Origin of the sequence: Parvibaculum sedimenti (genome assembly GCF_009184905.1) — a bacterium.
Classification (GTDB): Bacteria; Pseudomonadota; Alphaproteobacteria; order Parvibaculales; family Parvibaculaceae; genus Parvibaculum; species Parvibaculum sedimenti.
In genome coordinates this window covers 1-56,060 of the sequence record NZ_WESC01000021.1, presented here as the reverse complement: position 1 = coordinate 56,060, position 56,060 = coordinate 1, and the positions used below count along the sequence as shown (strand labels likewise).

The 56,060-nt window shown below is 62.5% G+C and carries 55 protein-coding genes; 33 read left to right on the top strand and 22 right to left on the bottom strand.

Translation table 11 applies throughout. The annotated features are described in order from the left end of the window. Positions 1 to 559: 559 nt before the first annotated feature. The 4 genes from F2P47_RS17065 (at position 560) to holA (ending at position 5,489) form a co-directional block, all read left to right on the top strand. The gene (locus tag F2P47_RS17065) at positions 560 to 1,144 is read left to right on the top strand and encodes a DUF3576 domain-containing protein (protein WP_246176950.1); all 585 of its coding nucleotides are present in this window, start codon (positions 560 to 562) and stop codon (positions 1,142 to 1,144) included. Between the two features lie 117 nt (positions 1,145 to 1,261). Further along, positions 1,262 to 3,901 carry a leucine--tRNA ligase gene (gene leuS, locus F2P47_RS17060; protein ID WP_152217594.1) on the top strand — a complete coding sequence of 880 codons (2,640 nt, stop codon included), beginning with the start codon at positions 1,262 to 1,264 and terminating at the stop codon, positions 3,899 to 3,901. Positions 3,902 to 3,914: 13 nt separating this feature from the next. Beyond that, positions 3,915 to 4,436 carry a hypothetical protein gene (locus F2P47_RS17055; protein ID WP_185681181.1) on the top strand — a complete coding sequence of 174 codons (522 nt, stop codon included), beginning with the start codon at positions 3,915 to 3,917 and terminating at the stop codon, positions 4,434 to 4,436. Between the two features lie 9 nt (positions 4,437 to 4,445). Continuing rightward, entirely contained in the window at positions 4,446 to 5,489 is a 1,044-nt protein-coding gene (holA, locus tag F2P47_RS17050) for a DNA polymerase III subunit delta (RefSeq protein WP_152217592.1), read from the top strand. Positions 5,490 to 5,533: 44 nt separating this feature from the next. Here the strand turns inward: holA and F2P47_RS17045 are convergent, their stop codons facing one another. From F2P47_RS17045 to F2P47_RS17020, 6 genes are all read right to left on the bottom strand, one after another. After that, positions 5,534 to 6,451, bottom strand: a complete 918-nt coding sequence (locus F2P47_RS17045; protein ID WP_152217602.1) for a ParB/RepB/Spo0J family partition protein — start codon at positions 6,449 to 6,451, stop codon at positions 5,534 to 5,536. 191 nt (positions 6,452 to 6,642) lie between these two features. Next, complete coding sequence (locus F2P47_RS17040; protein WP_246176949.1) at positions 6,643 to 7,545, bottom strand: ParA family protein; 903 nt, start codon at positions 7,543 to 7,545, stop codon at positions 6,643 to 6,645. Next, positions 7,520 to 8,182, bottom strand: coding sequence for a 16S rRNA (guanine(527)-N(7))-methyltransferase RsmG (rsmG, locus tag F2P47_RS17035; protein ID WP_152217591.1), 663 nt, complete (start codon positions 8,180 to 8,182; stop codon positions 7,520 to 7,522). Before rsmG ends, F2P47_RS17040 begins: the two co-directional genes overlap by 26 nt. A gap of 15 nt (positions 8,183 to 8,197) precedes the next feature. Next, positions 8,198 to 10,063: a tRNA uridine-5-carboxymethylaminomethyl(34) synthesis enzyme MnmG gene (gene mnmG, locus F2P47_RS17030; RefSeq protein ID WP_152217590.1), complete on the bottom strand. Its 1,866-nt coding sequence runs from the start codon at positions 10,061 to 10,063 to the stop codon at positions 8,198 to 8,200. A gap of 106 nt (positions 10,064 to 10,169) precedes the next feature. Continuing rightward, positions 10,170 to 11,489: a tRNA uridine-5-carboxymethylaminomethyl(34) synthesis GTPase MnmE gene (gene mnmE, locus F2P47_RS17025; RefSeq protein ID WP_152217589.1), complete on the bottom strand. Its 1,320-nt coding sequence runs from the start codon at positions 11,487 to 11,489 to the stop codon at positions 10,170 to 10,172. Between the two features lie 69 nt (positions 11,490 to 11,558). After that, positions 11,559 to 11,828 (bottom strand): DUF6489 family protein, encoded by a 270-nt coding sequence (locus tag F2P47_RS17020; protein WP_152217588.1) that lies wholly within the window; start codon positions 11,826 to 11,828, stop codon positions 11,559 to 11,561. A gap of 70 nt (positions 11,829 to 11,898) precedes the next feature. Here F2P47_RS17020 and F2P47_RS17015 point away from each other — a divergent pair, with 70 nt between their 5' ends. Continuing rightward, positions 11,899 to 13,941 (top strand): thioredoxin domain-containing protein, encoded by a 2,043-nt coding sequence (locus F2P47_RS17015; RefSeq protein WP_152217587.1) that lies wholly within the window; start codon positions 11,899 to 11,901, stop codon positions 13,939 to 13,941. Here F2P47_RS17015 and gcvA read toward each other — a convergent pair. After that, the gene (gene gcvA / locus F2P47_RS17010) at positions 13,871 to 14,848 is read right to left on the bottom strand and encodes a transcriptional regulator GcvA (RefSeq protein WP_204886748.1); all 978 of its coding nucleotides are present in this window, start codon (positions 14,846 to 14,848) and stop codon (positions 13,871 to 13,873) included. The genes F2P47_RS17015 and gcvA overlap by 71 nt on opposite strands. Positions 14,849 to 14,947: 99 nt before the next feature. On the opposite strand from gcvA, the gene F2P47_RS17005 reads away from it, so the two are divergent. The 4 genes from F2P47_RS17005 to F2P47_RS16990 all read left to right on the top strand — a co-directional run bounded on the left by F2P47_RS17005 (position 14,948) and on the right by F2P47_RS16990 (position 17,568). Then, positions 14,948 to 15,136 (top strand): hypothetical protein, encoded by a 189-nt coding sequence (locus tag F2P47_RS17005; protein WP_152217586.1) that lies wholly within the window; start codon positions 14,948 to 14,950, stop codon positions 15,134 to 15,136. Positions 15,137 to 15,261: 125 nt separating this feature from the next. Beyond that, positions 15,262 to 15,954, top strand: coding sequence for a dienelactone hydrolase family protein (locus F2P47_RS17000; RefSeq protein ID WP_152217585.1), 693 nt, complete (start codon positions 15,262 to 15,264; stop codon positions 15,952 to 15,954). Positions 15,955 to 15,959: 5 nt separating this feature from the next. Beyond that, positions 15,960 to 16,586: a LysE family translocator gene (locus tag F2P47_RS16995; RefSeq protein WP_152217584.1), complete on the top strand. Its 627-nt coding sequence runs from the start codon at positions 15,960 to 15,962 to the stop codon at positions 16,584 to 16,586. A 10-nt stretch (positions 16,587 to 16,596) separates the two neighbouring features. Further along, the gene (locus tag F2P47_RS16990) at positions 16,597 to 17,568 is read left to right on the top strand and encodes a quinone oxidoreductase family protein (RefSeq protein ID WP_152217583.1); all 972 of its coding nucleotides are present in this window, start codon (positions 16,597 to 16,599) and stop codon (positions 17,566 to 17,568) included. A 147-nt stretch (positions 17,569 to 17,715) separates the two neighbouring features. Here F2P47_RS16990 and rho read toward each other — a convergent pair whose 3' ends face one another. From rho to hemE, 4 genes are all read right to left on the bottom strand, one after another. Next, the gene (gene rho, locus F2P47_RS16985; protein WP_152217582.1) at positions 17,716 to 18,981 is read right to left on the bottom strand and encodes a transcription termination factor Rho; all 1,266 of its coding nucleotides are present in this window, start codon (positions 18,979 to 18,981) and stop codon (positions 17,716 to 17,718) included. A 291-nt stretch (positions 18,982 to 19,272) separates the two neighbouring features. After that, the gene (gene hemJ / locus F2P47_RS16980) at positions 19,273 to 19,719 is read right to left on the bottom strand and encodes a protoporphyrinogen oxidase HemJ (RefSeq protein ID WP_152217581.1); all 447 of its coding nucleotides are present in this window, start codon (positions 19,717 to 19,719) and stop codon (positions 19,273 to 19,275) included. After that, entirely contained in the window at positions 19,716 to 20,744 is a 1,029-nt protein-coding gene (gene hemH, locus F2P47_RS16975) for a ferrochelatase (protein WP_152217580.1), read from the bottom strand. The genes hemJ and hemH overlap by 4 nt, the downstream gene beginning before the upstream one ends. After that, complete coding sequence (gene hemE / locus F2P47_RS16970) at positions 20,741 to 21,793, bottom strand: uroporphyrinogen decarboxylase (RefSeq protein ID WP_185681180.1); 1,053 nt, start codon at positions 21,791 to 21,793, stop codon at positions 20,741 to 20,743. Before hemE ends, hemH begins: the two co-directional genes overlap by 4 nt. Before the next feature lie 547 nt (positions 21,794 to 22,340). Here hemE and F2P47_RS16965 point away from each other — a divergent pair. The 5 genes from F2P47_RS16965 to dnaQ are packed head-to-tail and all read left to right on the top strand — an operon-like array spanning position 22,341 to position 25,998. Beyond that, the gene (locus tag F2P47_RS16965; RefSeq protein WP_152217578.1) at positions 22,341 to 23,168 is read left to right on the top strand and encodes a pyruvate, water dikinase regulatory protein; all 828 of its coding nucleotides are present in this window, start codon (positions 22,341 to 22,343) and stop codon (positions 23,166 to 23,168) included. 4 nt (positions 23,169 to 23,172) lie between these two features. Next, entirely contained in the window at positions 23,173 to 23,781 is a 609-nt protein-coding gene (locus tag F2P47_RS16960; RefSeq protein WP_185681179.1) for a Maf family protein, read from the top strand. After that, positions 23,778 to 24,623, top strand: coding sequence for a shikimate dehydrogenase (locus F2P47_RS16955; RefSeq protein ID WP_152217576.1), 846 nt, complete (start codon positions 23,778 to 23,780; stop codon positions 24,621 to 24,623). Before F2P47_RS16960 ends, F2P47_RS16955 begins: the two co-directional genes overlap by 4 nt. Before the next feature lie 17 nt (positions 24,624 to 24,640). Then, on the top strand, positions 24,641 to 25,267 hold the full coding sequence (coaE, locus tag F2P47_RS16950; protein WP_152217575.1) for a dephospho-CoA kinase: 627 nt from the start codon (positions 24,641 to 24,643) through the stop codon (positions 25,265 to 25,267). A 38-nt stretch (positions 25,268 to 25,305) separates the two neighbouring features. Beyond that, positions 25,306 to 25,998, top strand: coding sequence for a DNA polymerase III subunit epsilon (dnaQ, locus tag F2P47_RS16945; RefSeq protein WP_152217574.1), 693 nt, complete (start codon positions 25,306 to 25,308; stop codon positions 25,996 to 25,998). Between the two features lie 17 nt (positions 25,999 to 26,015). On the opposite strand, the gene secB is transcribed toward dnaQ, so the two are convergent. Continuing rightward, positions 26,016 to 26,483: a protein-export chaperone SecB gene (gene secB, locus F2P47_RS16940; protein WP_152217573.1), complete on the bottom strand. Its 468-nt coding sequence runs from the start codon at positions 26,481 to 26,483 to the stop codon at positions 26,016 to 26,018. A 94-nt stretch (positions 26,484 to 26,577) separates the two neighbouring features. Continuing rightward, entirely contained in the window at positions 26,578 to 27,093 is a 516-nt protein-coding gene (locus F2P47_RS16935; RefSeq protein ID WP_185681178.1) for an FxsA family protein, read from the bottom strand. A gap of 173 nt (positions 27,094 to 27,266) precedes the next feature. Between F2P47_RS16935 and F2P47_RS16930 the strand changes: the two genes are divergently transcribed. Genes F2P47_RS16930 through F2P47_RS16915 form a run of 4 tightly spaced genes read left to right on the top strand, consistent with a single transcriptional unit; the run spans position 27,267 to position 30,231 of the window. Further along, positions 27,267 to 27,998, top strand: a complete 732-nt coding sequence (locus F2P47_RS16930) for a Tim44/TimA family putative adaptor protein (protein WP_152217571.1) — start codon at positions 27,267 to 27,269, stop codon at positions 27,996 to 27,998. 34 nt (positions 27,999 to 28,032) lie between these two features. Next, a complete protein-coding gene (mltA, locus tag F2P47_RS16925; RefSeq protein WP_152217570.1) occupies positions 28,033 to 29,202 on the top strand; it encodes a murein transglycosylase A in 1,170 nt (389 codons plus the stop codon). A gap of 22 nt (positions 29,203 to 29,224) precedes the next feature. Further along, positions 29,225 to 29,854, top strand: coding sequence for a Smr/MutS family protein (locus F2P47_RS16920; RefSeq protein WP_152217569.1), 630 nt, complete (start codon positions 29,225 to 29,227; stop codon positions 29,852 to 29,854). Next, positions 29,851 to 30,231 (top strand): helix-turn-helix domain-containing protein, encoded by a 381-nt coding sequence (locus F2P47_RS16915; protein ID WP_152217568.1) that lies wholly within the window; start codon positions 29,851 to 29,853, stop codon positions 30,229 to 30,231. Before F2P47_RS16920 ends, F2P47_RS16915 begins: the two co-directional genes overlap by 4 nt. A gap of 50 nt (positions 30,232 to 30,281) precedes the next feature. On the opposite strand, the gene hslU is transcribed toward F2P47_RS16915, so the two are convergent. Further along, positions 30,282 to 31,586 (bottom strand): ATP-dependent protease ATPase subunit HslU, encoded by a 1,305-nt coding sequence (gene hslU / locus F2P47_RS16910; RefSeq protein WP_152217567.1) that lies wholly within the window; start codon positions 31,584 to 31,586, stop codon positions 30,282 to 30,284. A 44-nt stretch (positions 31,587 to 31,630) separates the two neighbouring features. Continuing rightward, positions 31,631 to 32,194, bottom strand: coding sequence for an ATP-dependent protease subunit HslV (hslV, locus tag F2P47_RS16905; protein ID WP_152217566.1), 564 nt, complete (start codon positions 32,192 to 32,194; stop codon positions 31,631 to 31,633). Positions 32,195 to 32,810: 616 nt separating this feature from the next. Between hslV and F2P47_RS16900 the strand changes: the two genes are divergently transcribed. The 11 genes from F2P47_RS16900 to coaA all read left to right on the top strand — a co-directional run bounded on the left by F2P47_RS16900 (position 32,811) and on the right by coaA (position 46,475). Beyond that, entirely contained in the window at positions 32,811 to 36,305 is a 3,495-nt protein-coding gene (locus tag F2P47_RS16900; protein WP_152217565.1) for an autotransporter outer membrane beta-barrel domain-containing protein, read from the top strand. A gap of 701 nt (positions 36,306 to 37,006) precedes the next feature. Continuing rightward, positions 37,007 to 38,437, top strand: coding sequence for a hypothetical protein (locus F2P47_RS16895; RefSeq protein WP_152217564.1), 1,431 nt, complete (start codon positions 37,007 to 37,009; stop codon positions 38,435 to 38,437). A 288-nt stretch (positions 38,438 to 38,725) separates the two neighbouring features. Then, positions 38,726 to 39,337, top strand: a complete 612-nt coding sequence (gene hisB / locus F2P47_RS16890) for an imidazoleglycerol-phosphate dehydratase HisB (protein WP_152217563.1) — start codon at positions 38,726 to 38,728, stop codon at positions 39,335 to 39,337. 124 nt (positions 39,338 to 39,461) lie between these two features. Beyond that, complete coding sequence (locus F2P47_RS16885; RefSeq protein ID WP_152217562.1) at positions 39,462 to 39,974, top strand: DUF2628 domain-containing protein; 513 nt, start codon at positions 39,462 to 39,464, stop codon at positions 39,972 to 39,974. Position 39,975: 1 nt separating this feature from the next. Beyond that, positions 39,976 to 40,626 carry an imidazole glycerol phosphate synthase subunit HisH gene (hisH, locus tag F2P47_RS16880; RefSeq protein ID WP_152217561.1) on the top strand — a complete coding sequence of 217 codons (651 nt, stop codon included), beginning with the start codon at positions 39,976 to 39,978 and terminating at the stop codon, positions 40,624 to 40,626. Beyond that, the gene (gene hisA / locus F2P47_RS16875; RefSeq protein WP_204886745.1) at positions 40,614 to 41,354 is read left to right on the top strand and encodes a 1-(5-phosphoribosyl)-5-[(5-phosphoribosylamino)methylideneamino]imidazole-4-carboxamide isomerase; all 741 of its coding nucleotides are present in this window, start codon (positions 40,614 to 40,616) and stop codon (positions 41,352 to 41,354) included. Before hisH ends, hisA begins: the two co-directional genes overlap by 13 nt. Continuing rightward, the gene (gene hisF, locus F2P47_RS16870) at positions 41,351 to 42,112 is read left to right on the top strand and encodes an imidazole glycerol phosphate synthase subunit HisF (protein ID WP_152217559.1); all 762 of its coding nucleotides are present in this window, start codon (positions 41,351 to 41,353) and stop codon (positions 42,110 to 42,112) included. Before hisA ends, hisF begins: the two co-directional genes overlap by 4 nt. 233 nt (positions 42,113 to 42,345) lie before the next feature. Continuing rightward, a complete protein-coding gene (locus F2P47_RS16865; protein ID WP_152217558.1) occupies positions 42,346 to 43,875 on the top strand; it encodes a CYTH and CHAD domain-containing protein in 1,530 nt (509 codons plus the stop codon). Positions 43,876 to 43,996: 121 nt separating this feature from the next. Next, a complete protein-coding gene (locus F2P47_RS16860) occupies positions 43,997 to 45,076 on the top strand; it encodes a pentapeptide repeat-containing protein (RefSeq protein ID WP_152217557.1) in 1,080 nt (359 codons plus the stop codon). Between the two features lie 113 nt (positions 45,077 to 45,189). Then, positions 45,190 to 45,522 (top strand): phosphoribosyl-ATP diphosphatase, encoded by a 333-nt coding sequence (locus tag F2P47_RS16855; protein WP_152217556.1) that lies wholly within the window; start codon positions 45,190 to 45,192, stop codon positions 45,520 to 45,522. Beyond that, positions 45,519 to 46,475, top strand: a complete 957-nt coding sequence (coaA, locus tag F2P47_RS16850) for a type I pantothenate kinase (protein WP_152217555.1) — start codon at positions 45,519 to 45,521, stop codon at positions 46,473 to 46,475. Before F2P47_RS16855 ends, coaA begins: the two co-directional genes overlap by 4 nt. Positions 46,476 to 46,606: 131 nt before the next feature. Here the strand turns inward: coaA and F2P47_RS16845 are convergent, their stop codons facing one another. After that, on the bottom strand, positions 46,607 to 47,599 hold the full coding sequence (locus F2P47_RS16845) for an adenosine kinase (RefSeq protein WP_152217554.1): 993 nt from the start codon (positions 47,597 to 47,599) through the stop codon (positions 46,607 to 46,609). Positions 47,600 to 47,718: 119 nt separating this feature from the next. On the opposite strand from F2P47_RS16845, the gene F2P47_RS16840 reads away from it, so the two are divergent. Both F2P47_RS16840 and F2P47_RS16835 read left to right on the top strand, forming a co-directional pair. Next, positions 47,719 to 48,378 (top strand): EI24 domain-containing protein, encoded by a 660-nt coding sequence (locus F2P47_RS16840; protein WP_152217553.1) that lies wholly within the window; start codon positions 47,719 to 47,721, stop codon positions 48,376 to 48,378. Continuing rightward, positions 48,375 to 48,782 (top strand): hypothetical protein, encoded by a 408-nt coding sequence (locus F2P47_RS16835; RefSeq protein WP_152217552.1) that lies wholly within the window; start codon positions 48,375 to 48,377, stop codon positions 48,780 to 48,782. Before F2P47_RS16840 ends, F2P47_RS16835 begins: the two co-directional genes overlap by 4 nt. A gap of 121 nt (positions 48,783 to 48,903) precedes the next feature. Here F2P47_RS16835 and nth read toward each other — a convergent pair whose 3' ends face one another. Next, positions 48,904 to 49,548, bottom strand: a complete 645-nt coding sequence (gene nth, locus F2P47_RS16830) for an endonuclease III (RefSeq protein ID WP_204886744.1) — start codon at positions 49,546 to 49,548, stop codon at positions 48,904 to 48,906. A gap of 108 nt (positions 49,549 to 49,656) precedes the next feature. On the opposite strand from nth, the gene F2P47_RS16825 reads away from it, so the two are divergent. Continuing rightward, positions 49,657 to 50,172 carry a DUF2244 domain-containing protein gene (locus tag F2P47_RS16825; RefSeq protein ID WP_152217551.1) on the top strand — a complete coding sequence of 172 codons (516 nt, stop codon included), beginning with the start codon at positions 49,657 to 49,659 and terminating at the stop codon, positions 50,170 to 50,172. A gap of 44 nt (positions 50,173 to 50,216) precedes the next feature. Here the strand turns inward: F2P47_RS16825 and F2P47_RS16820 are convergent, their stop codons facing one another. The 5 genes from F2P47_RS16820 to dnaK all read right to left on the bottom strand — a co-directional run bounded on the left by F2P47_RS16820 (position 50,217) and on the right by dnaK (position 55,348). Next, positions 50,217 to 50,849, bottom strand: a complete 633-nt coding sequence (locus F2P47_RS16820; RefSeq protein WP_152217550.1) for a 2,3-bisphosphoglycerate-dependent phosphoglycerate mutase — start codon at positions 50,847 to 50,849, stop codon at positions 50,217 to 50,219. 28 nt (positions 50,850 to 50,877) lie between these two features. Then, a complete protein-coding gene (dapB, locus tag F2P47_RS16815) occupies positions 50,878 to 51,693 on the bottom strand; it encodes a 4-hydroxy-tetrahydrodipicolinate reductase (RefSeq protein ID WP_152217549.1) in 816 nt (271 codons plus the stop codon). A 78-nt stretch (positions 51,694 to 51,771) separates the two neighbouring features. Next, positions 51,772 to 52,110 (bottom strand): DMT family protein, encoded by a 339-nt coding sequence (locus F2P47_RS16810; RefSeq protein ID WP_152217548.1) that lies wholly within the window; start codon positions 52,108 to 52,110, stop codon positions 51,772 to 51,774. Between the two features lie 67 nt (positions 52,111 to 52,177). Beyond that, a complete protein-coding gene (gene dnaJ / locus F2P47_RS16805) occupies positions 52,178 to 53,329 on the bottom strand; it encodes a molecular chaperone DnaJ (protein WP_152217547.1) in 1,152 nt (383 codons plus the stop codon). Between the two features lie 105 nt (positions 53,330 to 53,434). Further along, positions 53,435 to 55,348 carry a molecular chaperone DnaK gene (gene dnaK, locus F2P47_RS16800; protein WP_152217546.1) on the bottom strand — a complete coding sequence of 638 codons (1,914 nt, stop codon included), beginning with the start codon at positions 55,346 to 55,348 and terminating at the stop codon, positions 53,435 to 53,437. A 289-nt stretch (positions 55,349 to 55,637) separates the two neighbouring features. Here dnaK and F2P47_RS16795 point away from each other — a divergent pair, with 289 nt between their 5' ends. Continuing rightward, complete coding sequence (locus F2P47_RS16795; RefSeq protein ID WP_246176941.1) at positions 55,638 to 56,018, top strand: alpha-ketoglutarate-dependent dioxygenase AlkB; 381 nt, start codon at positions 55,638 to 55,640, stop codon at positions 56,016 to 56,018. Positions 56,019 to 56,060: the final 42 nt, after the last annotated feature.

Genomic DNA, 56,060 nt, shown 5'->3' with positions numbered 1-56,060 from the left:
TGCAATGATTAATCCCGGGTTGCCGCCCATGCGTCAAGACAGGCTGACCCACTCAAGGCTGGAAAGTCGGTGCCTGTTGCGGAAAGGGCACAAGTCATTAATTCCAGGAAAGCCAATGCCTTACCGGCAGAAGCAAATGCCGTATGCGAACTGATGTTTGATCCCCGTGTGAAGGAAATGGCGGATTCCCTTGAGTGGGGCAGGTCTGTGCCCGGCTTGCAACACTCGGCGGAATTTGGCGGAATGACGACAGTCCAGGAGGATCTCGCAAGCTGTTCCTTATCGAAACGGGAGCCACCGCCGCAGGGCACGTCTCTCGCCTTTCCGGCGGCTCGCGGGACGGCGAATTAATGCGGCAAATGCTGGAATTTGCTTGCTCCGCGCTGGCAGTTGAGCAAGAACCAGCAGGTGCCAAAAGAGGAACCGAGGGACGGAGTTCCCCGGTGCCTGCGTTTGGAGCATGAGCCGACAGGCGCGCCCGTGGCGCGTGGTAAAAGCGGCGCGTGATACGCGTGATAGAAGCAATGCGCGAGTGGCGCGCAAGGATGGGGATTTCAGCGTGACGTTCAGAAATGGAACCGGCAGGAATGAAACCAGCCGGGGCGCCCGGATCGCGGCGGCGATCGCCTTGGCGAGCATGATCGGTCTTGGCGGCTGCGGCCTGTTCAGCGGCGGCTCGTCCAACTATCCGACGCAGGAAGGCACGGGTCCGAGCAACCCGAACCCGACCCAGCCCCGCAAGACGATCTTCGGCGAAGATGGCATCACGCTTTTCGGCGGCGACAGCAAGAGCAGCGATCAGGGCGCCGGCATCGGCATCAACAGCTTCCTGTGGCGCGCCTCGCTCGACACCGTTTCCTTCATGCCGCTTGCCTCGGCCGATCCCTTCGGCGGCGTCATCATCACCGACTGGTATCAGGACCCCAAGACGCCGAATGAGCGCTTCAAGCTCACCGTCTACATCATGGACAAGCGCCTGCGCGCCGATGGCGTGAAGGTCGCGGTCTTCCGCCAGACCAAGAGCGGCGACGGCTGGGTCGACGCGGCGACCGATCCGAAGACCGGCATCAAGATCGAGGACGCGATCCTCGTCCGTGCCCGCCAGCTTCGCATCAGCAGCACGGAAGCCGGCGACAACAAGTAATCCGGGCCGCGAGGCTCCTTCGTTCACTTCGCGCGCGGGTCGCCGCTGGCAGCTTTGCCAAGGGTGACCCGCATGCATTTCTGAAACAGCGTTTTCGAACTTCCAGCGTCTTTCAAAATGTCGACACGTTACAACGCCCGCACAAGCGAACCGAAATGGCAGAAGGTCTGGGAGGAACGCGAAAGCTTCCGTGCACGGAATAACGATCCGCGCCCGAAGTACTACGTGCTCGAGATGTTCCCCTACCCCTCCGGCCGCATCCATATCGGACATGGGCGCAACTATGTGATGGGCGACGTGGTGGCGCGCTTCAAGCGCATGAAGGGCTTCAACGTCCTGCATCCCATGGGCTGGGACGCTTTCGGCCTTCCCGCCGAAAACGCCGCGATGGAGCGCAAGACGCATCCGAAAGCCTGGACCTACGACAATATCGAGGCGATGAAGGCGCAGCTGAAGCTGCTCGGCCTCTCGCTCGACTGGAGCCGCGAGATCGCGACCTGCGATCCCTCCTATTACGCCGAGCAGCAGAAGATCTTCATCGAGTTCCTGAAGAACGGCCTCGTCTACCGCAAGGAAAGCGAAGTCAACTGGGACCCGGTGGACAATACGGTGCTTGCCAATGAGCAGGTGATCGACGGCCGCGGCTGGCGCTCCGGCGCGCTGGTCGAGCGCCGCCGCCTGTCGCAATGGTTCTTCCGCATCACCGACTTTGCCGACGAGCTTCTGACGGCGCTGGACGACCTGCCCCGCTGGCCGGAAAAAGTCCGCACCATGCAGAAGAACTGGATCGGACGCTCGGAAGGCGCGCGCATCTTCTGGCCGATCGAGGGCCTTGCCGACGAGCCCGACTACCGGCTCGAAATCTATACGACGCGGCCGGACACGCTTTTTGGCGCCTCCTTCTGCGCCCTCTCGCCCGATCATCCGCTGACGGCGAAACTCGCCGAAGACAACGAAGAGCTTCAGGCCTTCATCGCCGACTGCAAGCGCATCGGCACCAGCGCCGAAGCGATCGAGACCGCCGAAAAGAAGGGGTACAAGACGGCGCTCACCGCGCGCCATCCCTTCATCGAGGGCGCGACGGTGCCGGTCTATGTCGCCAATTTCGTGCTGATGGATTACGGCACGGGCGCGATCTTCGCCTGCCCGGCGCATGACCAGCGCGACTTCGACTTCGCGAAGAAATACGCGACGCCGATCATTCCCGTCGTCGCGCCGAAAGACGTCGCCGCCGACAGCCAGGCGCTTGCCGCCTGGTGCGCCGATCTCCTCGCCGGCAAGGACGCCTATACCGGCGACGGCATCGCCATCAATTCAGGCTTCCTCGACGGGCTCGACGTCGAGGCCGCGAAAAGCGCCGCGATCGGCAAACTCAAGTCGCTCAAGGCGGGCGAAGGCACGGTCAATTATCGCCTGCGCGACTGGGGCGTTTCGCGCCAGCGCTACTGGGGCTGCCCGATCCCGATCATCCATTGCGACGATTGCGGCCCCGTTCCCGTGCCGGAAGCCGACCTGCCGGTGAAGCTGCCGGAGGACGTGACGTTCGACGTGCCCGGCAATCCGCTGGACCGCCATCCGACCTGGAAGAACGTGAACTGCCCGTCCTGCGGCAAGCCGGCGCGGCGCGAGACGGACACGATGGACACTTTCGTGGACTCGTCGTGGTATTTCGCGCGCTTCGCCAGCGAGCCGGACTCTGCGCCGCTGACCAAGGAAGGCGCCGACCACTGGCTGCCCGTGGACCAGTATATCGGTGGCATCGAACACGCGATCCTGCATCTTCTCTATGCGCGTTTCTTCACGCGCGGCCTTGAGAAATGCGGCCGCCTCTCGGTGAAGGAACCCTTTAGCGGCCTTTTCACCCAAGGCATGATCATCCACGAGACCTACAAGGACGAAGCCGGCCACTGGCTTTACCCCGAAGAGGTCGAGCGGACGCCCGAAGGCAAGGCGGTGAAGATCGCGGACGGAACGCCCGTGACCGTCGGCGCGCCCGAGAAGATGTCGAAGTCCAAGAAGAACGTGGTCCCGCCGGAGATCGTCGCCGACAGCTATGGCGTCGACTGCGCGCGCTGGTTCATGCTTTCCGACACGCCGCCAGAGCGCGACAGCGAATGGACGCAAGGCGGCGTCGAAGGGGCCTGGCGCCTCGTTCAGCGCATCTGGCGTCTCGTCGGCGAGGCGGAGGACCATCCCGATCTCGTCTCCGCTGCCGGAGCGCCCCTGCCCGCCGCCTTCTCCGCCGAAGCCGCCACCCTGCGCCGGACGGTCCATCAGGCGAGCGCAGCCATCGAGGAGAATATCGAGGCGCTGCGTTTCAACGTGGCGGTCGCCAACGTCTATGAGCTGGTGAATGCGCTCGCGACCGTCGTGAACGGCCAGAGCTGGAAGGCCGAGGGCTTCGACGCCTCGCTCGGCTGGGCCATGCGCGAGGCGCTGGAACGGCTCGTCCTCTCCATCGCACCCATGATGCCCCATCTGGCGGAAGAGGCCTGGCAGCTCCTCGGCCATGAAGGATTGATCGTCGATGCCGCATGGCCGGTTGCCGACCCGGCCCTCCTCGTGGAAGACTCCGTTACGATTGCGGTCCAGGTGAACGGCAAGCGCCGTGACGAACTCACCATAGCCCGCGACGCGGACAATGCGACGGTCGAGCGCGCGGCGCTGGCCCTCGAAAAAGTGGAGAAGGCCATCGATGGGAAAGCGGTCCGCAAGGTCATCGTGGTTCCGGGCAAGATCGTCAACATTGTGGTCTGAGCGAATGCACTCTTTGCGAACGGCACTCCTTCTGCTCGTCGTCGCCGCGCTGCCGCTTGGCGGCTGCGGCTTCCGCCCGCTTTACAGCGACCGGGGCACGGAGAGCACGGTCAACAAGCTCGCCGATGTCGATGTTTCGGTGCCTGAAAACGATATCGGCCGCTTGCTGAAATACAGCCTGCTCGACCGTATGACGGATACGGGCTATGCGCCCGCCAGCGCCGCCTACAAGCTGATGCTTTCGCCATCCGCCTACACGGAAAACGTGGCCGTGCAGCAGAATGCCGCCGTGACGCGCGCCAATTTCGTGCTCGTCGTGCCCTTCACGCTGGTTGGCACCGATGGCAAAACGCTCTTCCGCTCGGTCGCGCGCTCGCGTTCATCCTACAACCGGGTCGAATCCGAATTCGCCAACCTCACGGCGTCGAAGGACGCGGAGAAGCGCACCGCCGAAGCGGTCGCCGACGATATAAAGCTGCAGCTCAGCGTCTATTTCGATCGGCAGACTTCGGCTGCGACCACTTCGGCAAAGTAGGAACGCGCCTTGAAGATCAAGGCTTCCGATGCAGACCGCTTCGCCCGGAAACCAGACGCGAAGGTCCGTGCCGTTCTGGTCTATGGGCCCGACTCGGGACTCATCCGTGAACGGATGAATTCGCTGGCGAAAAGCGTCGTCGACGATCTCGCAGACCCCTTCCGCGTTTCCGATATTTCCGATGGCGATCTCCGCCAGGATCCGGCCCGTCTTGCCGACGAGGCCGCCGCCATCGCCATGCTGGGCGGCCGCCGCATCGTTCGCGTACGCGGCGCAGGCGACAGCATCTCGAAGATTTTTGACGGGTTTCTTGCCGATCCGGCAGGCGATGCGCTCATCATCGTCGAGGGCGGCGATCTCGGTCCTCGCTCCAGCCTGCGGAAACTTTTCGAGGAGGCGGCCAATGCAGCCGCCCTTCCCTGTTACGCCGACGACGCGGGCGCGCTCGAGAATGTGATCCGCCAGCGGCTCGGCAATGACGGGCTCTTGCCGGAGCCTGCGGCGCTCGACTATCTGATGGCCAATCTGGGCAGCGACCGCGGCGTCACCTCGAACGAGCTCGAAAAGCTCTCCCTCTATATGGGCCCGGCGAAGGGGAGCGAGAAGCGAACGGTGACGCTGGCCGATGCGCGTGCTTGCATCGGCGACAATTCGGGGTCGAGCCTTGATGAAGTGGTTGATGCCGCAGCGGGCGGCGACCTGTCCGCCCTCGACCTCGCGCTCACTCGCGCGCGCAGCGCCGACACCCACCCGATCGCGCTCATCAACGCGCTGACGCGGCATCTGCAACAATTGCATCTGGTGCTGGCCGAAATCGAAAGCGGCACCCCTGCCGAGACGGCGGTTCGCTCGATCCGTCCGCCGGTCCACTTCAGCCGGTCGGCACTGCTTCGCCGTCAGGTGTCGCTCTGGAACCGCAAGCGTCTCGACAAGGCGTTGAGTCTTTTGCTCGAAGCGGAAATTCAGTGCAAGACGACCGGCCTGCCGGAAGATTCCATCTGCGGGCAGACGCTGATGCGCATCGCCCAGGCGGCAGGTGCACGTCGTCGCTAGCTATTTGCGAATTGAAATTCAGAAACAACTTCGGAATTAGCGAATTAATTGAGACTGCCGATGCGCGGATTACCGCGACCCGCGAGGCGACGGCAAACCTCGTCAAGCTGTTCCAGCGTCGAGTAATGGATACGTACCTCGCCGCCCTTGTCGCCGGAAAAGCTGATCTCGACCTTGAGACCGAGCTGGTCGGAGATATTCCGCTCCAGCGCCAGTGTATCGGTGTCTTTTTCCCGGCGGGCAGCAGTGGCGCGGCGCGAGGCTTCAGAGCCAGTCGTCGCCTTGCGCGCCAGAGCCTCGGCCTCGCGAACGCTCAATCCCCTTTCGACGATTTCTTTCGCCAGCGTATCGGCATTGGGAATCCCGATCAGCGGACGCGCATGACCGGCTGTGAGTTTGCCATACTCGATGAGCGAGCGTACGCCGTCCGGCAACGACAGCAGACGAAGGGTGTTGGCGACGTGGCTACGGCTCTTGCCGATCAGCTTTGACACCTGCTCCTGCGTATATTCGAACTGCGCCATCAAGCGATCATAGCCCGCCGCCTCTTCAATCGCGTTGAGATCCGCGCGCTGCACATTTTCAATGATCGCGATTTCGAGCGATTCGGCGTCTGTCAGTTCCTTGACGATGATAGGAACCTGGTGAAGCTGAGCTTTCTGCGCGGCGCGCCAACGGCGTTCGCCCGCGACGATCTCGAAGGCATCGGCCTGACCTTGCACCGGGCGCACCACGATCGGCTGAAGAATGCCTTTCTCGCGGATCGAATTCGACAGATCGGCGAGATCCTCCTCGCGGAAAAGATGACGGGGCTGAAACGGGTTGGCGCGGAGGAACTCGATCGGCACTTCGCGGACGCCGCGAGGCGCCGGCGCGTTGGTGTCGCCAAGGGCATAGGCCGCATCGTCGCCGATCAGCGCCGCAAGGCCGCGTCCAAGCCGGCTCGGACCTTCCTCTGCCATCATATTGTCCTCTCTCATCGCATATACCCATTGGCGGTATGGCCGCCGAGATCAGGCCCGCCCGAAAACTTCCCCGAAAATCCGACAACCGAATTCCGCTGGCACTACCCTGTATGGCCGAACCTGAAAATCCTGCCAACCGTTAACGGCTTTTCTTAAAGCATGCGTCAGACGCATGCCACTCGAACCTCTCAGGCGGCCGGACGGCGCAGAGCGCGCTCGCGCTGAATGAGTTCGGAGGCGAGCTTCATATAGGCCTTGCTGCCGGCACAGCGGTGATCATAGACCAGAGCGGGTTTTCCATAGGACGGCGCTTCCGAAATCCGGACATTGCGCGGGATCACGGTGCGATAGACCTTGTCGCCAAGATGCTGGCGCACGTCGGAGGCGACCTGATCGGAAAGTTTGTTGCGCTGATCGAACATGGTCAGCACCACGCCCTGAATCTCCAGCCTTGGATTGAGGCTCGTCCTAACTCGCTCGACGGTCCGCAAGAGCTGGCTCAAACCTTCCAGCGCAAAGAACTCGCATTGTAGCGGCACCAGGATCGCATCCGCCGCCGTCATGGCGTTGATGGTCAGCAGGTTGAGCGAAGGCGGGCAATCGATGAGAAGATAGGTATAAGGGCGCGCCGTCAGCGCCGCTTCCTTTTCGCTGCCGTTACGTGGCTTGCCGGCGCGCGGCATCCGCGCCAGCGCGTCGCGTAGTCGATGCGAACGCCGAGGAACGCTGGCAAGCTCAAGCTCGGCGCCGAGGAGATCCATGGTCGAGGGGACGATATCAAGGCCCGGCACCTTGGTCGGCACGACAGCGTCTTCGATCAGCGCCGCGCCGATCAGGACATCATAGGCCGACACCTTGCGTTCCGCCCGACCGATGCCGAGACCCGTGCTGGCGTTGCCCTGCGGATCGAGATCCACGATCAGAACGCGTTCGCCGACAGCGGCCAATGCCGTACCCAGATTGATTGCCGTGGTGGTTTTACCGACGCCACCCTTCTGGTTGGCGAGAACCAGAATGCGGGGGCGCGTATCGCCGCCTTGCGAAATCGCCCCAGTGGCCGTGATATCAGCGCTCGAGTCCGGGATTTGCATGTCGGAGCCCCCAAAGCTTCAGCACCGTTCCGGATGGATCGGATTGGCTGGCAATGGCTTCGCTTTCAAATATCCAATCTTTCGCCGACTCCGTCAATTCAGCACTGGCTCCTTGACCCTTCAGGAAGAGCCCTATCGTGGCTTTTCCCCAGAAACTTGATGCCCAGCCGAGAAGTTTCGGCAAACTGGCCAAGGCGCGGGCGCTGATGACATCGGGCAAGGGTTCCCCGTCCGGCCAGGCGAACTGCTCGATCCGAACCGTGTGGACTATGGCCGGAGCGCCGGTCGCCCGGATGACTTCACGAAGAAAAATCGACTTTCGCTGGTCGCTTTCCACCAGATGTATGGTGAAGCCAGGCCGATTCGCGAGAAGAATGACAATCACAAGCCCCGGAAAGCCCGCCCCGCTTCCCAGATCGAGCCAGCTCGTGGCATTCGGCGCGAGCGCCGCGAGCTGGGCGGAGTCCCAGAAGTGACGGCTCCAGACGTCGGGAAGAGTCGACGGCGCGACCAGATTGATCGAGGCCTGCCATTTACGGAGCAGCGCCTCATAAGTCTGAAGCCGGGTGATTGTTTCACGTGAAACATGCGCTGCCACTGCGAATGACTCGGCATCATTTACCAGATGTTGGGTCATACCCGGCCCTATCACTCAAGCTATATGACGAGGCTGCTGCTTCACATAAATCAGAAGCGTCGTCAGGGCCGCTGGAGTGACGCCGTCCACCCTCGCCGCCTGGCCTAGTGTGGCCGGACGCGCCTTGCCGAGCTTCAGCCGGACTTCATTGGAGAGACCTGGAACGGCAGCATAATCAAGGTCGGAGGGAAGGCTCAGCCCCTCATCTTTGCGGAAGGCGCGAATGTCGCTTTCCTGCCGATCCAGATAGCCGGAATACTGGGCGTCGATTTCGAGCTGTTCGGCGATTTCGTCCGACAAATCGCCAAATTCCGGCCAGATCGAGGCAATATTGGCCAAATCGATGTCGGGATAAGCCAACAGATCAAGCGCGCTACGCGCCACGCCGTCCTGATTCACCCGAAGGCCCCGCTTCACCAGCTCATTGGGCGATAGCTTGAGGTCCCGGGCCAGTGTCCGGGCCGCTTCAAGCGCCGAAAGCTTCGCCGCGAACGCCTCCGCCCGTTCCGCTCCGACGAGTCCCGTCTCAATGCCCTTCCCTGTCAAGCGCTGGTCGGCATTGTCGGCGCGAAGGGTCAACCGGTATTCGGCCCTTGATGTGAACATCCGATAGGGCTCACTGACACCCCGCGTGATGAGATCGTCGACCAGAACGCCCAGATAGGCCTCGGCGCGGTCGAAAACGACCGGGTCCTTCCCCGCTGCGGCCAAGGCGGCATTCGCCCCTGCGATCAACCCTTGGGCCGCCGCTTCCTCATAACCCGTGGTGCCATTGATCTGCCCGGCGAGATAAAGGCCGGAAAGCTTCTTCGTCTCAAGCGTCGGCCGGAGTTCGCGCGGGTCGATATAGTCATATTCGATGGCGTAACCGGGGCGGCGCATTACGACCTCTTCCAGACCCGGAATGGTCTTGAGGAAGGCGAGCTGGATTTCTTCGGGAAGCCCCGTCGAAATACCGTTTGGATAGATCGTGTCGTCGTCGAGCCCCTCCGGCTCAAGGAAGATCTGGTGGCTGTCGCGCTCGCGGAAGCGGACCACCTTGTCCTCGATCGAGGGACAATAGCGCGGCCCGACCCCTTCGATATGACCGGCATAGACGGGCGAATATTTGAGGTTCGCCTCGATGATCCTGTGGCCTTCCTCGGTCGTCCGCGTGATGTGGCAGTTGACCTGAGGGGTCGTGATCTCGCGGGTGAGGAAAGAAAACGGCACCGGCGGCGTATCGCCCGGCTGAACCTCCAGACGATCCCAGGCGATGGAGCTCCCGTCGAGACGCGGCGGCGTCCCGGTCTTGAGGCGGCCAAGCTGGAAGCCCAGGGCATAAAGCCGGTCCGAAAGACCGAGCGCGGGCGCTTCGCCCACGCGGCCCGCCGGAATGCGCTTCTCGCCGATATGGATCATGCCCCGAAGGAAAGTCCCGGTCGTCAGAACCACCCGCCGAGCGCGAAACTGGCGCCCATCCTCGGTGACGACCCCGGCCACACCTTCAGCGTCGACGATCAGATCGTTGACGCCGCCCTCCTCAGTCTGGAGGTTCCCGTGGCCAAGAATGGCGGCCTGCATCGCCTCTCGATAGAGCTTCCGGTCCGCCTGGGCGCGGGGCCCGCGAACGGCAGGGCCTTTGCGGCGATTGAGAAGGCGGAACTGAATACCCGCGGCATCCGCCACCCGGCCCATCAAGCCGTCCAACGCGTCGAGTTCCCGAACCAGATGGCCCTTCCCCAACCCGCCAATCGCCGGATTGCAGGACATTTCGCCGATGGTCGAAATCTTGTGGGTGAGTAGCAGGGTACGCGCGCCGGCGCGCGCCGCCGCCGAGGCCGCTTCGCAGCCGGCATGGCCGCCGCCAATCACGATCACATCGAATTCGGGAGAATTCATTCCGCGCCTCTCAGATTGTGAGAAGCTTTATCCCCGGCTGCGCTTCGCGGTCAAAGGATTTGAGAGATCGGTAGCTCTGAGGCCGGACGCTGTTTCACGTGAAACATTATTTGCCAATACAAAAATCCCTGAACACAATATCTAGCAAATCCTCGACATCGACCCGCCCCGTGATCCGGCCCAGCGAACGCGCCGCCAAACGAAGGTCTTCGGCCACCAATTCGATCGCCCTCTCTTCTCGAAGCGCTCCCAGTGCCCGCTCCAGACCCCCCAGACAGGCCAGAAGTCCTTCGCGATGACGGCCTCGCGTGATTGCGGGTGTCTCGGCAATTCCGGCTTTCTCCCCGACAAGTTGGGTCAGTGCCTCTTCCAACCAATCGAGCCCCTCGCCCGTGGCCGCCGAAACAAGAATTGCCCCCGGCAGATTCGAGGGGCCAAGATCAGCCTTGTTCAGAACGCGGAGATCGCCCTCCCGCGCCAGGCTGAAATCTCCTTCGAGCCCACCATCCGGCCGAAGCGCGGCGACGACAATCCGGAGATCGGCACCCTCCGCGCGGGCAAGCGCCCGCCTCACCCCTTCCTGCTCGACGGCGTTGACCGCATCCCGCAGACCAGCGGTGTCGGCCAACGTCACCGGGACGCCGCCCAGATCGAGCCGGACTTCCAGAACGTCCCGCGTCGTCCCCGCCTCGTCCGAGACGATGGCCGCTTCCCGCCGGGCAAGCCGGTTCAGAAGGCTCGACTTGCCGACATTGGGCGGACCGATGATCGCCACCTCAACGCCGTCGCGAAGCCGCTCACCCCGCCGCCCGTCATCGAGATGATTGCGGATTTCGTCGGCCAACCGCGTGATTTCGGGGCCGAGCTTCCTTGTCAGGTCGCCCGGAATCTCTTCCTCGGGAAAATCAATCTCGGCCTCGGCATGGGCGAGCACACGCATCAGCCGCCCACGCCACCCCTCATAGATATGGCCAAGGGCGCCCTCCATCTGCCGAAGCGCCTGGACACGTTGCGCCGCCGTCTCCGCTTCGATGAGATCGGCAAGGCCTTCGACCTCGGTGAGATCGAGCTTGCCGTTCTCAAAGGCGCGGCGCGTAAACTCCCCCGCAGTCGCGATCCGGAGCGCCGGCAATCGGCCAAGCGCGACGAGCACCCCGTCGACCACCGCGCGACCGCCATGGACATGAAACTCGGCGACATCCTCGCCGGTGAAACTTGCCGGCCCTTCGAACCAGAGGATCAGTGCGCGGTCGAGAATGCTGGCATCGCGCGGATCGCGCAGCGTCCGTAGAACCGCCTCGCGCGGGCGTCCTGGCCCCTCGCCCGTCAACACCCGGACGGCGTCGGCGGAGGCTGGTCCCGAGACGCGGATGACCGCCACCCCGGCGCGGCCCGCGGCGCTCGACAAGGCGTAAATCGTTTCCAATCCGAATCGATCCTGAAATGCATCGGACGCCGCGGCGTCCGGAAGTCTTCAATGAAACCCGCGCCCCTTTTACTCGGGTTTGCGCGTATTCGTCTTCTTTCCGTTGCCCGTCGCCGTCCGCGCCATGCTCCAGAGCAGGTTCTGGAATTGCTCGAGGCCCTGCGCGCCCACCGGCATGATCGTCTTTACCAGCGTTTCCGGGTCCATATAGGACATGTTCTGGGCCATCTGCTTTTCGAGCTGGGCCAGAAGCCGCTGCTGCATCGGCTCCAGGTCAGGCAGGCCCATCAGCCGCCGCGCTTCCTCCGGCGAAAGATCGACATCGATTGTCACTTTCATGGGCTGATCTCTTCTCTTTCATGTCTAATGGGAAGAAACGACTTCCAAAGTGAACCGCCCGGACGGCCTTATGTCACGCAATTTCCTCGACTCGGAAACAAGCCCCTATCTCCTGCAGCACAAGGACAACCCCGTTCACTGGCGGCCCTGGGGCGAAGCGGCGCTGGACGCGGCCCGCGCGGAAGGAAAGCCGATCCTGCTTTCGATCGGTTATGCCGCCTGCCACTGGTGCCATGTCATGGCGCATGAAAGTTTCGAGGACGAGGAAGTCGCCGCGGTGATGAACCGGCTTTTCATCCCCATCAAGGTCGATCGCGAGGAACGGCCCGATATCGATGCTATTTATATGTCGGCGCTCCACCTTCTCGGCGAACAGGGTGGCTGGCCGCTCACCATGTTCCTGACGCCAGACGGCGAGCCCTTCTGGGGCGGCACCTATTTTCCGAAGACGCCTGCTTACGGAAGGCCGGGCTTCATTGCCGTACTCGAAGAGGTCGCCCGCCTCGTCCGCGAAGAACCCGGCAAGATCGAACAGAACCGCGCCGCTCTGGTGAAGGCGCTGGACGAGCAATCCTCCACCGCCTATCCCGGCGAGCCGACGCCGCAAGTTCTCGACATCGTGGCCGACAAGTTCCTGTCGCTGATGGACCCCGTCCATGGCGGAATTCGCGGCGCGCCGAAATTTCCGCAAACGCCCCTCCTCACCTTCGTCTGGCGGGCCTATCTCCGCACCGGCCGCGCCGACCTTGGTGAGGTCGTGCTCAAGACCCTCGACCATCTCTGCGAGGGCGGCATCTACGATCATCTGGGTGGGGGCTTCGCCCGCTATTCGGTGGACGAGCGCTGGCTCGCCCCGCATTTCGAAAAGATGCTCTACGACAATGCCCAGCTCTTGCGTCTCCTCACCTCAGCATGGGTAGAGACGACAAAGCCGCTCTATGCGCGGCGCATCCGCGAGACCATCGGCTGGATGCTCCGCGAAATGCTGGTCGACGGCGCGGGTTTCGCTGCCTCCCTCGACGCCGACAGCGAGGGCGAGGAAGGCCGCTTCTATGTCTGGAGCGAGGCCGAGATTGACGCGGCTCTCGGCGCCGACGCGCCCCATTTCAAATCCGTCTATGACGTCAGCCGCCACGGCAATTGGGAAGAAAAGAACATCCTCAATCGCCTTGCCCACGCCGACGAGCCCTTCAGTGAAGAAGAGGAAGAGGCGCTCGCCCCCACGCGCGACAGGCTTCTCGCCATTCGCGCGAAGCGCATCCGCCCCGGCTTCGACGACAAGGTGCTCGCGGACTGGAACGGCCTCGCCATCGCGGCGCTGGCCGAGGCGGGTGTCGCCTTCGACGATCCGCTCTGGATAGACGCGGCCGCCCGTGCCTTCTCCTTCGTCACCACGCGCATGATCGAGAATGGCCGTCTCCACCACACCTGGCGCGAGGGGAAGCTCCAGCACCGCGCCATGGCCGACGATCTCGCCAATATGGCCGACGCCGCGCTGGCGCTGGCCGAGGCGACATCGAACCCCTCTTTCGTCGCGGAGGCCGAAGGCTTTATCGCCGAACTCGACACCCACTACCGCGACCAAAAGAACGGCGGCTATTTCTTCACCGCCGACGATGCGGGCGCCCTCATCACGCGGACGCGCAGCGTGGCCGACAATGCGACCCCGGCGGCCAATGGCGTTCTCATCAGTGTACTGACAAAACTCTCCCTCCTCACCGGTAAGAGCGACTATCTCGCCCGTGCGGACGAACTCGTCCGGGCTTTTGCCGGCGAGCTCAACCGCAATATCTTCCCGCTGGGTTCGTATCTCACAGGTCTCGAAACACGCCTCTGGCCGATCCAGATCGTCCTGATCGGGTCTTACGACACAACGGCTGAACTGCGCCGCACGGTCTTCGCCCTCGCCCTCCCGACGCATGTTCTTTCTTTGATCGAGGACGGCACCCCATTGCCGGAAGGGCATCCCGCCGCCGGCAAGCGCGCGCTCGACGGAAAGCCGACGGCCTATGTCTGTCTCGGCCCGACCTGCTCGCTACCGATCACGGAGCCTCGGGACCTCGCTTCGGTTCTTTTGCGCGCTCGCGCGCCTTCGAACGAACCCGCTCCTTGAGTCCGGCGATCTCGGCGGGCAGAAGGCCTGCCTCTTCACGGATCCAGGCACGGAAGGCCTGCACCTTGGGCTTGCGCGCGCTGCGTTTGGGATAGACGAGCCAATAGGCTTCCTCATCGGGCACTTCGAGGTCGAAGAGGCGAACGAGACGCCCTTCCGCCAAATCGGTCATGGCGAGCGCGTCGTTCGCAAGCGCCACACCCTGACCGGCGGCGGCGGCCTGAAGTGCCAGCGATGCCTCGATGAAGAGCGGGCCCCTCGCCGCCCATTTTGGATTCTTGACGCCGGCCGCTTCGAGCCATTGCAGCCAGTGCCCCATCGTCTCCTCATGAAGCAGCGGATATTGGCGCAGGTCCTCCGGCGTCCGGATCGGCTTTTTCGGATCGATCAGAAGCGGACTGCAAACGGGATAGACGGTCGCCTCAAACAGTTTCTCCGCGATCACATCGGTCCAGCCGCCGAGCCCATATCGAATGCCGACATCGACATTCTGCGTTTCGAAATCGATGATCTCCGGTGAGGGCAGCAACCGCAGCTCGATCTCCGGATGGGCGCGATAGAACCTCCCGAGCCGCAGCACCAGCCATCGCGCGGCGAATGACGGCTCCACCGAAACGGTCAGCGGCCCGCCCTCCTCACCCAGGGCCTGCGCCCAGCCATCGGCGATCTGATCGAAGGCTTGCGAAAGCATCGGTAACAGCGCCCGGCCTGCATCGGTGAGTTCGACCGCGCGGCCGGTTCTGACAAACAGCGCCACCCCCGCCTCTTCCTCCAGCGCGCGCACCTGATGGCTGATCGCCGCATGGGTGACATGCAGCTCCTCGGCCGCACGCGAGAAGCTGAGATGCCTGGCGGCGGCTTCGAAGGCCCGAAGCGCGTTCAGCGGTGGCAGGCGGCGAATGCTCATGATGTTAGATATTCTCACATCTGCTGTGAAAAGTCATCGTTTGATTTGGCCTGTGGGAAGCACCATCTTCCCCTCAACACGAACCCTTTGGTGAATAAAATGAACATCGCTAGTCTCTTTGCCCGCTCCTATGTCGACGCTTTCCGCGTCGCCACGGGGCGTTTCTCGGCAGAGACCCCCGTTGCCCGCACGGCCTGGGCTGAAGCCCGCCGCCCCGCGACGGCTGCTGCCTCTCTCGCCGCGAAGAAGCTCAAAGCCAAGAACAAGGCGCTCGACGCCCGCTGGTAACCGGCTTCCCGAACCGAATTCGAAAGGGCGCGTGAAAACGCGCCCTTTTTTCTTGTCCGCAAGCGCCTCCAGGCGGCTAAAGTCCCCTCCCATCGAATTCCAATCGAGCTGAGGAGGCCAAGCCCATGAGCGGCGAAACCATTTCCATTCACGGTCCTGATCACAATTTCACCGGCTATCTGGCAAAGCCCAAATCCGGTACGGGTCCGGGCGTCGTCGTCATCCAGGAAATCTTCGGCGTCAATCAGGTCATGCGCGACGTCGCCGACTGGCTGGCCTCGGAAGGCTTCGTGGCCCTCAGCCCCGATCTTTTCTCGCGCATCGAGCCCGGCGTCGACATCACCGACCAGACCGAAGCCGAGTGGAAGAAGGCCTTCGATCTCATGGGTGCCTTCAATGTCGATCACGGCGTCGCCGACATCGCCGCCACGATCAAGACGCTCCGTCCGCTCACAACCGGCAAAGTCGGCGCGATGGGTTATTGCCTCGGCGGCCAGCTCGCCTTTCTCACGGCCTGCCACACCGACAGCGACGCTTCGATCGGCTATTATGGCGTCAACATCCAGAATCGCCTCGCCGATGCCGAGTTCATCAAGAAGCCCTTGATGCTGCACATCGCCGGCAAGGATGAATTCGTCAACAAGGGAGCGCAGGCCGAGATTATCGACAATCTGCGCGACAATCCGCTTGTCACCATTCATCAATATGCCGAGCAGGATCACGCCTTCGCCCGTCCGCGCGGCGCGCATTACGACAAGGCGGCCGCCGACGAGGCGAATGCCCGCTCGCTGGCTTTCCTCAGGAAGAATCTCGCCTGACCTCCATGGTCCCGTCCGAGCTATACCTCGCCTTTATCGGCGCAACGCTCCTGCTCTGCGTGATACCGGGGCCGGTCGTGACCTATCTGGTCGCGGTCGGCATCCGTCAGGGCTGGCGCGATGCACTGATCGGGCTTGCCGGCTGCTCGACCGCGATCACGATCCATATGGTCCTTGTCGTCGCCAGCCTCGATACGCTCCTCGTCGCGCTGGGACCATGGACAGGGATTCTGCAACTCATCGGCGCCGCCTATATCGTCTGGCTCGGCATCTCCGCCTGGCGCACGCCGATCACGTCCGAGGGGGGCGACACCGCACAGACGCCGCGCCTGAAGCCCGCCGTCGTCTATCGTCGCGGCCTTCTCGTCTCCATCACCAATCCGAAGACACTTATCTTCTATGCAGCATTCTTTCCGCAGTTCATCGCCCCGGATCGTCCCGCCTTGCCGCAGTTGCTGGTGCTCGCTCTCACCTTCATTACGATCAGCGCCCTGTCCGACGGCACTTACGCGATTGCATCGGGCCATCTCGCTCCCTACCTCAAGAGTCCACGCGCCCAGCTCATCCGCAACCGCATCACCGGCATAGTCTTTGCCCTCACCGGGCTCACCCTCGCATTGACCCGCTCGTAGGAGACTTCAGATGAAGACCAAAGCCATTCGTATCCACCAGCATGGCGGGCCCGAGGTTCTGCAATTCGAAGAAATCGACCTGGCCGATCTGCGGCCCGGCGAAATCCGCGTCCGCAACAAGGCCGTGGGTCTCAACTTCATCGAGACCTATTTTCGCTCCGGCCTTTATCCCGTGCCGCTCCCCTTCACGCTCGGAAGCGAAGCGGCGGGCGTCGTGGATGCCGTGGGCGAAGGCGTGACCAATGTGAAGGTCGGCGATCGCATCGCCTACAACAGCGGCGGCGCCTATGCGGAGCTGACGAATGTTCCCGCCGCCCGCGCGCTTCCGCTTCCCGCCGGTGTCAGCGACGATGCTGCAGCCTGCCTTCTGCTCAAAGGCTCCACCGCCGAATATCTCCTGCGCCGCACCTTCCGCGTCGAAGCGGGACAGACGATCCTCTGGCACGCCGCCGCCGGCGGCGTCGGCCTCATCGCCACGCAATGGGCAAAGCATCTGGGCTGCACGGTCATCGGCACGGTCGGTTCCGACGACAAGATCGCGATTGCGAAAGCGCATGGCTGCGATCACGTCATCAACTACCGCACAGAAAACACCGTCGAGCGCGTGAAGGAAATCACTGGCGGCAAGAAGGTACCCGTCGTCTATGACGGCGTCGGCAAAGACACGTTCATGACCTCGCTCGACTGCCTCAGTCCCCGTGGCCTTCTCGTGTCTTTCGGCAATGCCTCAGGCCCCGTCACCGGCGTCGATCTCGGCATCCTCGCCGCCAAGGGCTCGCTCTATGTGACGCGCCCGACGCTCGCGACCTATGCCGCCTCGCCGAAAGACTATGCCGAAATCGGCGCCGAGGTTTTCGACGTCGTCGCCAAAGGCGCGGTGAAGATCGAGATCAACCAGCGCTACAAGCTCGCCGACGCCGCCCAGGCGCATCGCGACCTCGAAGCGAGGAAGACAACCGGCGCGACGGTGCTGGTACCGTAACTCCCACCCGTCACCCCGGACCTGATCCGGGGTCCATCTTGCCTTACGGCACGATTGAAGATGGATGCCGGATCAAGTCCGGCATGACGCCATAAAAAAGGACGGCCCCTGAGGCCGCCCTTTCCGTATCGCTGAAGCTCCAGCGCCTTACGTATTCATCGAGTCGAAGAACTCGCCGTTGTTCTTGGTCTGCTTGAGCTTGTCGAGCAGAAACTCGATCGCGTCGACCGTGCCCATCGGATTGAGGATGCGGCGGAGCACATACATCTTCGACAGCGTACCCTTCTCGACGAGCAGCTCTTCCTTGCGCGTGCCCGACTTGATGATGTCGATGGCGGGGAAGACGCGCTTGTCGGCGACCTTGCGGTCGAGAATGATTTCCGAGTTACCCGTGCCCTTGAACTCTTCGAAGATGACTTCGTCCATGCGCGAGCCGGTGTCGATAAGCGCCGTCGCGATAATGGTGAGCGAGCCGCCTTCCTCGATGTTGCGCGCCGCGCCGAAGAAGCGCTTCGGACGCTGGAGCGCGTTGGCGTCGACACCGCCGGTCAGCACCTTGCCGGAGGACGGGACGACCGTGTTGTAGGCGCGGCCGAGGCGCGTGATCGAGTCGAGAAGAATGACCACATCGCGGCCATGTTCGACCAGGCGCTTCGCCTTCTCGATCACCATTTCGGCGACCTGAACGTGGCGTACCGCCGGCTCGTCGAATGTCGAGGAGATGACCTCGCCCTTCACCGAACGCTGCATGTCGGTGACTTCTTCCGGACGCTCGTCGATCAGCAGAACGATCAGATAGCATTCCGGATGATTGGTCGTGATCGAATGGGCGATGTTCTGGAGAAGAACCGTCTTGCCGGTACGCGGCGGGGCGACGATCAGGCCGCGCTGGCCCTTGCCGAGCGGGGCGACGATGTCGATGACGCGGGACGACTTGTCCTTCAGCGTCGGATCGTCGACCTCCATCTCGAGCTTCTCGTCGGGATAGAGCGGTGTCAGGTTGTCGAAATGGACCTTGTGGCGGGCCTTGTCCGGGCTCTCGAAATTGATCGTGTTGACCTTGAGAAGCGCGAAATAGCGTTCGCCGTCCTTCGGGCTGCGAATCTCGCCTTCCACCGTGTCGCCGGTGCGGAGCGAGAAGCGGCGGATCTGTGAGGGGGAGACATAGATGTCGTCGGGACCCGGCAGGTAATTCGCTTCCGGCGAGCGCAGGAAGCCGAAGCCGTCGGGCAACACCTCAACCACGCCTTCGCCGATGATGTCGATGCCCTGCTCGGCATATTGCTTCAGGATCGCGAACATCATGTCCTGCGTCCGGAGCGTCGAGGCATTCTCGACTTCGAGCTCCTCGGCGATCTTCAGAAGTTCGGTCGGCCCTTTGGCCTTGAGGTCCTGCAGTTTGATCTGCGGCATTGGATGCTTTCTTGGGAGAATCCGGTCCGGCTATCGGCAAAAACTCGGCTGAATGCGGGAAGCGGGAAGAAAAATTCGAAACGAGAAGGAAGTTTGGGGAGGCCCTTTGCCTTGCCTGCCGCGATGTGCCCTCGGCGCATCGGGTTTCGTCATATCGTTCCGTTACTCAGGCCCTTGGGTCAGGCTCTCACGGGAACGGCACGGACATCAGGAAGACCGCCGGAAGAACTCCGGCCTTGCAAAGCATATAAGGCCAGAGCCCCCGGATTTCAAATGGATTTTCCGACCACCCTAAAAGGGCCGAACAATTACCAGAATGACGATGACGACAACCAGCGTCGGCGGAACCTCGTTGACGATCCGGTAGAAGCGCGAACTATGCCGGTTCCGGTCCGCCTCGAAGTCCTTGCGCCACCTGGCAAAAAAGCCATGGGCGGCCGTCATGACCACCACGAGAAAGAGCTTCGCGTGGAGCCAGTGCTCGGAGAGCAGCGCCGGGTTCAACCAGAGCATCAGCCCGCCGAAGAGGAAACTCGCGATCATGGCCGGGTTGATGATGCCCCGCAGCAGGCGCCGCTCCATGATCTTGAAGGTCTCGGACTTCTCGGAGCCCACTTTCGCCTCTGCGTGATAGACGAAAAGCCGGGGCAGATAGGCCATGCCCGCCATCCAGAAGATGACCGAAATGACGTGGAGCGCCTTGATCCACATATAGGCCGAAGTCAGTGTCGCGCTCATCTCGCCTCTTCTCCGCAGGGCCGGCCCGCCGCTTCCTCCGGGCAGAGCAGCCTGTCGGACGAGTTCATCACCGTTCTTACCAGATTGCCGAGCCCCGCGATGAAGCGCGGATGGGTCCCGACCGCGGGCACCCGCTCATAACGCGGCACGCCCGCCTCTTTTGCGAGATGGCCATATTCGATATCGAGCTCGACCAGCGTTTCGGAATGTTCCGAGACGAAGGCGATGGGAAGGACAACGAGGCTCTTGCCCTGATGTCCGGCCCGCTCGATCTCCTTGTCTGTCGCTGGCCCGATCCATTCAAGCGGTCCGACGCGGCTCTGATAGCAGGTCACCCAGTCCAGCCCTTCGACACCCAACGCCTCCACCACAGCCTTGCAGCTCGCCTCGACCTGTTGCTGATAGGGGTCGCCCGCCTCCACCACCTTTTTGGGAAGGCCATGAGCGGAAAAGAGAATGCGTGGTTTTTCGCCGGAAGCGAATTTAGCCAGCGCCTCGCGCAGAAGCTCCGCATAGGCGGCAATGAAGCCCGGTTCAACCGGATAGCAGCAGATTGTTCTCGTCGGCACTGCAAGACCGACCGTTTTGACCGCCTGATCCCAGTCCCCAAGCGAGGATTTGTTGGTCGTCGTCGAATATTGCGGATAGAGCGGCAGCAGGATCACTTCGTCCGGCGCCCAAGCCTTGACGGCCGCGGCTGTCTCAGACGCGAAGGGCTTCCAGTAACGCATGGCGATGAAGCAGCGCGCGTCATAGTCCCCGGCAAGCTCCTGCTCCAGTGCTCTGGCCTGAGCTTCCGTCAGAGGCAGGATCGGCGACCGACCGCCGATATTCGCATAGATGCCCTTCGCCACAGGCGCACGACGCCTTGAAATGATCTTCGCGATCAGCCAGCGCAATGGCTGTGGGACACGGATGATCAGGGGATCATTGAAGAGGTTGAAAAGAAAAGGCTCGACCGCCTCGGGACCGTCCGGTCCGCCGAGATTGAAAAGAACGATGGCGAGCTTCTTCTTTGCGCTCATCGTTTCGCCGACCGAACGAGTTCGACAAGTTCCGCCACATGCTCAGGCGGCGTCTGCGGAACGATGCCGTGGCCGAGATTGAAGATGAAGGGCCCGCCGGCAAGCGTGTCGAGAATATGGTTCGCGGCAGACCGCATGCACTCGCCGCCAGCGACGAGCAGCAGCGGATCGAGATTACCCTGCACACAAGCGATGCTCTGCAAATTCTTCGCGGCCCAGGCCGGTGAAACGCCTGTGTCGAGGCTCACGCCCGAGAGCTGCGTATCGCGGGCATAGTCCACCGCCAGCGCGCCGCTGCCGCGCGGAAAGCCAATGACCGGTAGGCCAGGGAACTTTCCCCTCAATGCCTTTACGATCTTCGCCGTGGGAGCAAGCGAATAGGCACGGAACTGCGTCTCGGGAAGGCTGCCGGCCCAGGTGTCGAATATCTGGACGAGTTCGGCCCCTGCCTCGACCTGTGCAGAGAGGTGAAGGATTGTCGCCTCGGTGAGAAGGTCGATCAGTTTCTGGAAGGCCTCAGGCGCGCGGTAGGCCCAGAGCTTCGCTGCAGCCTGATCCGGCGAGCCTCGCCCGCCCACCATATAGGTCGCCACGGTCCAGGGAGCGCCCGCAAAGCCGATCAGTGCCGTTTCGGCGTGGAGACTGCGCTTCAGCCTGCGAACGGTCTCATAGACCGGCTGTAGCCTTTCCACGACACCACCGAGATCGAGCTCATCCAGTTGCTCGACCCTCGTGATCGGGGCAAGCACCGGCCCCTCGCCTTCCTTGAAAGCAACTTCCTGCCCAAGCGCATCGGGCACGACGAGAATGTCTGAAAAGAGGATTGCCGCATCGAGGCCGTAGCGCCTGATCGGCTGCAAGCTCACTTCTTCGGCGAGCTCCGGATTGTAGCAGAGATCGAGAAAGCTTCCGGCTTCGGCCCGCGTCTTCCGGTATTCGGGCAAATAGCGTCCAGCCTGGCGCATCAGCCAGATAGGTGTGCGGTCGACAGGCTCTCCCTTGAGCGCACGAATCATTCGTTTGGCTTGGGTTCCGGATTCGTGACTCACAGGGATCGCTCTCTATCTAAGATTCTTAGATTCTAGGTGGGGGTAGTAAAGGATAGCTGTGGAAGTCGGGGATCAAAAGCTCCGGCGATTTGTTCGACCGCCTTTCCACAGATTTCGTTCCCGGCGCTGCCGCCTCGCATTCATCCAGATCTCAACAATCCTCTGTGTGTTCTTTTGCTGCTCGAACCAACAGTCGAGCTTACGCAAGAACTTGCGCTGTGGATCCTATGCCTGTCTGCCTTGTGAACAATGGGGACAGAAAGCCGCGGTGGGTCTCTCCATCCATTCATCCACCGATCTTGGCTCCCACCCCCTTTTTCTGTTCAGAGGCGGATGAGAGCGGGGAGCGAAAAGGCGAAGCGGGGAGGAATTTTCGAGGGTCTTCCCGAAAGGCCGACATACCCCCGTTAAACACAGATATCCACAGACCCGACGACATGTTCTTCATTAACCCTATTGCCGCAAAAACTCTGGCACCGCAAGGGGAGCGTCGTTACCTTGGCGGCGGCCGGGCCATTTTCTGCCCGCGCGACAACTGGCGGATTTCATGGCGTCCCGGCGTGTCTTTCATCTTCATCTGGTTTCGGACGCGACTGGCGAGACGCTGAACGCGGTCGCCCGCGCAGCTTGCGCCCAATATGAGGACGCCCATCCGATCGAACATGTCTATGCGCTGGTGCGGGGCCCGAAGCAGCTCGAGCGTGTGCTTGGTGAAATCGAGGATGCGCCCGGCATCGTCATGTTCACTATGGTGAATGAGGAGTTGCGCCAGCGGCTGGAAGCGCGCTGCGCCGAACTCATGACGCCCTGCATTTCCGTGCTCGATCCGGTGATGGGTGCGCTCGGCACTTATCTGGGCCGCGAGTCCTCGCACAAGCCCGGCTCGCAGCACACGATGAACGCCGAATATTTCAGCCGCATTGAAGCGCTGAACTACACCATGGCGCATGATGACGGACAGTCTGCCGGCGATCTCGATCTGGCGGACATCATCCTGGTCGGCGTGAGCCGAACCTCGAAGACGCCGACCTGCATCTATCTGGCAAACCGCGGCATCAAGGCGGCGAATGTTCCGGTCGTGCCCAATGTCGCTCTTCCGCCCGATCTCGAAACCGCGACACATCCGCTGATCGTCGGATTGACGACGAGTCCCGATCGCCTGATCCAGATCCGCAAGAACCGGCTTTTGTCTCTCCACGAGGATACCGACACGAGCTACGTCAATCACGACGCCGTAGGCGACGAGGTCGCCTTTGCCCGCCGTCTTTGCGCGCGCAATGGCTGGCCGGTCATCGACGTAACGCGGCGCTCCATCGAGGAGACGGCGGCGGCAGTGCTCAATCTTTATAATGAGCGCCAGAAGGAAGTCGGCTGAAAGCATGTCCGCGCCCCCCCTCATTCTCGCCTCCGGCAGCAAGGTCCGCGCAATGCTGCTGACCCATGCCGGGCTCGAATTCTCCGTCCGGGATTCCGGTGTCGACGAAGACGCGGTAAAACGCGGCTTCACGGGTGGCAATGATGAAGCTGGTACTGATGCGCTGGCGCTCGAACTCGCCGCCGCGAAGGCTCAAGCCGTGAGCAAGGTCGCGCCCGGCGCTTTTGTCATCGGCGCCGACCAGATCCTTTCCTGCGATCAGGCGCGCTTCGACAAGCCGCGCGACATGGGCGAGGCGCGGGACAATCTGAAGATCTTTCGCGGCCGCATGCATATTCTTCACAGTGGCATCGTGCTTGCGAAGTCGGGCGAACTGCTCTGGTCTTTTTCGGACCGCGCGCTTCTCACCATGCGCGATTTTTCCGACGCGTTTCTCGACTGGTATCTCGAGACGCTGGGCGAGAAGGTCAGAACGAGCGTCGGTTGCTACCAGCTCGAAGGTCCGGGCATCCAGCTTTTCGAAAAGATCGATGGTGACTACTTCACCATTCTCGGACTGCCGCTCCTGCCGCTTCTCGCAGAGTTGCGCCGCCACGGGGTGATCCGCACATGACCCGCAAGGTTTGCATCATGGGTTGGCCCATCACTCATTCGCGGTCGCCGCTCATCCACAATTACTGGATCGAGAAATACGGCGTCGAGGATGCGCTTTATGAGCGCTTCGCCGTGCGGCCCGAGGATTTTGTCGCGACGCTGCGCGATCTGTCGAAGCTTGGCTATATCGGCGCGAACATCACCGTACCGCACAAGGAATCCGCCTTCGCCGCGCTGGAACTTCATGACGCAAATGCCGAGCGTCTCAAGGCGGTCAACACGCTGGTCATGACGCCAAAGGGGTTCGAGGGCCGCAATACCGATGGCTATGGTTTCATCGCCAATCTGCGCGAGCGCGCGCCGGACTGGCTTCCGGCGAGCGGTCCTGCGGTGCTGATCGGCGCGGGCGGCGCGACCCGCGCGATTGCCGCCGCGCTGGAAACGGAAGGCGTGCCTGAGCTTCGCATCGTCAACCGGACGAAGGCCCGCGCGGAAGCGCTTGCCAGGGAACTGCAACTCCGCAATGCGCGGATATTCGATTGGGACGAAGCCAATTCGGCTCTCGATGGCGCAGCCCTCTTCGTCAATACAACGACGCTCGGCATGAACGGGGCGGGCGAGATCGAGTTCTCGCTCGAAATGTTGCCACGCACGGCGCTTGTCACCGACATCGTCTACACGCCGCTCGAAACGGGACTTCTCGCCCGCGCCCGTCTGCAGGGCTTCGCGACGGTGGACGGTCTTGGCATGCTGCTTCATCAGGCGGTGCCGGGCTTCGAAGCCTGGTTCGGCATCCGGCCCGAGGTTACGCCTGAACTTCGCGCGTTGGTGCTCGCCGATATGGGCATCGTCGAAAAGTAAGAAACGGGGAGGAATTCATGCTGCTTATCGGTCTGACCGGCTCGATCGGCATGGGAAAGTCGGAGACGGCGAAAATGTTCGCGCGTCTCGGCGTGCCCGTTTATGACGCCGATGCGGCCGTCCATGCGCTTTATATGAAAGGCGGCGCGGCAGTGGAGCCCCTGCGCGAAGTTTTTCCCTCCGCTGTCATCGACGATGCGGTGGATCGCACGGAGCTTTCGCGCTGCGTGCTCGGCAATCCCGAAGCGATGAAGAAACTCGAGGCGATCGTGCATCCGCTGGTCGGTCAGGCGCAGATCGAGTTTTTGAAAAAGGCCGCAGCCGAAGGCCATCATGCCGTGCTTCTCGATATTCCGCTCCTCTATGAAACGGGCGGCGAAAAGCGTGTCGATGTCGTCGTCGTGGTGAGCGCGCCCTATCACATTCAGGAAAGCCGCGTTCTGGCGCGCCCTGGGATGGACGCTGCGAAATTCGCCGCCATTCACGCCAAGCAGGTGCCCGACGAGGAAAAGCGCCGCCGCGCCGATTTCATCGTCGAGACCGACAAAGGGCTCGACCACGCTTTTGAGGAAGTGCGCAAGATCGTCGAGACGTTGAAGACGCGCGAAGGCAAGGTGCTGAAGGAACGTCTTCCGGGGATCTGAGGATTCCCCGCCGCGCCCATTCCTGTTAGGCTCGCCCCATGCGCCAGATCGTTCTCGACACGGAAACCACCGGCCTTTCACCCGACGAGGGACACAGGCTCGTCGAAGTCGGCTGCCTCGAAGTCTTCAATCATGTGCCGACCGGCAATGTTTTCCACCGCTACATGAATCCCGAGCGCGACATGCCCGAAGGCGCGTTCCGCGTTCACGGGCTGTCGGCGGAGTTTCTGCGCGACAAGCCGAAATTCGCCGAGGTTGTGGATGAGTTTCTCGAATTCATCGGCGATGCCGAACTCGTCATTCACAATGCGGGCTTCGACATGACGTTTCTGAATGCGGAGCTGAAATGGGTCGGTCGTCCGCCCCTCGCCGCCGCCCGCGCCGTCGACACGCTCATGATCGCGCGAAAGCGCTTCCCCGGCGCGCAGAACAGCCTTGATGCGCTTTGCCGCCGCTTCAACATCGACAATTCGGGCCGTGTGAAGCATGGCGCCTTGCTCGACGCGGAGTTGCTGGCCGAAGTCTATCTGGAGTTGATGGGCGGCCGTCAGCCGGGCCTGGTGCTCGACGCGGCCGCGGCGGCCGCTGCCGCAACGACCGTGGCCGCCCGCGAAACGCGCAAACGGCCCACGCCTCTCCCCTCGCGTCTGAGCGAGGAAGAGCGCGCGGCGCATGAGGGGTTCGTCTCGACCCTCGGCGCGGAACCGCTCTGGGTCAAGCTCGGCGGCTAGGCCGATCCTTCAGGAAATCAGTTCGGAACTTCGCCTTCGGTGCGGCGCTGCTGGTAGAGACCGACGAAATCGACCGGGTCGATCAGCAGCGGCGGAAAGCCGCCGTCGCGCGTTGCATCGGCGATGATGCGGCGGGCGAAGGGGAAGAGCATGCGCGGGCATTCGACGAGGAGTACCGGCTCCAGCTGCTCGGCCGGAATGTTCACCAGACGGAACAGGCCGCAATAGTCCAGCTCGGTCAGGAACATGAGTTCGTCCTGAATCTTGGCTTCGGCGCCGAGCGAGATCGTAACCTCGAACTCCGTTTCGCCGAGGCGCTGGGCGCCCACATCGACCCGCACCGAAATCTGCGGCTGCTCGGAGAGCGGCCCGACGGTGCGCGGCGCATTCGGGTTTTCGAAGGAAAGATCCTTGATGTACTGCGTCAGCACACGCAGCTGCGGACCCGTTTCGCCCTCAAGGCCCTGAAAATTCTCGTCGGACATGATCCCTCGCCGATGGTGCGAACGTCTGAATGTTGAGCCCGCTGGCTAACACGGAATATTGCGCGGGACAAGGCACGGCCTGATGACATCAGGTTCAGTTTGACCTGCCGCCGCCGATCCAGGGCGACGGCCCGTCGCCCTTTTTGGCGTTTGCGTCATCGGGCTCGGGCTCAATGGCTTCCGCCTTGCCCTCGATGATCGGCCCGGAATACCGGGTGTAGGAGGCCGACGCGCCCATGCCCTGCACATGCATGTGCGTTCTGGCCCAGCGCGTGACGGCGCGACCAAGAGCCCGGCGGACGGCCGGCACGAGAAGCAGCAGGCCCAGCGCATCGGTCAGCAGGCCCGGCGTCACCATGAGGAGCCCTGCGAGAACGATGAACGCCCCGTCCGTCACCTGCTCGACCGGCATTTCGCCCCGGTCCATTGCTTCCTGCGCCTTGCGAAGCGTGCCGAGCCCCTGATGGTGCAGGAGCCATAGCCCCAAAATGGCGAGCCCGACGACCAATGCGACGGTCGGCAGCGCGCCGATCCATCCGCCGACCCATATGAAAGTCGCGATCTCGGCCAGCGGCACGAGGATAAGGGCGAGAAGAATGACGGGTGCCAAGAAACCTCCGTTCAGCGGGTGTCTGGATTATCCCCACAGGTGGTAAACCGGGGTCGGTTAGCCTACTTTATTGCAAAGACCCAGTATTGCGGGACCTCGGGCCGAAGCCGCGCGTCCGTCATCATGGCGGAGATCGGGCAGCACCGGCTCGACAGACTGAAAGGTGGCCCTAGATGGGCGAGAGTTCGATCCTGATCAACCTTATCCTGCTTGTCGTCGCCGTTGGCGTCTTTCTGAAGCTCAGAAGCGTTCTCGGGCGGCGAACGGGCCATGAGCGTCCGCCCTTCGATCCTTATTCCGCTTCCGAAAAGCCCGCCAGGGCCGACGACAAGGTTGTCTCCCTTCCACAGCGCGGACGGGCCGACACCGACGATTCCGGCATCGACGCCTATCCGCAGCGCGAGCCCTATGTCGTGAAGAACCGCTGGGAGGGGATCGCGCCCGAAGGCTCGCCGCTTGCGCAGACACTGACCGAGATTGCGCTGGCCGACCGCCGCTTCGATGCCGAGGCGTTCCTCTCCGGCGCCCGCATCGCCTACGAAATGATCGTCAACGGGTTCGCCAAGGGTGATCGCAAGGCCCTGCAGCCCCTTCTCGACGAGAATGTCTACAAGAGCTTCGAAGGTGTGATCGCGGGCCGCGAAGCCCGCGGCGAGCAGGTGGAGCAGAACTTCATCGGCATTACCAAGTCGCAGATTTCCGGGGCGGCGCTTGAGGGCAAGCGTGCCCGCCTCACCATAAATTTCACCAGCGAGCTGACCGCCTGCACCAAGAACAAGGACGGTATCGTCATCGAGGGCGATCCGGTGACCATCCGGCAGGTGAACGATGTCTGGACCTTCGAGCGCGACCTGAAGGCCTCCGACCCCAATTGGCGCCTGGTCGCCACCGGCGCGGCGGACTGACGGGAAAACGGGCGCGAAGTCGGAGGGGCCGGCCATGAGATATGCAACCGCGGGGCTTGCCGGCCTCGTCCTGCTCGCCGTTTCGGCCTGTGGCAGCGGAGAGGCATCCATGATGGAGACGCGGGCAAGTGCGGAAGCCGGTTCAGGGCCCGTAAGCTTTGCCGCGCTTCCCGGCTGGCAGAATGACGATCACGCGGCGGCGCTCGCGACTTTCCGCAGGTCCTGCGCACGCATCCTCGAACTCAATGGTGCCGATCCTCTCGATCCAAAGGCGTCCGAAGCCCGCCGCTACGGTACTGCCGCCGACTGGCAGGAAGCCTGCGCGGCGGCGAACGAAGTCGGTTCGGGCAAGCAAGCGGCAAGGCGATATTTCGAAACCTGGTTCCAGCCGGTGCGCATCGGCAATGCATCGGATGTGAACCCGCTTTTCACCGGTTATTTCGAGCCCGTAATGAAGGGCAGCCTGACCCGCCACGGCCCCTATCAGACCCCGATCATCTCTTTTCCGCCCGAATATGCCGCCGCCCGCGCCTCCGGCAGGGAGCTGCCTACCCGTTCCCAGATCGAGGCCGCGCTCGCCGATGGCAGGCTCGATGCGAAGCGTCTGGCGCTGGTATGGCTGGCCGATCCGATCGACGCCTTCTTCCTGCACATCCAGGGTTCCGGCCGCGTTCAGCTCGATAATGGTGGCGTGATGCGCCTTGCCTTTTCGGCCAAGAACAACCGGCCATACCTCGCCATCGGCAAAGTGTTAATCGAGCGCGGTGAGATTTCGAAGGATGAGATTTCGATGCAGACCATTCGTGCCTGGCTCGAAGCTCACCCTGCCGAAGTAAAGCCGTTGCTGAGCCGGAACGATAGCTACATCTTCTTCAAGCGCCTCAATGGCACCGCCCCGGAAGCGGGCCCGCCCGGTGCGGAAAAAGTGAGCCTCACGCCAGGCCGCAGCCTCGCGGTCGACCGCAGCTTCCATCCGCTGGGCTCGCTCCTCTGGCTCGACAGCCGCTATCCAACGCCCGATGGCAGCGGCCACAAACCGCTCCGCAGGCTGATGGTGGCGCAGGATACGGGCTCGGCCATTCGCGGCGAGCAGCGCGGCGACGTCTTCTGGGGCGCGACGGCGGATGCCGCCGAGATTGCCGGCCGCATGAAAGAGCCGGGCGAGCTGATTGCCCTTCTTCCCAAATCCCTCGCCGCTCGCTAGGGACCGGAAATGGGGCCCCGACATGGCGAATGACACAAAGGCCGATGTTCCCCCGCGCCGCCGCCGGGTCCGGGCTTTGAGCGACGAGGAGCTGAAGCTCTGGCGTGTCGTTACCAGGGACGCCAAACCCCTTCCTGGCAAACATCACCCGCCCGAGCCGGAGAAAGCCGAAGATTTTGGCTTGGTCCTGCCTTCTGTTTCGAAAACGAAACAAAATAAGCTCATTCATTCCGTTTCCGTAACATTGAAGCCGGTGAAACCCGCAGGCCCGCCACCGCTTGCCGGGCTCGATCGCCGCACCAGCCAGAAGCTTGCCCGCGGCCAGGTTGAAGCCGAGGCGCGCCTCGATCTTCACGGTCATGGCCGCGAAGAGGCGCGGATCGCGCTTCTGCGTTTCGTCTCGAGCTGCCGCGCGAGCGGGCTTCGCTGTGTATTGGTTATCACCGGTAAAGGAGAAAGCCCCTTCTCCCGGCACATACTTCACAGTTCGCGCTACCACGAAGCCGCGGAACACTCAGGGATTTTGCGCTCCGCCCTACCAGTATGGCTGGAAGGGGCGGCCTTCCGCGCAGAAGTCGCAAGCTTTCAGCCTGCCCATCCGAAACATGGCGGCGGCGGCGCCTTCTATCTCTGGCTGAGGAAAAGGAAATGACGCCCTTCGGCCAGAAGCTCCGCGAATTGCGCGCCGCGCGCGACGTAACGCTGAAGGACATGGCGGCGGCGCTTCGGGTCACACCTGCCTATCTCTCGGCGCTGGAACATGGCCGTCGTGGGCGTCCGAGCTGGCGTCTGGTTCAGTCGATCATCGGTTATTTCAACGTGATCTGGGACGAGGCGGAAGAAATCGAGCGCCTTGCCCGTCTTTCCCACCCGCGCATCGTCATCGATACGGCGGGTCTGACGCCCCCGGCGACCGAATTGGCCAACCGTCTGTCCGAGCAGATCGCTCATTTGACGCCGGCGGAGATCGACCGGCTGATGGAGGCGCTGCCGCCGCGTCCCCGCCGCGGGCAACCCAAGACGCAATAATATCGCCTATGGCGACGTAATGACGCCAATCCGGATCGCTTTTGGCGAATTCAAAGGATGAACTTCGACAGGTCGGTGTTCTTCGACAGGTCGCCGATATGCTCATGGACGTAAGCCGCATCCACCGTCACCGTCTGCCCGCCGCGATCGGTGGCCGCGAAGGAGATTTCGTCGAGCACCCGTTCCATCACCGTGTGAAGGCGGCGCGCGCCGATATTCTCGACCGAGGCGTTCACTTCCGCCGCCACCGTTGCAATGGCGTCGATGCCGTCCTCGGTGAAGTCGAGGGTCACATTCTCCGTCTGCATCAGCGCCACATATTGCTTGATGAGGCTCGCTTCCGGCTCGGTGAGGATGCGCTTGAAGTCGTCGCGGGTTAGCGCCCTCAGCTCGACGCGGATCGGCAGGCGGCCCTGAAGTTCAGGCAACAGGTCCGACGGCTTGGCGATGTGGAAGGCGCCCGACGCGATAAAGAGGATGTGATCGGTCTTCACCGCGCCATGCTTGGTGGAAACGGTCGTGCCCTCGATCAGCGGCAGCAGATCGCGCTGCACGCCTTCGCGGCTCACATCAGCTCCCTGCCGTTCGGAGCGCGCGCAGATCTTGTCCACCTCATCGAGAAAGACGATGCCGTTCTGCTCGACCGAGCGGATCGCTTCCTGCGTCAGCTGGTCCTGATCCAGAAGCTTGTCTGACTCCTCGGCGATCAGCACCTCGTAGCTGTCGCGGACGCTCAGCTTGCGCGGCCTGGTCCGGTTGCCGAAGGCTTTGCCCATGATGTCGCCGAGATTGATCATGCCGACCTGGCCGCCCGGCATTCCGGGAATGTCGAAGCTCGGCGCGCCGCCCTGATCGGCAACCTCGACCTCGATTTCCTTCTCATCCAGCTCACCCGTGCGGAGCTTGCGCCGGAAGGTTTCGCGCGTCGCCTCGCTCGATCCCTTGCCGACCAGCGCGTCGAGGACGCGGGTTTCGGCGGCGAGATGGGCCTTGGCCTGCACATCCTTGCGCTTCTTGTCGCGCACCATGGCGATGCCGATTTCCACGAGGTCGCGGATGATCTGTTCGACGTCGCGGCCGACATAGCCGACCTCGGTGAATTTCGTCGCCTCGATCTTGATGAAGGGCGCTTCGGCGAGCTTCGCGAGGCGGCGCGAGATCTCCGTCTTGCCGACGCCGGTCGGCCCGATCATCAGAATGTTCTTGGGCAGTACTTCCTCGCGCAGGTCCTCGGGAAGTTGCTGACGGCGCCAGCGATTGCGAAGGGCGATGGCGACGGCGCGCTTGGCGTCCTGCTGGCCGACAATGTAGCGGTCGAGTTCGGACACGATTTCGCGCGGCGAGAAACTGGTCATGGACAGGGTAGTGCTCCCAGATCGAAAGGAAGTCGAAAGGCGCCTCAGACGGCGTCGAGAATTTCCACGGTGAGGTTGTTGTTGGTGTAGACGCAGATCTCGGAGGCGATCTTCAGCGCCTTGCGGGCGATTTCTTCCGCGCTCAGCTCCGTATCGGCGAGCGCGCGGGCAGCCGCCAGCGCGTAGTTTCCGCCCGAGCCAATGCCCACGATGCCGCCCTCGGGCTCCAGCACGTCGCCATTGCCGGTCAGCACCAGGCTCACATGAGCATCGGCCACGATCATCAGCGCTTCGAGGCGGCGCAGGAACCGGTCGGTCCGCCAGTCCTTGGCGAGCTCGACGCAAGCGCGGGTGAGTTGCCCGGGATATTGCTCCAGCTTTCCTTCCAGACGCTCGAAAAGCGTCATGGCGTCGGCGGTTGCGCCCGCGAAGCCCGCAATGACATTACCCGACCCCAAAGGTCGGACTTTCCTTGCATTGCCCTTCATCACGGTGTCGCCCATCGAAACCTGTCCGTCGCCGGCGACAACCACCTTGCCACCCTTGCGGACGGTCAGGATTGTCGTGCCGTGCCAGGTGGCGTAGGGCGAGGAATGCGTATCGGTCATAAGCGGCTCGTCGATGGAGTGACAGCTCGCAGCGCCCCAGGGGCCCGCGAAGCGGAGAGCCAGATGTGGAGATTTTGGTGGCTCGGGTCAAGCCGCCTTGCCGCACGGCTTCGACGTGGGGCCTAGCCGGGCTTCGTGGTGGTCGGATCGGAGGGAGGCGCGGGTTCCCTCGACGCAACCCGCCTTTCCGCCTCCTCCTCATCCAGCGCGCGCTTCATCAGGGTCTGGGTCTCATAAAAAGACCGGCGCCCGTGTCTGGCTCTCAATCGTCGCCAAATCGTCGCCAACAGCATCGCCTTCACCCTTCAGGCAATCACCACTATTTTAGAATAGTATAATAACGTTCAGCGCCTCGTTTGGTTTCAGTAAGGCAAGCGGGCAATTGCGACCCGTTCCACTATCCGTACACGGCAATTCCCCCATGCTGGCGTCCGTACATATATTATTGTCCCGATCCGGAATGACCCCGTTTTTGAGAAGTCATCTAGGGTCCTGCCGAGTGCCTGCTCAAGTCATTTAAAAGTTAAATGGATTTTAGGCCAATTTTCTTGTCGCCCTTCGCTTGGCTTGATAGCTGTTATTGATCTGGGGGATTTTCGAAAACTTGGGGGATATCATGTCGTTGTGGCCGGTCGCCGCTTGTGCGTGCACGGATAAACGTGGATTTCGGCGGTCGGAGCTTCGGCCCTTTCTTCTGGCGACGACTGCAGTCGCCGCGCTCCTCGCCTTCGAACCGGCTGCGTTGGCCGATGGCGGTGCGGGTGGTGCCGCCGGCAGTGGCGTCTTCGCTGGTGGCGGCGCAGGCGGAACCGGTGCGGAGGGAAGTGCCGGCAGCGCCGGTGGCAATGATTCCTTTTATGGCGCTGGCGGCGGCGGCGGCGGTGCGGCGGGCGGTGGCGCTGGCGGCCAGGGTGGCGCCGGCAGTGCGGGAACACACGCGGCCGGCGGCACGTCGGTCTCGCCCGACGGCGCTAACGGCGCCGACGCGATAGTCGTATACATCAATCCGGACGGCGGCTCCGGCGGCGGCGGCGGCGCTGGCGGCGCGCATGGCACGGTAGTGGGAAGCCTTGCCAATACGGTCTCGATCAGCGGTGGCAACGGCGGCAATGGCGGTAACGGCGGCGCGGGTGGCGGCACGGGCGCAGGCGGCGGCGGCGGTGGAGGCGCCGGCGGCTTTGGCGCGGTCATCACCGGAACCGGCAATTCGAGCAACAGCGGCGGCGGCACGATAACCGGCGGCGCGGGCGGCAATGGTGGCGCAGGCGGCAGCCCCGGCGCCGAGGGCGGCAATGGCGGTGTGGGCGGCGATGGCGGCGACGGTGTCGCGCTTACCGGGTCGGCTATTACGTTCACGAATTCCTCTGCCGTTACGGGCGGTGCAGGCGGCAATGGCGGCGCGGGCGGTGGCGGCGTGTCGGCAAGTGGCTTCGGCGGCAATGGTGGCAAAGGTGGCGCCGGTATCTCTGTGGTAGGCGCCACGATCGACAATCTCGGAACGATCACCGGCGGCGCGGGCGGCCTTGGCGGCGCGGCCGGCGGCGGTGGATTTACAAATCCAACGGACGGCGCCGATGGCGCAGGCGGCGCGGGCATCGCGGGCTCCAATCTCACCGTCATCAACAGCGGCACGATCAGCGGTGGTCTTTCGGGCGACGGCGTGACGCGGGCGAATGCCATCACCTTCACCGGCGGCGCCAACAAACTCACCTTCGGCAATACGACCTCCGGCCTCACCGGAAATATCGACGTCACGGGCTCGCTGACCTTCGACCAGTCCTCAGTCAATACAACCGTCGATAACAACATCACCGGCACCGGCTCCGTCGCGAAAACCGGCTCGGCAACAGTCAAGCTTTCCGGCGACAATACCTATACGGGCGGGACGACCCTCAACGAGGGCACACTGATGGCGGGTTCGTCGACGGCCTTTGGCACAGGCAGCGTCGGCGTCGCAAGCGGCGCGACGCTCGACATCAACGGCCAGAGTCTCGTCATCGGTTCGCTGTCCGACGTCTCGGGCGCGGGCGGCACGGTGACAAACGCCGACACAGTTGCAAACAGCCTTACAGTCGGTGGCGACAATAGCTCGACGACCTTCTCGGGCGTGATTGAGGACGGCGTGCACGCGCTGGGGGTCATCAAGGAAGGCACCGGCACTTTTACACTTGCGGGCACCAACACCTATAGCTTTGGCACGGTTGTGACCGGCGGCACACTCGCGATCACCAATGCGGACGCTCTCGGTTCCGGCACTCTTGCCCTGGAGAACGGCACGACGCTGGAATTCTCGGGATCCGGCATCAATCTGGCGAATGATGTGACGGTTGCGGGCGACCCGACTTTCACCGTCGGTGCGGACAACATCGACACGATCTCTGGCGTAATTGCCGACGGGGGCACCCCGGGCGATGTGGTCAAGGATGGCGACGGTACGCTGATCCTTTCAGCCACCAATACCTATACCGGCGCGACGACTGTCGAGGCGGGAACGCTCGATGTCACGGGCTCCATCGCAGGGTCGAGTCTCACCACCATCAATTCGGGCGCTACGTTGATCGGCACAGGCACTGTCGGCAATGTCGAGGTTGGCTCGGGTGGCACCTTCGCGCCGGGTGCCGCGGGCGCTGCCGGCACCTCCACGACTGTCTCGGGTACGCTGACCTTGGACAATGGCTCGACCTATCTTGCCGCGATCGGTGCCTCGACCGCTTCCTATGCCGATGTGAGCGGTACGGCGACGCTTGGCGGCACTCTGCTTGCCGATTTCGACATCAGCAACTATCTCACGAAGACGCCGTACACCCTGCTGCATTCCGGCGGTCTTGGCGGCACGACCTTCGATACGTTCACCACTTCCAATCTGCTCTCCGGTTTTGCAGCGAACGTCGAATATACGAACAGCGACGTGCTGCTCGATCTGACCGCCGCGCTGGGCGCCGGTGACACCCTCGACGGAAACCAGCAGAGCGTCGCCAGCGGCCTCAACAACTACTTCAACGGTGGCGGTACGCTGACGCCGAACTTCCTCCCTGTCTTTGGCCTCACGGGAGGCAATCTCGCAGGCGCGCTGAGCGAGCTCTCCGGCGAAGTTGCAACGGGTGGCGCGCATGGCAGTTTCCAGCTGATGAACGAGTTCCTCGGCCTCTTCTCCGGCGTGCCGGGCATGAATGTACCGACCAACAGCGCGATCAGCTTTGCGCCCGAGCCCGGCCCCGCACTTCCCGCCGCGGCGCGCGCTTATGCCTCGACATCCGATGTGCCGATGCCTTCGACGGAGGGTTGGAGCCTGTGGGGAACCGGCTTCGGCGGCGCGAACAGGAGCGACGGCAATCCAGCCGCGGGAACGCATGACGTCAAGGCGAGTGATTACGGCTTTGCCGTTGGCGCCGACTATCATTATTCGGCGGACACGATCCTCGGCTTTGCGATCGCTGGGGGCTCCACCAGCTGGGATCTGTCGCAGGGCCTCGGCAGCGGCGACAGCGACGCCCTGCAGCTCGGTGTTCATGCGGCAACGCGGTCGGGTCCCGTCTATCTTTCGGCAGCGCTCGGCTTCGCCAATCATTGGATGACGACGGATCGCCATGCATTTGGTGATCATCTGACGTCCGACTTCACGGCACAGTCCTATGCAGCCCGCCTTGAGGCAGGTTACCGCCTCGAACCGCTGCCGTCGCTCGGCGTCACGCCTTATGGCGCCATGCAGGTGCAGCATTTCCGGAGCCCGGGCCATGGCGAGAGCGATCTGAACGGCGGGGGCTATGCACTCTCTTATGACGCCATGAGCCTGACTGATACGCGCAGCGAGCTCGGTGCGCGTATCGATCAGGCAGCCACGTTCGGAAACAGCCGCCTGATCCTCAGCGCGGGTGCCGCCTGGGCACATGACTGGGCGACCGATCCGTCGGCGACGGCGGGCTTCCAGTCGCTTCCCGGCTCAAGCTTCGTGGTTTCGGGCGTAACCTCGCCGGAGAATGCCGCGCTGGTGTCGGCCGGGGCCGAACTGGAGCTGGCGCCCGACTGGACTCTTGGCGCGAAGTTCGATGGCGAGTTTGCCTCAGGCTATCGGAGCTATGCTGGCACCGGCACGCTGCGATATTCCTGGTAAGGAGCCCCATCCGCCTTCCATACGGGGACGCACTGCCGGCGGCGGTGCGTCGGCAACAGATTGTCAGCGCCCCAGGGCCCGCGAAGCGGAGGAGCCAGATGTGGAGATTTTGGCGGCCGGGGTCAAGCGGGCCAAGCCAAGCTGGCCGGAGGCAAACGATCGAGGCGCAGCTTCGATGCCGGTCTAGCCGGGCGTCTTGCCGGTTGGATCAGAAGGAGGCATCGGCTCCGCCGGGGCAGCCCGCTTTACGGCCTGCTCATCGAGCGCGCGCTTCATCACGACCTGGGTCTCATAGAAGGACCGGCGCCTTGACCGTCTGGCCGTAAGCCGCCGCCAGATGCTCACGATGGACATTGCCTAATCCCTCAAGCAACCGCCATCCCCCCGCTCGGTTCAAAGCCTATCATGTGAGCATCCCCGGGACACAAGCGTGATCGAAGTCGAATATGAACATTTTTGCTATTGGAGCCCGACTTCGCGTGAAAATCCCGCCGAAGCAACCTGTTAAGCTCCAATTCATATATGGCCAGCGGCAGCCAAACAGGCGCAAATTGCGCGATCCCTCACTCTGCCGGCGCCCCATTTGAGCCCGCGAAAACTATCTCTTTGCACTGTTATGTAAATTGCTTAGCGTATTTGATGGCTGAACTCTCTTTGTGCTGACAAACTTCATGAGTTTCTCAACTAACTGAGATGACATTATGATGCAAAAGGCGAGCGAGTTCTTCAATAATGAGCGGACTATTATAATCCTGCTTCTTGTTGCTTCCTTTTACATCGTGGGCTCATCCTACGCTGATATCAGCGAGCCACATCTATGGAGGAAGGCCGACGCCTACTCACAAATTTTGGGTTGGGCAGGTTTCAAGGATTTTGTCCCGTTTCAGAATTTTTTGGGCAAAACGGCCGTCTACGATATTCCAGTATATGAATATCTGATCGCAAAACTCTCGGCACTGACGTTTTCGGACCTTTTGGTCACAACCAAATATCTGAATTTATTTTTCTTTCTGGTAGTAGCGCTCACTGGCTACTCAATTTCTGAAACCCTGCGCCAGGAAACAGGAATTTATTATCTCTTTCTTCTCTGCACCTCGCGCTTTTTTCTCCACTACTATGCAGCGCCCATTCCCGATGACATGAGCCTGGCTCTTTCGATGGCCGGCCTTGCCATATTGCTGAAGAGTCGGAACATCAAATTTATCGTTCTGGCCGGAGCGTTGTGGTTGGTCGCTGCGCTCATCAAGTCGCCGATCCCATTCATATTCGTAGTTTTCTTTTCAACCCGGCTTCTGTTGCAGCATGTGCGGGGTACGGCGCTGAGCTCCCATGCTTGGGCAGCCATTCCGATCTCTCTTGCATTGGTGGGGGCTATTGCCGCCGAGAGGGGGCGCATGCTCATCATGAGCACAAATGTTGGCGGATTTGCCCAAGATCCGTCATTTTATTTCGGTACGCTTGATCGGCGCTTCTCGCTTGAGTTCTGGACGACGATGACCCATCGGGCATTCAGCGCAAATCGAGCGCTCGCTGCCTGTGTGCCGGGTCTTGTCTATCTGACCTTCAGGGGCTCGTTTCGTACTGTTCTGCCATTTGCGGTTGCGTTTCTGTCGGGTTGGCTCGTCTTCGCACCCCTCTATCTACAATCCGATTACTACCAGTTACCGGGAACTATTCTTCTCTTCATTGTCGCGGCGATGGGAGCGCAGATTTCCGCCGAATTTTTGATGAAGAAGATCGATGCTGGCGATACTTCGGCTTGGAAATTGCTGCGCGCCAGAAATCTGGTTCTTGCCGTCCTCGCGCCTCTTGTCGTCATTTACATGCCGAAACTCGGCGAATTCCATGGCACCTCATTCTCCAAAAGCGTCACTTACGCGCTTCGGGATGTCGATCACGTTATGTTTGTCGATGACCAATATCTTGTCACCGATCCCGCCATTGGGGCCCAAATCGCAACCAAATTTACGAGGATTTCGACCGTGGCATTTGAGGGGAACTGCGCGAGCCTCATTGCAGCCAACAGGGCGATTCTCGTTAATGGCTACTCGGCTTGTCTGGCCAAATACAAAAGCTCCGCCTCCACTTTCATCGAAGATGATGGCAAGCAATTTTATCTGAGAGCTAAATAAACAAGCAAAAAATTATTTGTCTATGCCTACCTATACTTTGTCGTAACATAAAAAATTATGTTCAATATTACTGCTATAGAATTGGAACGCCAATTCAGGAGATGTAACAGATTGCTTGTTGCCTTCTGACACACAGTCTCGCCCCTTAACTGTCCGTCCCATAATGATGAGATGGCTTAACGCTGGCTCAGCCGCTTCACGGCTGGTAAAAGTCTGGCCTGTAATAATTTTCGGTCTTCCGGGCCTTTCCGGCCGCGGGGACTTTCTGGCGAAACCGGGCGAATACCCATGATTGACGATAACGAAGGCCGCGTGGCCACGATCGAGCGCAAGACGAAGGAGACGGAGATTTTCGTCTCTCTCGATCTCGACGGCTCGGGCGAATATGACGTCGATACGGGGATCGGCTTCCTTGATCACATGCTCGAGCAGCTGTCGCGCCATTCGCTGATCGACCTCAAGGTCCGCGCCACGGGCGACCTGCACATCGATTTTCACCACACCACGGAAGACAGCGGCATCGTCATTGGCGAGGCCGTCCGTCAGGCGCTGGGCGATTTCAAGGGCATCCGCCGCTATGCGACGGCCATCATCCCGATGGACGAGACCTGCACGCGCGTCTCCATCGACGTGTCGCAGCGGCCCTATCTCGTCTGGAAGGTCAATTTCACGAAGCCGAAGCTCGGCGAGATGGACACCGAACTCTTCAAGGAATGGTTCCAGGCCTTCGCCCAGAATGCAGGCATCACGCTGCACATCGAAAACATGTACGGCGAGAACAATCACCACATTGTGGAATCCTGCTTCAAGGGCCTGGCCCGCGCGCTCCGCGACGCGATCGAGATCGATCCTCGCGCCGCCGACCGCATTCCCTCGACCAAAGGCAAGCTCGGCAGCTGATGCTGCCGGGCGTCTGCCCCCAAAGGCTGGCAATTTTCCACCGTCTGGCCTAGATAGAGCCCGAAACGCCCGACTTGGCCCCCGACCTCGCCCAAGCCCGGTTCGGGCCGAAGGACATGGCCCCATGCGTCTCTACACCGTGCACGAACTGAGCGGCGCCACCGCAAACGGCGATGGCCTCGAATTCGTGCATGAAGGCTTCTCCTGGACCGGGCTTTTTCTCGGACCCGTCTGGCTGGCTTTTTACCGGCTCTGGCTGGCGCTCGCGCTCTATCTGGTCGCGATGGTCCTGCTCGTCAGCGTCATCGAGGCCGCCGGTCTTGGTTCCGCGGGCGCCGTGGTCTGCCTCGTCGCCTTCCAGTTTCTTTTCGCTGGCGAAGCCAACGAGATCCGCCGCCGGGCGCTCTCGCGCAGAGGCGCTCGTGAAATCGCCATCGCCAGCGGGCACAACCTGATCGAGGCTGAGCGCGATTTTTTCCGCCGCTGGTCCGGCCCGTCCATCGTCGCGGGCGCTGCGCCGTCGCGGCCGCAGCCCGACGAGACCTTGCCGCCGCTCATGCCCGGCGCTGTCTGGCCGCGCCGTGCGGCTCACGACGATCACGGCGTTCTCGGTCTCTTTCCAAAGGCGGGGGGCTGACATGCTCGTCACCATCATCGACTATGGCTCCGGCAATTTGCGCTCCGCCGCCAAGGCCTTTGAGCGCGCCGCGCTCGAAGCCGGCACCGATGCGCGCATCCTCGTCACCGGCGATCCGGACGACGTGCGCGGTGCCGACCGGGTCGTGCTGCCGGGCGTCGGCGCATTCGGAGACTGCCGCGCGGGCCTCGATGCGATCCCCGGCATGATCGAGACGCTGGAGGATGTCGTGCGCCGCGATGGGCGCCCCTTCCTCGGCATTTGCGTCGGCATGCAGCTCATGGCGACGCGCGGCCTCGAACATGGCATTCACAAGGGCTTCGGCTGGATCGAAGGCGACGTGACGCTGATGAAGCCGCTCGATCCCGAACTCAAGATTCCGCATATGGGTTGGAACACCATCACGGCGCTCCGCCCCCACGCCCTGCTCGACGGCATACCGACCGGCGACAAGGGGCTCCATGCCTATTTCGTCCACTCCTATTCTCTCGTTGCCGCGCATGAGGAAGATGTGGTCGCGCGCGCCGATTACGGCGGGCCGGTCACGGCCATGGTCGCGAAGGAGAATATGGCGGGCACGCAATTCCATCCCGAGAAGAGCCAGGCGCTCGGTCTCGCTCTCATCGGCAATTTTCTGAAGTGGCGTCCATGATCCTCTTTCCCGCCATCGACCTCAAAGACGGGCAATGCGTACGCCTCGTGCGCGGCCTGATGGAAGAAGCCACTGTCTTCAACGACGATCCGGCAGCGCAGGCCCGCGCCTTCGAGCAGGCCGGGTTCGAATATATTCATCTCGTCGATCTCAACGGCGCCTTTGCCGGTCATCCGGTCAATGCGGGCGCGGTCGAGGCGATCCTGAATGCGATCAGCATCCCTGCCCAGCTAGGCGGCGGCATCCGCGATCTCGCCACCATCGAGATGTGGCTCGACAAGGGCATCCGCCGCGTCATCATCGGCACGGCGGCGGTGAAGAACCCCGCCCTCGTCATCGACGCCTGCGCCCGGTTTCCCGGCCGCATCGCCGTCGGTCTCGACGCCAAGGGCGGCCGTGTCGCCACCGAAGGCTGGGCGGAAGTCTCCGACCTCACCGTGCTCGACATGGCTCGCCGTTTCGAGGACGCGGGCGTCGCGGCCATCATCTACACGGACATCGACCGCGACGGCGTGCTGGGCGGGTTGAACATCGAAGCGACGGTTGCGCTGGCCAATGCAATCTCGATCCCCGTCATCGCGAGCGGAGGCCTCTCCTCCATTGAGGATATCCGCGCTCTCATCGCGGCGAACTGCAAGGGTCTCGAAGGCGCGATTTCGGGCCGCGCCCTCTATGACGGCCGCCTCGATCCGAAAGAGGCGATCGCACTTCTCAAGGGTGCAGCATGAGCCTCAAGGCGCGCGTCATCCCCTGTCTTGACGTCAAGGACGGCCGTGTTGTCAAAGGCGTCAACTTCGTCGACCTGCGCGATGCGGGCGATCCGGTAGAGGCCGCGCGCGCTTACGACGCGGCCGGCGCGGACGAACTCTGCTTCCTTGACATCACGGCGAGCCACGAAGAACGCGCGATCATTTTCGATGTCGTCGCCCGTACCGCCGAGCAGTGCTTCATGCCGCTCACCGTCGGCGGCGGGGTGCGTACCATCGAAGATGTGAGGAAGCTCCTCCTTGCCGGCGCCGACAAGGTTTCGATCAACACCGCCGCCGTTAACGACCCTGATTTCGTCCGCGCCGCTGCCGAGAAATTCGGTAACCAGTGCATCGTCGTCGCGATCGACGCCAAGCAGGTCGCGCCCGGCAAGTGGGAAATCTTCACTCATGGTGGCCGCAACCGCACCGGCATTGATGCCGTCGAATACGCGCAGAAAGTTGCAAGCCTGGGCGCGGGCGAAATCCTGCTGACCTCAATGGACCGTGACGGCTCGAAGGCGGGTTTTGATATTCCGCTCACACGCGCGGTCGCCGATGCTGTCACAATTCCGGTTATCGCCTCGGGCGGCGTCGGTAATCTCGACCATCTGGTTGCGGGCATCCGCGAAGGCCATGCCAGCGCCGTGCTGGCCGCGTCGATCTTCCATTTCGGCGAATACACGATCGGCGAAGCCAAGGCCTATATGGCCGAAGCCGGCATTCCGATGCGCCTCTGAACCAATTGTGACAATGGATGGTGTCCGGGGATTGCGTCCGGGCGCCTGTGCGTCCATGACACAGCGGCGTTGGGGCGCACATGTGCCATTTGCGAGTTTTCCGGATTCCAAGCAGAATAATTCCCCGTAGTGTCTGGGTTCCGCGAGGATGCGCGATGCCGTATGCCGGATTGACCATGCGACACACTTCCCGCCGGACCCTCGGCGTACGCCTTTCTGTGAGGCATTAGAAAATGAATCGCGAGATTGAGCTCAAGCTCGAATGTGAGCCGGAAGCCCTTGATCGTGTCTCCCGCGCGCCGGTTCTTTCCCGGCTGAAGCGAGGCCGCGCCAGCGAGAAGACGCTGCGCTCAACCTATTTCGATACGGAAGATTTCTCATTGATGAGGAGCGGCCTCGCGCTTCGCGTGCGGGAGGCGGGCGGCAAGCGCATCCAGACGCTCAAGACCGAAAGCGACGGCACTGGTCTTGCGAGCGACCGCGGCGAATGGGAAGTGCAGCTCGGGAGCGACGAAGAGGGCCCGAACCTCAATCGCCTGCCGGCGAACCTCAAGGCACGCATCCGCAAGGCGGCCAATGGCGCGCCGATTTCGCCGCGCCTCGTCTCCGACATTCATCGCACGGCCCGCCACCTCACAACGCCAGATGGCGACGAGATCGAATTCGCCATCGACCGCGGCGTGCTGCGCGCCAATGGGCGCGAAGCGCGGGTGAGCGAGGTCGAGCTCGAATTGAAGCGCGGCGATCCGTCGAGCCTCTATCGTCTGGCGCTGGAACTGGCCGATCTGGTTCCTCTTCGCGTCGGTATGCGGAGCAAGGCCGAGCGCGGCGTGACGCTTGCGGGTGACGAGAAGCCCGGCGCGATCCGCGCCGACATGATCTCCCTGGCCCGCGACATCGATGTCGAAGATGCCTATGCCACGATCCTGCGCCAATGCCTCTCGCATCTTCTTCTCAACGAAGCTGTCGCCATCGAGAACGCATCCACCGAGGCGCTGCATCAGATGCGCGTCGCACTCCGGCGCATGCGTTCGGCCTTCGCCGCCTTCGCCAAGGTGATGAAGGATGAAACGGCACAGCATCTTTCGCGCGACGCGAAATGGCTTGCCACTGCCATCGGCCGCGCTCGCGATTTTGACGTCTTCCTCACGACCATTCTCGTGCCGCTCGAAAAGGAAAATCCCGGCGACAAGGAAATCCTCGCCCTGCGCGAAGCGGCCGAGAAGCAGCGCAAGCGCGCCTGGGCAGGTGCGCGTTCGGCGCTGCGTTCGGCGCGTATGAGTTCCTTCGTCCTGCGGCTCGCGCTTTATGTCGATGAGCGCAGCTGGCGCGATGCCGGTGGCGACGCCTCCCGTTTCGAGGAAGCGCTTTCCGACTTCGCGCCGAAGGCTCTCGACAAATATCTGAAGGACGCGACCAAGCTTGGCCGCCGCATCGATGGTCTCAGCGTTAATGAGCGCCATGAGCTACGCAAGCGGCTGAAGAAGCTGCGTTATACGCTGAGCTTTTTCGCCTCGCTCTATCGCCGCCCCGACACACGCAACTATCTCCACGCGCTGTCGGAGTTGCAGGATGTCTTCGGCGCGCTGAACGATGTGGAGTCTGCCCGCAAGCTCACCGAAGAGTTAACGGAGCTTCAACCCCTGCTTGTCGCGCCGGCCGAGCGTCTTCGCGCCTATCACGAGCGTCGGGCGCGCAAGCAATGGCAGTCCGCTGTCGGACTCTGGCGGGATTTTCGCGATATAGAGCCCTTCTGGCGCTGACGATTCTGAGGGTGGTGCGACCTTTCATCGCCCTCTTAAGAAATTTTGAAACACTTGTCCCATAGCATTCCTGCGAGTTGGACCGTTCCGGCCCGAGTTTGCTTTCGGGAGTGCCGCAAGAATGTCAGAAGAAACGCCGTCCCGCCGTTCAGGCGAGGCCCGGATGCAGGTCGATGCAAGTCGCGACCCTCAGGCAATCGTCGGCCGCCGGATCGGCAGTGAGGCGCTGAAAAAGCTCGCCGAACTCAATCTGCGCTACCTCAAGGGCATCCCCAACGGCTGGTGCGTGGTCATGAAGGACTGCGACCTGTCGGGCCTCGATCTGCGCGGGCTGAATTTCTCCCAAGCTCATTTCATCGCCTGCAGCTTCGAGAATGCCAATCTCGAGGACGCGCGCTTTCAGGGCGCCAATCTCTTCAGCGCCAATTTCGACGGCGCGAACCTGACGCGGACCGATTTCGGCCAGGCCGATCTTCGCGGCGCCTGTTTCGAGAATGCCGAGATGACGGATGCCCGCCTCGAAGGCGCGGATCTGCGCCGTGGCGTCGTCATCCGGGCGGGCAACCAGATCAAGAGCAATCGCGAGCATTCGACCTTCCGCAATGCCATCATGCGTGGCACCAGGCTCACCGATTGCAAGCTCCTCGACGCCGATTTCGAGGGCGCCTCGCTCAGCGGCGTGAACCTGCAGGGCGCCGATCTTCGTGGCGCGAATTTCGCGGGTGCCGAACTCACCGGCGTCATTTTCGCCGGAGCAAATCTTTCCGACGCCGATTTCCGCCGCGCCATCATGGATGAGGCGACCTCGGCCCATGGCGACATGATGCGCGCCACAAAGGCCCGCCGCGCGCCCGGCCCCGAGCGGCTGAAACGCATGCTCGACAATCACCTCGTCTGGATCCAGACGAGCGAGCGTCAGGGCGAACGGGCGGATTTCTCGCATATGGACCTGTCGCGGACCGATTTTTCCCGCTCCGTGCTGGCCAGCGCCATCTTCCGGGGTGCCATCCTTGCCGATGCGTCTTTCCACGGTGCGATCCTCGCCGCCGCCGATTTCCGCGACGCCATCCTGCTCCGCGCCGACCTGACCCGGGCCGACCTCCGGGGCGCGGACCTTCGCGGGGCAAGCCTGAAGGATTCGATCCAGACTGGCGTCCGCATGGGCGAGATGCAGGGCGTCAAGCTCGCCACCCGCACCTGATCCGGCTACTCCCTCCCCCTGCTGGCGTCTGACGGCCAAATCTGCTACGGAGAGCCGCCGCGCCGGGGTTCAAACCGCCCGAACGGCCCCTTTTTTCCTGCAGGGGGTGCCTCATGGCAGCCGATGCCCGCCAGCTCGATGCGCTTTTCGAGACGATCCTTTCCCGAAAGGCCGGCGACCCTGCGTCGTCCTACACCGCAAAGCTCGTCGCAGGCGGCACCCCGCTCTGCGCCCGCAAGCTTGGCGAAGAGGCGGTTGAAACCGTGGTCGCCGCGCTGACCGGCGACACGAAGGGGCTCATCTCGGAATCCGCCGATCTTCTGTTCCACTGGCTCGTCCTGCTCGCTGAGCGCGGTATCGAGCCTGCCGCCGTCTATGCCGAGCTTGAGCGCCGCGAAGGCCGCTCCGGCATCGACGAGAAGGCGTCACGCGGAGCAGGCCAATGACCGAGACGATCGAGCGCGCGGCGCTCTCGCCCTACCGCCATTTCACGGCGGCGGAATGGGGCGAGCTTCGCAAGGATACGCCGCTTCCCTTGTCCGAGGCCGAGCTCGAAGAGCTGAAGGGTTTCGGCGAGCGCATCTCGCTGGACGAGGTCAGCGAGATCTATCTGCCGCTCTCGCGCCTTCTCAATCTCTATGTGCTGGAGACGCAGGAGCTTTACCGCGTCACCTCCGACTTCCTCGGCCGCTCGCAGGCCAAGGTGCCCTATATCATCGGCGTCGCGGGTTCGGTCGCCGTGGGCAAGAGCACGACTGCGCGTATTCTGTCCACGCTGCTCGCCCGCTGGCCGAACCACCCCAAGGTCGACCTCATCACGACCGACGGCTTTCTCTATCCCAACAAGGTGCTTGAAGAGCGCGACCTGATGGGTCGCAAGGGTTTCCCCGAGAGCTTCGACGTCCGCCGCCTGATCCAGTTCCTTTCGGACGTGAAGGCTGGCTCGCGCAATGTCGAGGCGCCGGTCTATTCGCATTTCACCTATGACATTCGCGTCGGCGAAAGCATCGTCGTCGATCAGCCCGACATTCTCGTCGTCGAAGGTCTCAACGTGCTTCAGCCCTGGAAGCCCGCCGAGGGCGAGGAGCCGTTGCCCTTCGTCTCCGACTTCTTCGATTTCTCGATCTATCTCGATGCCGACGAGGAGGCGATCCGCCGCTGGTATATCGAGCGCTTCCTCAGCCTGCGTGAAACGTCGTTCCGCGATCCCAAGGCCTATTTCCACCGCTATGCGCATCTGACCGATGAAGAAGCGGTGCAGACGGCGGATTCGATCTGGACCTCGATCAACCTCGCCAATCTGCGCAAGAACATCCTGCCGACGCGCCAGCGCGCCCAGCTCATCCTGCGCAAGGGCGACGATCACCGCATTCGCGACGTGGCGCTCAGGAAGCTCTAGAGCTTGCGTCTGTTGAAGATGGCCCCCGGATCAAGTCCGGGATGACGATCTTTGTTGGGGCGAAGACAATATAATGATCGTCATGCCGGACTTGATCCGGCATCCATCTTAATGACCTGGCGAAAATCGCGTCAGAACCCCTTCTTTTTCGCAAGCTCTGCCAGCGATACCTGCGGTCGCGGTCCGTAATGCGAGATGACTTCGGCCGCCGCCATGGCGCCAAGACGCGCGGAATGGACTGGCGAATAGCCATGCGACAAGCCGTAAAGGAAGCCCGAGGCGAAGAGATCGCCCGCGCCCGTGGTATCCACGACCTTGGCGACCCTGTCGGCATCGACCACATGCACCTCGCCATCGGCAACGATGACGGCGCCGGCTTCGGAACGCGTCAGCGCCGCGAATTTGCATTCTTCCTTCACCCGCGTCAGCGCTTCGTCGAAGATGTCGACTTCGTAGAGCGAGAGGATTTCAGCTTCATTGGCGAAGAGAAGATCGACTTCATCCTTCACCAGCTTGCGGAATTCGTCGCGATAGCGCGCGACGCAGAATGAATCCGAAAGCGTCAGCGAGACGATGCGGCCCGCATCGCGTGCGATCTTCGCGGCCTTGAGGAAGGCTTGCTTCGCGTCGGGCTGATCCCAGAGATAGCCTTCCATGTAGGTCGCGTAGGACGACTTGATGACTTCATCGTCGATATCGTCCGGCGTCAGGTTCTGCGCCGCGCCGAGAAAAGTATTCATGCTGCGCTGCGCATCGGGCGTTACGAGGATGAGGCAGCGTCCGGTGGGCGGGCCGTCCTCGGCGAGCGGCGTCGAGAAGTGAACGCCCAGCGACTTGATGTCATGGGCGAAGATCCGGCCGAGCTGGTCGTTCTTCACCTTGCCGAAAAAGGCGCCCTTGCCGCCGAGCGAGGCAAGGCCCGCAATCGTATTGGCGCAGGAGCCGCCCGACATTTCGATCGCCTGTCCCATGCGGCCATAGAGTTCGTCGGCGCGGCCCGTGTCGATGAGCGTCATCGACCCCTTCTGGATGTTGTTCATGTCGAGGAAATGGTCGTTGGCGTCGGCAATCACATCGACCAGCGCATTGCCGATCCCGGCCACGTCATATTTCAGTTCAGTCATGGTCCTCGTCACGCATAAGGGGAAATTGGAAGCGGGGCGCAGTATAGGCGAGGCGGCCCCCGTTGGACAAAGCGATCCGAGCCATTAAGCTCCGCTCCTCAACTCGAGGGCCGCAATTCATGTTCTCCGACGCGCTCCGCGCTTTCCACGAAACATTTTCCGCGCCTTTTCGCCGAGTGCTCTGGTTGTCGCTGGCCGCGACCATCATCGTTCTGGCTCTGTTCGGCATCGGGCTTCAATGGGTGCTCGGTGCTCTGCCACAGTTCGGCACGCCCTGGCTCGACGTGACGCTCGAATGGATCGCGCGCCTCTTTGCCCTTGTCGTGCTGGTCCCGTTGGTCCATCCCGTTATTTCGCTTGTCGCGAGTCTTTTTCTCGAAAGCATCGCCGCCAAGGTCGAGGCGCAGGATTATCCCGCCGACGCGCCGGGCCGCGACCAGCCGGTGTTGCAGTCGCTGTGGGTGGCCATCCGTTTCACGGCGGTGCTGATCGTCGTCAACATCATCGCCCTGCCCTTCTATCTCGTGCCGGGCCTCAATCTTGCGCTTTTCTGGATCGTGAACGGCTATCTCTTCGGCCGCGAATATTTCGAGCTGGTCGCGCTGCGCCATGTCTCGCCGCAACGGATGAGCGAGCTACGTTCCCGTCATCGCTTCCGTATCTTCAGCGCGGGCGTCGTCGTCGCCGCCTTCGGCACGGTGCCGCTGCTCAATCTGCTCGCGCCGCTTTTCGCTACCGCCTTCATGGTTCACACATCGAAAAGGATCGGCCTCGCATGACGCGCTTCCTACGCGCCGCACCTCTTCTGGGCGCGCTTCTGCTCGCCGCCTGTGCGACTGATGGCACATCTTCTGGCGTCGGCATGTCGAACCGCGACCTTGCGTCGGTCGAGCCTTCTGCCTCCATCGGCAGCGGCCCGCTGACGCCGACGAGCCTTCTGGGCGTTGTGCCCGACGCATTGTCGGCTCGCCTTGGCGAGCCGGCCTTCAAGCGCTCCGAACCTCAGGCGGAAGTCTGGCAATATGCGGGTCAGGCCTGCTCGCTCTTCATCTATTTCTACAAGACCGGCTCCGGCGCGCTTGCCTCGTCCTATGTCGATGCGCGCAAGACCCTCGGCGGCCCCGCCGATCCTGCAGCCTGTCTGGGAGAGGTCGAGGCGAAGAAGTCTCCACCGGTTTCCTAAACCGTTTCGTCATGCCGGACTCGATCCGGCATCCATCTTCCTTCCTTCACGCGGCAAAGATGGCCCCCGGATCAGGTCCGGGGTGACGGTTCCGTTTTGACGGTGGACTCCGATCCGCTCCTCACTCCGCCGTCGTCTTCGCCTTGAACTTGCAGAGATCCCTGACGATGCAGTCGGGGCATTTGGGCTTGCGCGCCACGCAGGTATAGCGCCCATGCAGGATGAGCCAGTGATGCGCATGCATCATGTATTTCGCCGGCACCACCTTCAGAAGCTTCTGTTCCACTTCGAGCGGTGTCTTTCCGGGCGCCATGCCGGTACGGTTGCCAATGCGGAAAATGTGAGTGTCCACCGCGATGGTCGGCTCGCCAAAGGCGATGTTGAGCACCACGTTAGCTGTCTTGCGTCCGACGCCTGGCAAGGCCTCCAGCGCCTCACGATCATGCGGTACCTCGCCATCATGCTTCTCGACCAGCAGATGCGAGAGGGCGATGACGTTCTTCGCCTTGGTCTTGTAAAGCCCAATGGTCTTGATGTGGCCGGTGAGCTTCGCCTCGCCGAGCTTCACCATCTTCTGCGGCGTGTCGGCGAGCTTGAAGAGTTTCTCCGTCGCCTTGTTGACGCCCTTGTCGGTCGATTGGGCCGAAAGCACCACGGCTACGAGCAGCGTATAGGGATTGTGATACTGAAGTTCGGTCTTCGGTTCCGGCAGCACCCTGGAAAGGCGCGCGAAGAATTCCTCGATCTCGGCTTTTTTCATCGGCATGGGCGGCGGGCTTTCGGAGCGGAACGGCGGGGCATACGTTAAAATGCGCGGAGGCCGAATGATCCGCAAGCCATGGACGGACCCCATATTCGATCCTATCTTCTAGCCATGACCCCCCGCCCGACTACAGCCGAACAGCTTGAACCGCCGCTTCACTTCGATGCGTTGCTGACGCCGCACCGCTCATTGAGCCGGAAGGGCTTTCTCATCCTCATGAGCGCGGTCATCGCCGTGAATTTCGCCGGCGGACTCGTCTTCCTGCTGAAAGGCGCCTGGCCGGTTTTCGGCTTCTGTGGCCTCGACGTGGCGCTCGTCTACTGGGCCTTCAGGGCGAATTACCGCGCCGCCCGGGCGCATGAGACGATCCAGCTTTCCGACGATGAATTGCGCGTCCGCCGCGTCGACCAGAAGGGCCGCGCCCGCGCCTGGAGCTTCCAGCCCTATTGGGTGCGGCTCGAACTCATCGAGCATCCCGATGAGACGAAGGACGTCTATCTCGTCTCGCATGGCAAGGCGCTGGAGATCGCGCATCAGCTCTCGCCAGACGAGCGTATCGACTTCGCCCGCGCGCTCAATGGCGCGTTGCGGGATCTGCGGAACGGCGTGTTCCGGAAGGACACCTAGGCGCTGCCATCACGCCCCGGTGGGGCATGACGGGCAGGCTTGTGTCAGTGCGCCTCGCGCTCGATCAGAGCCTTCTTCGAAAGAACATTGCCCTTGTCGTCGAGCTCATAGACGAGGGGTGCGCCTGTCGCGATGTTGAGCTTCACGATCTGGGCTTCGGAGAGCTTGTCGAGCACCATGACGAGGGCGCGGAGCGAATTGCCATGGGCGGCGACGAGCACGCGCTCGCCCTTGAGCACACGCGGCAGGATTTCCTTCTCGAAATAAGGCAGCACACGGGCCGCCGTATCCTTCAGGCTCTCGCCGCCGGGCGGGGGAATGTCGTATGAGCGGCGCCAGATATGCACCTGCTCCTCGCCCCACTTCTCGCGGGCGTCGTCCTTGTTGAGGCCGGAGAGGTCGCCATAGTCGCGCTCGTTGAGCGCCTGATCCTTCACCACGGGCAGGTTCGGCTGGCCGAGTTCCTCGAGGATGATGCGGTTCGTTTCCTGCGCGCGGCTGAGCGCGGAGGTGAAGGCGACATCGAACTGGTATCCTGCTTCCTTGAGCGCGTGGCCGGATTCATGCGCCTCGGCCTTGCCCTGCTCGGTCAGGCCCGGATCGCGCCAGCCGGTGAAGAGGTTTTTCTCGTTCCATTCGCTTTGTCCATGACGGACGAGAACAAGCAGGTTCGACACTTTTCTATTCCTTTATCCGTAGACTGACTTACTTCAGGCCCAAAACATCGGCCATGTTGAAGAGGCCGGGGCCCTTGCCCTGTCCCCAGAGCGCGGCCTTGATCGCGCCGCGTGCGAAGATGGCGCGGTCTTCGGCGATATGACCGAGCACGATGCGCTCGGACGGCCCGGCGAAGATGACCTGATGGTCGCCGACGACGCTGCCGCCGCGCAGGCTCGCAAAGCCGATCGCGCCTTCCTCGCGCGCGCCGGTAATGCCGTCGCGTCCGCGCTCCGAATGATTGCCGAGCGTGATGCCGCGCCCTTCGGCTGCTGCCTCGCCCAGAAGCAGCGCCGTCCCTGACGGCGCATCGACCTTGTGGCGATGGTGCATTTCGACGATCTCGATATCCCATGAGGGATCGAGCGCCTTCGCCGCCTGGCGAACCAGCGCCGCGAGCAGGTTGACGCCGAGGCTCATGTTCCCGGCCTTGATGATGGTTGCATGCCGCGCCGCCGCCTCGATGCGGGCTTCGTCATCCGCTTCGATGCCGGTCGTGCCGATCACATGGACGATGCGGGCCTGCGCGGCGAGCGCCGCGAACTCGACGCTGGCGCGGGGCGCGGAAAAATCGATCAGCGCGTCGGCATCCTTGATGACGGCGAGCGCGTCATCGGAGGCCTTGATGCCGAGAGGCGCGGCGAGCCCCGCCAGCGTGCCGAGATCGGCGCCGACATTGGGGCTGCCCTTGGCCTCGATGCCGCCCGCGAGCTCAGCCCCCTCCGTCTCATGGATGAGCTTCAGCAGCGTGCGGCCCATGCGGCCCGCGCAGCCCGTTACCGCGATCTTCACGTCTTGCGCCATGGTCTCGTCCGGGGTCGGAAGCGGAAAAACTATAGGCGGCGGGTATATCAGGCCCACCCGGCGAGGTAAATCCGGCCTTCAGCCGCGGAAAATGAACCAGGCGCCTGCCGCGATCAGCGCGAAGCCGATCGCCGTGTTCGAGCTGATGGGCTGGCCGAGATAGAGGGCCGAGAAGCCTGCGAAGACGATGAGGGTGATGACCTCCTGGATCGTCTTGAGCTGCGCCGCCGAATAGACCGACGAGCCGAACCGGTTGGCGGGCACGGCGAGGCAATATTCGAAGAGCGCCAACCCCCAACTGATCCCGATCACCATGAGGAGCGGCGTTGCCTTGTACTTCAGGTGCCAGTACCAGGCGGTGGTCATGAAAAGGTTGGAGAGCGTCAGAAGGCCGATCGGCAGCAGATAGGCTTGCATGGGAACCCGCATGAAAAAGGGCCCCGCGATGCTTTGCGGGGCCCTGTCATCCTAGCCGAAATCGGCCTCAGCTCTGAAAGCCGTCCCAGAACTCCTTCACCCTGGCGAAGAAGCCGGAGCTTTCCGGGTTCGTCTCCTTGCTCGATGCCTTCTCGAATTCGCGCAGCAATTCCTTCTGCTTCTTCGAGAGATGCACCGGCGTTTCGACGGTGGTCTGGATATAGAGGTCGCCGATCTCGCGCGAATGCAGGACGGGCATGCCCTTGTCCTTCAGGCGGAACTGGCGGCCCGTCTGGCTGCCTTCCGGGATCTTCACCTTCACGCGCTTGCCGTTGAGCGTCGGCACCTCGATCTCGCCGCCCAGCGCCGCCGTGGCCATCGAAATGGGTACGCGGCAGAAGAGATCCGCGCCGTCGCGCTGGAAGATCGGATGCGGCTTGGTCGAGAGGAAGATGTAGAGATCGCCGGCTGGCCCGCCATGCATTCCCGCCTCGCCCTCGCCCGAAAGGCGAATGCGCGTGCCGTCCTCGACGCCTGCCGGGATGTTGACCGAGAGCGTGCGCTCGCGTTCGACGCGGCCCGCGCCGTGGCAGGTCTTGCAAGGCTTCTCGATGGTCTGGCCGCGGCCGTGACAGGTCGGGCAGGTCCGCTCCACCGTGAAGAAGCCCTGCGTCGCCCGCACCTTGCCCGCGCCCTGACAGGTCGTGCAGGTGACGGGGCTTGAGCCCGGCTCCGCGCCCGATCCGTTGCAGGTGTCGCAGGCGACGGAAGAGGGCACGCGGATCTGCGCCTTCTTGCCCTCGAATGCTTCCTCGAGGCTGATCTCCATGTTGTAGCGGAGGTCCTGACCGCGCGTGCGGCCGCCATCGCCGCCGCGCCGTCCGCGACGCCCGCCCATGAATTCGCCGAAGAGATCGTCGAAAATGTCGGACATGGAGGCGCCGAAATCGCCGCTGAAGCCGCCGCCGGGCCCGCCGCGTCCCGGTCCGCCGCCTTCAAAGGCCGCATGACCGAACTGGTCATAGGCCGCGCGCGACTGCTCGTCCTTCAAGACGTCATAGGCCTCGTTCAATTCCTTGAACTTCGCTTCGGCCTCCGCGTCGCCGGGATTGCGGTCGGGGTGAAGCTCCTTCGCCTTGGCGCGATAGGCCTTCTTCAACTCGTCCGCCGTCGCGTTCCGCGCGGCGCCCAGCACTTCATAGAAATCGCGTTTGGACATGGAATTAATGTCTCACAGAGCGACGCCCCGGCGAGCCGAAACTCACCGGGGCGTTCTCATGCGTGTTAGGGGTGAACGACATGGGGCAAGCCCGGCGGGTTCGGATCAGTGCTTGTCGTCCCGCTTGGTTTCGTCGACTTCCTCGAAGTCGGCATCCACCACGTCGTCGCCGGCATTGGCCGAGGAACCGGCTTCGCCAGGCGCGCCTTCGTCCTGCGCGGCCTTGTAGATGGCCTCGCCGAGCTTCATGGCGGTCTGGGTCAGTTCCTGCGTCTTCGCCTTCACGTCGTCGATCGAACCATCCTTGAGCGCGGCCTTCAGCGCTTCGACGGCGGCTTCGATCTCGCCCTTCACTTCAGCCGAAACCTTGTCGGCATTTTCGGCGAGCGTCTTCTCGGTCGAGTTGACGAGGCTTTCGGCGTGATTGCGCGTCTCGACTTCCTCGCGCTTCTTCTTGTCTTCCTCGGCGTGAGCTTCGGCGTCCTTCACCATCTGCTCGATGTCGCTTTCCGACAGACCGCCCGAGGCCTGAATGCGGATCGACTGTTCCTTGTTCGTCGCCTTGTCCTTGGCCGACACGTTGACGATGCCGTTGGCGTCGATGTCGAAGGTGACCTCGATCTGCGGCACGCCGCGCGGCGCCGGCGGAATGCCGAGAAGGTCGAACTGGCCGAGGATCTTGTTGTCGGCGGCCATTTCGCGCTCGCCCTGGAAGACGCGGATCGTCACGGCGTTCTGGTTGTCGTCCGCCGTCGAGAAGGTCTGCGACTTCTTGGTCGGGATCGTGGTGTTGCGGTCGATGAGGCGCGTGAACACGCCGCCCAGCGTTTCGATGCCGAGCGAAAGCGGCGTCACGTCGAGCAGCAGCACGTCCTTGACGTCGCCCTGCAGCACGCCCGCCTGAATGGCCGCGCCCATGGCGACGACTTCATCCGGGTTCACCGACTTGTTCGGCTCCTTGCCGAAGAACTGCTTCACGACTTCCTGAATCTTCGGCATGCGGATCTGGCCGCCGACGAGAACGATCTCGTCGATCTGGGCCGCCGTCACGCCCGCATCCTTGAGCGCCTTCTTGCAGGGCTCGATGGTGCGCTGGATCAGGTCTTCGACGAGCGCTTCGAGTTTGGCGCGCGTGAGCTTCATCGTCAGATGCTTCGGACCGGAAGCGTCAGCCGTGATGAAGGGCAGGTTCACTTCAGTCTGCTGGGCCGAGGAAAGCTCGATCTTCGCCTTTTCGGCGGCTTCCTTCAGGCGCTGCAGCGCAAGCTTGTCGCCGCGCAGGTCGATGCCGTTCTCTTTCTTGAACTCGTCGGCGAGGTAGTTGACGAGACGCATGTCGAAGTCTTCGCCGCCGAGGAACGTGTCGCCGTTCGTCGCCTTCACTTCGAAGACGCCGTCGCCGATTTCGAGAATGGAAATGTCGAACGTGCCGCCGCCAAGGTCGTAGACGGCGATGATTTCGCCGTTCTTCTTGTCGAGGCCATAGGCAAGGGCTGCCGCCGTCGGCTCGTTGATGATGCGCAGCACTTCAAGGCCGGCGATCTTGCCCGCGTCCTTGGTCGCCTGGCGCTGGGCGTCGTTGAAATAGGCGGGAACCGTGATGACGGCCTGCGTCACCGTCTCGCCGAGATAGTTCTCGGCCGTTTCCTTCATCTTCTGGAGGATGAAGGCGGAAATCTGCGAGGCGGAATATTTCTCGGCATTGGCCTCGACCCATGCGTCGCCGTTCGGCGCGCGCACGATCGAATAGGGCACCATGCCCTTGTCCTTCTGCGTCGTCGGATCGTCATAGGAGCGGCCGATAAGGCGCTTGATCGCGAAGAAGGTGTTGGTCGGGTTGGTGACGGCCTGGCGCTTCGCCGATTGTCCGACAAGGCGCTCGCCATCCGGCGAGAAAGCCACGATCGACGGCGTCGTGCGCAGGCCTTCGGAATTCTCGATCACTTTCGGAGTGGAACCATCCATCACCGCGACGCACGAATTCGTGGTGCCGAGGTCGATGCCGATTACTTTTCCCATCTCAAAGGTCCTCTTTAATTTTGCGGCAGGCCGGGCGAGCCCGTTGATCGGCGCCCAATGCCATCCCCGCAGCGTCAGCGCAAGCGGCGCTTTCTGCGAGTCCGGCTCCGGCCCCCTAAGGGGTCCCCCGAATGGCTTGGGGGGTGGAATGACTGGGCTGTATATAGGTTTCGCTTGTGAGCCCCGCAAGCGGGGATGCGGCATTTAGGCCACAGGGATTCGATTTGTGGGATTGTTCTGCATCGGCCCCGTGAGCGGGCGTGCAGGTGTTAACCGACGGGAGATTGAGTTGGCGAAGCGGACGCCGGTCGAAACGGGCTTCGAGGGCCTCGCCCTCTATCCGGGGCTTCTGGGCCCGGCGGAGCAGCGCGCGCTCATCGAGGCGCTGCGCGAGGGCGCGAAGGCCGCCCCGCCCTATCGCCCCCGCATGCCCCGCACTGGCCAGCCCTGGTCGATCACCCAGACCAATTTCGGCCCGCTCGGCTGGTTCTCGGACGAAAAGGGCTATCGCTACGAGCCCCGCCACCCCGAAACCGGCGAGCCCTGGCCCGCGGTCCCGGAGATCCTTCTCGACCTGTGGACGGAGCTTGCCGCCTACCCGGCCCCGCCCGAGGCTTGCCTCGTCAATATTTACCGTAAGCGATGTTTCGTTCACACCTTGACTGGATAATTCCAAGGGAGCAGATCTTTGATCTGGCTTTGCTTGTGTCCG

Coding starts and splice junctions, on each gene's coding strand:
- F2P47_RS16835 (WP_152217552.1), top strand. CDS start 48,375: ATGACGCGCTTCCTACGCGCCGCACCTCTTCTGGGCGCGCTTCTGCTC.
- F2P47_RS17015 (WP_152217587.1), top strand. CDS start 11,899: ATGTCACGCAATTTCCTCGACTCGGAAACAAGCCCCTATCTCCTGCAG.
- F2P47_RS16965 (WP_152217578.1), top strand. CDS start 22,341: ATGGCGTCCCGGCGTGTCTTTCATCTTCATCTGGTTTCGGACGCGACT.
- hslU (WP_152217567.1), bottom strand. CDS start 31,586: ATGACCAGTTTCTCGCCGCGCGAAATCGTGTCCGAACTCGACCGCTAC.
- F2P47_RS17045 (WP_152217602.1), bottom strand. CDS start 6,451: ATGGCAGAGGAAGGTCCGAGCCGGCTTGGACGCGGCCTTGCGGCGCTG.
- F2P47_RS16810 (WP_152217548.1), bottom strand. CDS start 52,110: ATGCAAGCCTATCTGCTGCCGATCGGCCTTCTGACGCTCTCCAACCTT.
- rho (WP_152217582.1), bottom strand. CDS start 18,981: ATGCCGCAGATCAAACTGCAGGACCTCAAGGCCAAAGGGCCGACCGAA.
- F2P47_RS16860 (WP_152217557.1), top strand. CDS start 43,997: ATGTCAGAAGAAACGCCGTCCCGCCGTTCAGGCGAGGCCCGGATGCAG.
- F2P47_RS16845 (WP_152217554.1), bottom strand. CDS start 47,599: ATGACTGAACTGAAATATGACGTGGCCGGGATCGGCAATGCGCTGGTC.
- F2P47_RS16960 (WP_185681179.1), top strand. CDS start 23,173: ATGTCCGCGCCCCCCCTCATTCTCGCCTCCGGCAGCAAGGTCCGCGCA.
- F2P47_RS17020 (WP_152217588.1), bottom strand. CDS start 11,828: ATGAAAGTGACAATCGATGTCGATCTTTCGCCGGAGGAAGCGCGGCGG.
- F2P47_RS16995 (WP_152217584.1), top strand. CDS start 15,960: ATGGTCCCGTCCGAGCTATACCTCGCCTTTATCGGCGCAACGCTCCTG.
- nth (WP_204886744.1), bottom strand. CDS start 49,548: ATGCCGATGAAAAAAGCCGAGATCGAGGAATTCTTCGCGCGCCTTTCC.
- F2P47_RS17040 (WP_246176949.1), bottom strand. CDS start 7,545: ATGCAAATCCCGGACTCGAGCGCTGATATCACGGCCACTGGGGCGATT.
- F2P47_RS16900 (WP_152217565.1), top strand. CDS start 32,811: ATGTCGTTGTGGCCGGTCGCCGCTTGTGCGTGCACGGATAAACGTGGA.
- hisF (WP_152217559.1), top strand. CDS start 41,351: ATGAGCCTCAAGGCGCGCGTCATCCCCTGTCTTGACGTCAAGGACGGC.
- coaA (WP_152217555.1), top strand. CDS start 45,519: ATGACCGAGACGATCGAGCGCGCGGCGCTCTCGCCCTACCGCCATTTC.
- F2P47_RS17005 (WP_152217586.1), top strand. CDS start 14,948: ATGAACATCGCTAGTCTCTTTGCCCGCTCCTATGTCGACGCTTTCCGC.
- hisH (WP_152217561.1), top strand. CDS start 39,976: ATGCTCGTCACCATCATCGACTATGGCTCCGGCAATTTGCGCTCCGCC.
- dnaK (WP_152217546.1), bottom strand. CDS start 55,348: ATGGGAAAAGTAATCGGCATCGACCTCGGCACCACGAATTCGTGCGTC.
- leuS (WP_152217594.1), top strand. CDS start 1,262: ATGTCGACACGTTACAACGCCCGCACAAGCGAACCGAAATGGCAGAAG.
- dapB (WP_152217549.1), bottom strand. CDS start 51,693: ATGGCGCAAGACGTGAAGATCGCGGTAACGGGCTGCGCGGGCCGCATG.
- gcvA (WP_204886748.1), bottom strand. CDS start 14,848: ATGAGCATTCGCCGCCTGCCACCGCTGAACGCGCTTCGGGCCTTCGAA.
- F2P47_RS17000 (WP_152217585.1), top strand. CDS start 15,262: ATGAGCGGCGAAACCATTTCCATTCACGGTCCTGATCACAATTTCACC.
- F2P47_RS16840 (WP_152217553.1), top strand. CDS start 47,719: ATGTTCTCCGACGCGCTCCGCGCTTTCCACGAAACATTTTCCGCGCCT.
- hemH (WP_152217580.1), bottom strand. CDS start 20,744: ATGAGCGCAAAGAAGAAGCTCGCCATCGTTCTTTTCAATCTCGGCGGA.
- rsmG (WP_152217591.1), bottom strand. CDS start 8,182: ATGACCCAACATCTGGTAAATGATGCCGAGTCATTCGCAGTGGCAGCG.
- dnaQ (WP_152217574.1), top strand. CDS start 25,306: ATGCGCCAGATCGTTCTCGACACGGAAACCACCGGCCTTTCACCCGAC.
- hemJ (WP_152217581.1), bottom strand. CDS start 19,719: ATGAGCGCGACACTGACTTCGGCCTATATGTGGATCAAGGCGCTCCAC.
- hisB (WP_152217563.1), top strand. CDS start 38,726: ATGATTGACGATAACGAAGGCCGCGTGGCCACGATCGAGCGCAAGACG.
- F2P47_RS16990 (WP_152217583.1), top strand. CDS start 16,597: ATGAAGACCAAAGCCATTCGTATCCACCAGCATGGCGGGCCCGAGGTT.
- F2P47_RS16865 (WP_152217558.1), top strand. CDS start 42,346: ATGAATCGCGAGATTGAGCTCAAGCTCGAATGTGAGCCGGAAGCCCTT.
- F2P47_RS16930 (WP_152217571.1), top strand. CDS start 27,267: ATGGGCGAGAGTTCGATCCTGATCAACCTTATCCTGCTTGTCGTCGCC.
- F2P47_RS16825 (WP_152217551.1), top strand. CDS start 49,657: ATGACCCCCCGCCCGACTACAGCCGAACAGCTTGAACCGCCGCTTCAC.
- F2P47_RS16855 (WP_152217556.1), top strand. CDS start 45,190: ATGGCAGCCGATGCCCGCCAGCTCGATGCGCTTTTCGAGACGATCCTT.
- mltA (WP_152217570.1), top strand. CDS start 28,033: ATGAGATATGCAACCGCGGGGCTTGCCGGCCTCGTCCTGCTCGCCGTT.
- coaE (WP_152217575.1), top strand. CDS start 24,641: ATGCTGCTTATCGGTCTGACCGGCTCGATCGGCATGGGAAAGTCGGAG.
- secB (WP_152217573.1), bottom strand. CDS start 26,483: ATGTCCGACGAGAATTTTCAGGGCCTTGAGGGCGAAACGGGTCCGCAG.
- F2P47_RS16955 (WP_152217576.1), top strand. CDS start 23,778: ATGACCCGCAAGGTTTGCATCATGGGTTGGCCCATCACTCATTCGCGG.
- F2P47_RS16915 (WP_152217568.1), top strand. CDS start 29,851: ATGACGCCCTTCGGCCAGAAGCTCCGCGAATTGCGCGCCGCGCGCGAC.
- F2P47_RS16920 (WP_152217569.1), top strand. CDS start 29,225: ATGGCGAATGACACAAAGGCCGATGTTCCCCCGCGCCGCCGCCGGGTC.
- mnmG (WP_152217590.1), bottom strand. CDS start 10,063: ATGAATTCTCCCGAATTCGATGTGATCGTGATTGGCGGCGGCCATGCC.
- dnaJ (WP_152217547.1), bottom strand. CDS start 53,329: ATGTCCAAACGCGATTTCTATGAAGTGCTGGGCGCCGCGCGGAACGCG.
- F2P47_RS16895 (WP_152217564.1), top strand. CDS start 37,007: ATGATGCAAAAGGCGAGCGAGTTCTTCAATAATGAGCGGACTATTATA.
- hslV (WP_152217566.1), bottom strand. CDS start 32,194: ATGACCGATACGCATTCCTCGCCCTACGCCACCTGGCACGGCACGACA.
- F2P47_RS16885 (WP_152217562.1), top strand. CDS start 39,462: ATGCGTCTCTACACCGTGCACGAACTGAGCGGCGCCACCGCAAACGGC.